Below are 43278 nucleotides of genomic sequence, written 5' to 3'. Positions count from 1 at the left end.
TTTAGGATCAATTAAACCACTATTTTTTAATGCAACTCTTGTTTGCTTTTTATAGTAATCTCCAGCTAAGACAAGACGACCGTCTCTCATCTCTGCTATGCCATCAGCTAATAATTTTGCTTCTAATTCAGGTTTATGAGACTCACGAATACGACGTAATTCTTCTCTATTAATCAATGTTCTCAACCTCCTTACTGTATTTCGCTATTATATCCTTAACATCCGATTTTTTAACTTTCGCATAAACGTCTTCATCGATTACTACTACTGGTGCTTTACTGCAATCTCCCACACATCTACAATCTGTAATAGAGAATTGAAGATCAGGAGTCGTTTCACCACCTTTTATTCCTAAGATATTTTGGAATTCTTCTAAAATATCTTGTGCGCCTTTTACATAGCATGCCGTTCCTAGACAAATGCTAATATTGTGCTTTCCTTTAGGAATAAAGGTAAACTGAGAGTAATAAGTAGCAACACCAAATACTTTTGATGCTGGTACCTCTAACCCTTTCGCAATCAGTGCCATAATTTCTCTAGGCAAATACCCAAATTTAACTTGGGCCTCTTGTAGGACTGGAATCAATGCTCCAGGCATTTCTTTGTGTTCTAAGATAAACTCTTTAAACTCTAGAATTTGTTCTTTGTTCTTTTCAAGATCAAAGGTAAACTCCATACATACTTCCCCCTTTTCGTTTTTTCCTAATAATAAAAAAACTCCTTTTCTCGAGGGAAAGGAGTTTTCACAAGAATACGATACGTAAAAACTACGTATTAATAGCCACTTTGAAATCGTTTAAAAAACAAGTGACTGTATCATCCGTATAATTTACTATGTACTTCTCCTTTCCACAGTGGGAGGCATTATCGTTTCCGACAATACCCTATAGATTCATTATTCATAGATTTTTATCTTTAGAATGAATGAATTCGGAGTATATTTATTTTTTATGCTTTTAGTATAACGATTTCTTAGTAGAATGTCTAGTTAAATCTTAAACTTACGATACAACTTAAAACCTTAAAATCACTAGTTTATAGCTAATTATAGACTGTTTTAGATTGTTTTTATTTATTATGGTTTGTTTTAGTTTGTTATTAATTTATTCAAATTATTACTTATTTTTCCAAGTAGTCGCTAAGATTTCTATTTTCTGTAATAGAAAAGTTCTGTTTTAGGTCACTTATAATCAGAAGTAGTATCTATGTAGCAACGATTTACATATTGTTTTAGTGCATTTGTTTAGAATATTCGTGTTAAATAAAAACGAATGTAAGATATATGTTTACATTACATTTGTTTGTAACGTAAACATATATCTTACATCATTAATAACTCTACTACAGAAAATTCTTTAGACATTACTTTTATTAAATTTTATTGGATGTATGTATTTGATTTTTGAAGAGATCAAATTCATAAAAAGAGAAAAATTATAATTAATTGCTGCTGTATTTTTTTCTTAAAGAATAACACAAATAGACAATACCAATTAGTTCTATTACTGTGACAAGTATGCCTCCTTCTGGTCCAAAACTTCCTCCTGTAATGAAATCTGGCCCTGTCAACTTAGTCTCGATTATGCTTGCATTTCCTATAATCATTCCACTAACAGGTAATCCTAAAACATTACCCATAAACCAGTTCCATACAGAGTGCTGTGCGAAAATCCCCCATAGACCTCCATCATTTATGGCATACAGAGCTGCGAAGATTCCGTATAAGGCCAAATTTACTAGTGCTAAATCACTGACATTAGGGTTTCCCATATGTAAAAAGCTAAAAAACAGAGAGGATACGATAATTGCTATAGGGACTTTATAATATCTACACAATACTGGCATCATCCACCCTCGCACCACAACTTCCTCACTTGCCCCTTGAATCATAAAGCCTACAAGAAATAACAATACATATGGAATTGCAGATGTTCCTATGCCTGAAGTCGCATAAATAGGTTCACGAACTACCTCACCCCATCCAAAAGCTATGATGGCTACAAAATAAAAAAGTTGCATTCCAATAGCGACAAGAGCTCCTTTTATGTACTTTTTTAGTTTATTCTCCTGATTTAATCCAATAGTAGCAAAGGGCCTTTTTTCAATTACCCTCGTATAAAAGATAAAAAAGAGTATAACACTTCCTGTATCAAGGACTAAGCTAATCCAAGACATCATAGCTGAATTACTATAAAGCTGACCCTCTAAAATGCTTATATTACCTGTTACAATAGCGTAAACACCTATAATAGCACCAATAACGAAGCTGATAAGAAGAGAAGGAACAATCTGTAATACCATAGCTAAGAAAGATATCAATAACCAAGCAACGAGCTTGAACCTCCCTAATTTTTCATAGGTAACTTTGGAGTAGAGATTAAAGTCATTTAAATAAGTATTTGATTTGTTAATCTGAAACACAAATACACCCCCTTTTTAGTTCTAAGTTTCAAGTTGTAAGCTCTATATAAAAGCAGTGAAGGTTGGACGGTTGGTTCGTTGGGCAGTTGGACGGGAAAAACCAAACTCGCCTTCGCGTAAGGTAAAGACCTAAGCACCTACTTTTTTTATTCTAAAACGCAGCGAAAAACCTTAGACCCACAGAGTCAGCCCTAACCCAATTACCTCAGTCATCCAGAGCGCTACCGAAGGATCTCTAGGCTCTAGCTATAACGTATAAACTACATAATGAATAATCATTAGAATGAAATACAAAACCTTCAATGAACAATGAAAAATGAACATCGAATATGGAACAGTACAAATATGCGACTCACTAAATCTTTATATTGGTCATCATTCATTGTTCACTGTTCATTGGGACGTAAGTCGCATATTTGCTTACCACCTTACTACCTTGTCACCTTACCACCTTATCTAGCACTTTCCCGTCCTTGTAGAACAGTTCTCCATCTGCGTAGATTTCGCCTCCGTCCCTCATATCGCACAGCATATCCCAGTGAATGGCTGATGTGTTTCTTCCGCCGCTTAAAGGATAGGATTTGCCTAAAGCTAGGTGAATTGTTCCACCGATTTTTTCATCAAAGAGCATATTTTTAGTGAATCGATTGATATTGTAGTTGGTTCCTATAGCTACCTCTCCTACCCTTCTAGCTCCAGGATCAATATCTATTAAAGCCTCTAATAATTTTTGCCCTTTTGATGCAGTTGCTTCTACTACAATCCCATCTTTAAAGGTAAGGCGTATGTCCTCTATTTCCTGTCCTGAATAAATTCCTGGAAAACTAAATCGAATTTTTCCATTTACACTATCTTCTATAGGTCCTGAATAAACTTCTCCACTAGGGAAGTTATTGCGTCCATCCGAGTTCATCCAAATCCTTGATTCAATGTCCATTTCAATATCTGTTTCCTTGGAAACAATCCGCAAATGCTTTTTACTATTTAAATAATCTACGATATGTTGCTGGCTTTCTCTAATCTTAATCCAAGATGCAACGGGATCCTCGTCGTTTAAGAAACAAGCACTATAAATAAATTCTTCGTATTCCCTTAAAGACATGCCTGCTTCTTGAGCAGAAGATTGTGTGGGGTACATACATAGTGTCCAATTTAATTCACCTTTTGCGCTGCGCTCTGACTGCAGTTTGCTTACATTTGCACGAGCTTTGTTGAATGTGGATATCTTTTTAGGGTCGATATTACTCATGTATTTTGTATTGTTTCCACCACCAATATTTAAGAGCTTATCTGCCCTTTTTACAATCTCCTCCGATATTGAGGAAACATAAGTAAGCTGTTCCTCACTTCCTTCCTTGAGGAGAATTTCATTAAGATCGTGTTTTAAAATCACATAAGGATGGCCACCTGCTTTAATAATTTCTTCATAACAAGCTTCAACTAAAGGATATGCCACAGGATAACCTTGTATTACCACCAAATTGCCCTTTTCTACTTTAAGAGAGTAGTTAATTAAAGTTTGAGCGTACTTTTTAATTCGAATATCAGCCATGATATTCCTCCTTTTTTTATAAATATATTTATTATTCGTTTGCAATTTGCTATTATATCTTTTCCTTAATAAAAAAAGTTAAGTGAAAATTGTCTCCCTTAACTTTCTTTATATATAGAGATTATTATTAAACCATCTTTTAGTAGTTTATGCTTTAATAACTAGCATGTAGCGATCCTTCGTTGCTTGGTTCCTAGTACTGTGGATGACGGAGCTGAAGCTCGGGTCATTACCTCGACTAAAGGCGAGTTTAACTTTTCTCCTTTTCAGCTTTGCGCCTTCAACTTTTAATTTTGTGCTTCTATAGCCTTTTTCATCACTTCATCTCTAATAGCTTCTAATTTGTTTTTTGCTTCTTCTAGCGTTTTTCCTCTGATAGAGAAATATATCTTGATTTTAGGTTCTGTTCCGGAAGGTCTTACACAAAACCAGCTATCGTCTTCTAAATAAATTTTAATCACGTTTGATTGAGGTAAACTTAATTTTTCGGTGCCTTCTCCAACAGTATTTCTCTTTCCTTGAAGATAATCTTCAATATACTGTACATTTAATCCAGCCCATTTCATAGGAAGATCTTTTCGGAAGAAAGCTGCGATTTTTTTCAGCCTTTCGCTACCTTCCTTTCCTCCAAGCTTAATGGATTCTATACAATCAATATAATAGCCATAAGCTTGATAAATTTCTTCTAACACATCTCCTAAATTCTTGCCATTTTCTTTATAGTACAATGCCATTTCACAAAGAATCAAAGAAGCTCCTACAGCATCTTTATCTCTTGCATGATCCCCCACTAAATATCCATAGCTTTCTTCAAATCCTAAGATGTACTTTCTCAATTTTGTATTGGCGTATTCCTCAATCTTTTCTCCAATATACTTAAACCCTGTAAGAGTACTTTCCACATTTACGTTAAAATCATCTGCAATTCGATCTACTAAATCCGTAGAAACAATACTCTTTATAATGACGCCATTTTTAGGCAAATCGCCTTTCTCCCTTAATTGGCTAATAAGGTAATATTCTAAAATACATCCTATCTGATTTCCAGATAAATTAATATAATTTCCCTTCTTATCTTTATAAGCTATACCAATTCGATCCGCATCTGGATCTGTAGCAATTATAATATCTGCATTTTTCTCGTTAGCAAGTTTTTTTGCTAATTCAAATACGGAGATTTCTTCTGGATTCGGCACCTTCACAGTAGGAAAATTCCCATCTGGTTTTTCTTGTTCTCTAACTACATAGACATGTTCGAATCCAACTGATTTCAACGCCTTCCTCAATGGAACATTCCCAGAGCCATGTAATGGAGAATACACAATATTAAGATGATTTCCTTTTTCTACTATTAACTCCCTGTTTAAGCACTGAGACACAATAGCGTCATTGTATGGACCATCTATTTCTGAAGATATATAGTGAAGGAAGCCTTGAGCAATGGCATCCTCTTCATCTATAGTCTTGATATATTTAAAATCATATATTAGGCTGATTTCGTCGCTAATCTCTTGAGCTTGGTTTGGCGTCAATTGATAGCCTTCTTTCCAATAGACTTTATAACCATTATATTCTGGAGGATTATGGCTTGCCGTAATGACAATCCCACTAATACATTTTAAATGCCTGATTGCAAAAGATAAGACGGGCACAGGTCTTAGAGAATCAAAAAGATAAGTTCGTATTCCATTAGCACATAAAATTAGAGCTGTAGTTTTGGCAAATTCTTCAGACATATTTCTAGAGTCGTAAGCAATAGCGACCCCTTTGTCCTTATACTTTTGGCCCCACTTTGCAATATGGTTTGCTAGACCTTGAGTTGCAAAGCCTACTGTGTACTTATTCATACGATTTTTACCTGCTCCAAGAATACCTCGAAGACCAGCAGTACCAAATTCTAAATTTTGATAAAACCGGTCCTCTAATTCCTTGGGATCATCAGCAATACTCCTTAGCTCTTCTTTTGTCTTTTCATCTACGAATTCACTATTCATCCATAAATTATATTTATCTTTGTACAATCCAATATCCCCCTTGATATTTATATGTTTTCTTAAATCCATTATCTTCTTTGTAAATAACTGTAATATACCTTTTTTATTATAACATAATATGCTCTTATTTTTGTGTCTTTATGTATTAACAAAATGAAGACACATATGAAAATAAATATTCTAAATACAATGTAGGATTATTTTTAATAACTAGAATATATAGTATACATCAAGTGTACACTCCATAGTTGTAAAATTATGGTTTAAAAATGTATAAAAAAGAGAAAAACCTTCATAATAAACCATGTGTCTAAGGAGGGATCTTATTGATCGTAGGTTTGCCGAAAGGCCTTTACTATTATAAGCATCATAAATTTTTAGAAGAATTTCTAAACCATCTTCATATATCCTATATATCATCGCCAGATACGAATAAGAACATATTAAACGAAGGAATTGCCACTTGCGTAGATGAAGCCTGCTTGCCTATAAAAGTATTTCATGGACATGTGTCCTATTTAAAAGATAAATGCGATTTGATTATAACTCCACGAATTGTAAGGGAGGTAGATGGCAAATACATCTGTCCTAAGTTTTGTGGTATTCCAGAGATGATTCAAAATAGCATATCGGATCTTCCGACTATTACTACCTTGCCTATTGAATTAAACAATAGAAAAAGCATATATAATTGGTGCAGGAAATTAGGTAAGCTCTTAGGTAAAAACAAGAGAAATATTGAAAGAGCTTATGCTTCCTCAATAAATTATCTATTTACACAAGAAAATGGTATAAATGACAGTGAGTACCCTTATAAAGTTGCCCTTTTAGGTCATCCATACAGCCTTTACGACAAGCACGTAAACATGAATGTTATTAAGAAATTACACGACCTTGGAACAGGCGTCATTACAGAAAACGTGATAGATATCGATCACAAAAATGACATTATGAAAGAATTAGTAAAAAGGCCTTTTTGGAGCAATATGATTAACGCTGTAGGCTCAGGAGTTTACTTCATGAAGAACCACTTAGTAGACGGGATTATTTATTTATCTTCCTTTCAATGTGGTATTGACTCTGTAGCCATTGAATTGCTGGAAGATATACTAGAAGACCTTCCTATTTTAGTCTTAAAGCTTGATGAACATTCTGGACAGGCCGGCATGGATACTAGGATTGAGGCTTTTACAGATATGCTAAAAAGGAGAGAGTACCTTGATTTTGACATTTCCACACATGGGTAATATATACTTAGCAGGAAAAATTCTGCTGGACGGATTAAATGTAGATTATATCATTCCACCTATTTCCAACAAAAAATCCTTGGAAATAGGCTCAAAAATTTCACCTGAAGAAATGTGCCTTCCCTTTAAAATTATGATGGGAAATTATATTCAAAGCATAGAGCAGGGTGCAGATACTATATTATTGGTAAGCAGCTGCGGTCCTTGTAGGTTTGGTGAATATAGTGAACTTCAGGTTCGATTGCTTAGAAAAGCTGGTTATGATGTTCGGTTTATTGTGGCGGATCTACCAGATCAATTAAGAAAGGATTCAAATATCCTAGATATTAAAGCCCTATTCAAGGAAGTTGTCGTAAGCAATAGAGAACGGGCTAAGTCGATTTTAAGAGGTATTCACGCCATGAATATTATCGATGATCTAGAAGCTACTGCTCATTTGAATTCAGGATATGAGGAAGTGCCAGGCGAATCTAAGAAGCTACTTAAAAGAGCATTGCGGGAGTCCTATAAAGAGGACAATCCCAAAAGAGCAGTAGCGGTTTTGAAAGAGTATCAAAGAAAAATCCATGGAATAAAAATAGATACCATAAAAAAATGTCCCTTAAAAATTGCTATTATTGGTGAAATCTATACCATAATTGATGGCTTTTCTAATTTGAATATTGAAGAAAAACTAATGGATTATGGCGTTAGCACTTCTAGAAGGCTTTCTGCAAGTTGGTGGATCAAAGATTCACTGCTTAAACTCGTTAAACTCAATGGCATTCAAACAAAAGATTTCTCCAAAGACTATCTGCCCTATTGGGTTGGTGGGCACGCTAGAGAATGCATATCTGAGGCCGTCATGGCTCACAATCAATTATATGATGGTGCCATACAGATCTTTCCATCAGGTTGCATGCCTGAAGTAGTCTCTAAGGCCATACTACCGAGTATTTCAAGAGATAAAGACTTCCCTATAATGACCTTAGTCATGGATGAAATGTCAAGCGATGCTGGATATACTACTAGAATTGAGGCGTTTCTAGATTTATTAGAGAGGAGAAAAACACCATGTACTATTTAGGTGTAGACGTAGGATCCGTCAGCACGGATTTTGTGCTATTAAACAAAAATTATGAGGTGGTAGAACACCTTTATTTAAAGACAAATGGCAGACCTATAGATGCGATTAAAGAAGGTTTGTGCTGTCTTTCCCAAACATTTGACGACAAACAAATTACCGCTGTTGGCGTCACTGGAAGTGGAAGAAATATAGCCAGCTATATTTTAGGGGCTGATTTAGTTAAAAATGAGATTACTGCTCATGCTGTGGCAGCCTTACACTTAAATAAAGATGTAAGGACCATCATTGAAATTGGTGGTCAAGACTCTAAAATTATACTCCTAAACAAAGGCATTGTAGTAGACTTTGCTATGAATACGGTCTGTGCAGCAGGAACAGGTTCTTTTTTAGACAGACAAGCTGAAAGACTACAGATTCCTATCGAAAAATTTGGAGAATACGCTTTACAATCTACTTTACCAACTCGAATAGCTGGCAGATGCAGTGTTTTTGCTGAATCGGATATGATTCACAAACAAGGCATGGGCTACAGTACTCCCGATATCATCTCTGGCCTATGTGAAGCATTAGTCCGTAATTATCTAGCGAATGTAGCAAAGGGCAAACAGATCCATGATATTGTTTTTTTCCAAGGTGGCGTAGCTGCTAATATAGGGATCAAGGCAGCTTTTGAGAAGACACTTCAAAAGGAATTATATGTACCTGAGAACCATCACATAATGGGTGCTATTGGCGCAGGCATCTTAGCTTCTGAAGTGAAAAAGACAAGTACTTCATTTAGAGGTTTTCAAACGGCATCAAGCAATTTTAAATCCACCAGCTTTGAATGTGAAGGATGCCCTAATTGCTGTGAAGTAGTCACAATAATGCAAGACGAATCTACTTTAGTAGGGTGTTTTGGTGATCAGTGTGGTAAATGGAGCCAAAGTAAATCATATATTTCTATTAATAAATAAGCAAAGCGCTTACACGCTTTAGCAATCAGTCGTCAGTCATCAGCATATTGCATTCCTTTTGGGTCATTTAGCTACTAGAGCTAGTATTAGCATAGTAATAATTTACGCATTTTAATGTGTAAAATAGAACTTCACTACTATAAGATTAAAGCCACTACTCTATAAATTTGTAGTGGCTTTGTTGGTTCGAAATTTTTTTAACTATACTTTCTTGTTTCTCTAATAATAAACGCCTTGCTTTGTTGTTCCTTAAGAGATAAATTTTTTCTAACTTTTAACGCGTATGGTATTTCAATACATAAAGTATACTATTTATACAGGAGTATGCAATTAAAAAAATCTATATTTTTTTCTTGATTTCTATAAATTTAAGAAAATGTAAGCTATTTGATATACTTTGTTTACAATTTAACCTTTAAAAATAGCGAAATAGGTATTATAATGAATTAGAACTTTGCTTAAGGGGTGATTATTTGAATAGAAGAATATTATTATCTTTATGCATATTTTTACTATTAATGGGGACGAGTTGCTCCAATCAGGATATTATAGATGAAAATAATATAAACATTGAAAGAATTGAGACTCTTGAAGACGATATCGATAAGTTAAAAACAGAAAAGGAAGAATTAAATAGTCAGATTCAAGAATTAAAAACTATTAAAAAGGCTTCAGAAGAAGAAAAGCAATTCTATCTACAATTTATCACTAAACTTACGGAACCTATGAGTGAAACATACCTTACTGAAATTGCTCAGGAGCAGTGGAAATATTCCATATTAGTAGATGAAGTTTCTATTCCTCAAGATGGCATTATCGAAACAAGCGAAAATTCTTTTAAATTAATCGTTTCAGAAGCACAGGCACCGTATATCGCCTTACCTACAGAGATACATAATAAAGGTAAAATAAGCGGGGATTTGTTCTCAACACATATTAAATTTTTAAATGTAAAACCTACCAATACTTCTGGATCTGAGGAGGACAAGATTTCGTCGACAACTTATACTTTTAGTAATCTCAATAATGAAATTGTAATTAATCTAGAGATTTCAAAAGAACTACAAAAGCGCCTAGGATTAAATACGAATATTATAACCGTTAAAAAGGTTGATCCTACAACTTTAGAAGATTCTCAGGCAACAGACGCTGCAACAGAAGAAGAGAGTAATGATAACGAAGAAAAATAAAAGCGCTTTAGTTCTAAGTTATATGTTATAAGTTCTATGTAAAAACATTTGAAAAATAGGGTATTTGAGGTCAACAAGAAGAGCCCCTGCGGCGCATTAGTCGCTAGTCATTAGTCTTTAGTCGCAAGTATTCGGGTATTCTTTTCGGGTCTAGATCCTTCGCTTGCGCTCAGAATGACTGAGCAGGAGCCAATGTCAAAAGTAGGACTTTTCTATTACAATAATAAAAAGCAGAGTATACTTTCATACTCTGCTTTTTATGTATGACTTACGTGTGCTTTCCATGCAATTGAAAATCTACAATTTAGAATTGAGAATTATTGCAAAATCCCAAATAGATAATGTGTCCTTACTATTTAGAAAGTATTTATCTCGCCTAGAGGCGAGTACGGTTTTGCTGACCACCTGACCACCTTATCACCTGTTTTTAGGCATTTAACAAATCATTTTTCAGTGTCCACAATTTCTGGGATAAATCTATATGGTATTCATGAGGATTTGTAAATCTTGTAATAGCTGTCCACATAGTATTTAATTCGTCCTTTAAGTGACTTTGAATTTCCTTGACACAAGGCTTGTCATATACTAATTTACCGTCAATTATAATAGGAACCAACAAATCTTTTAATCTATAATTGGTGAGAACTGTTTTTTTCCACGTATAAACAGGGTGGAAAATTGTTAGAGGTTGCGTTTCATCGATGATTTCATCATCTAACATTATAAGGTCTGCTAAGGCTTTATTGGATGCTTTATCGTAAATTCGAGCGACCTTTTTGTAAGCAGGATTTGTAATCTTGCCTGGGTCATTTGATATTTTTAGTTTATTCATTACTTGTCCATTGTGTTCAATTTGAGACATTTTGTACACTGCACCGAGAGCAGGCTGGTCATATGCTGTAATCAATTTTGTGCCTATTCCCCATAGAGAAATTTTAGCACCCTGTAATTTTAAATCTCGGACTAAATATTCATCCAAATCCGAAGAAGCGGAAATCACTGCTTCCTGTAATCCAGCCTTATCTAACATCTTTCTGCACTCTTTGCTCAAATAGGCTAAATCACCAGAATCTAAACGAATGCCATAAATTTTTGGAAGCTTATTCTCTCCTTTTAATTTTGTAAAGAGCTTTATGGCATTAGGCATTCCTGACTCTAATGTATTATAGGTATCAACCAATAAGGTGAGATTGTCTGGATTATGCTCTGAGAACTTTTCAAAAGCCTCATACTCATCATCATAACTCAAAATAAAACTGTGAGACATGGTCCCTTTTGAAGGCATGTCCACTAAGTATTCTGATTCTACATTACTTGAACCAGCACAACCACCAATAATAGCAGCTCGAGCTCCATATAGACCTGCTTCCGTTCCGTGAGCTCTCCTTAGTCCAAACTCAAGTACTGGATCCCCACCTGCAGCTTGTACAATTCTAGATGCTTTAGTAGCTATTAGTGTTTGATGATTGACTATAGTTAGTAATGTGGTCTCAATAATCTGAGCTTGAATTAATGGAGCCTTTACCCTGAGTATAGGTTCCTGAGGAAATACAATAGTGCCCTCTGGAATGGCATATAGTTCGCCTGTAAACTTAAAGTTTCGAAGATATTCTAAAAATTCCTCTGAAAATTCAGGATGGTGTTTCTTTAATAATTCAATATCTTCTTCTGTAAAATGTATATTTGTTAAGTAGCTAATAACTTGCTCTAATCCTGCACAGACAGTATATCCGCCTTTAAAAGGATTTTTTCTAATAAACAAATCAAAGACTGCTATATCGTCCTTTTTATCGTCACTTATATACACATTGCCCATGCTCAGTTGATAATAGTCTGTAGATAATTGTACCGATCTATTGTGATACATATTATACCTCCATATTTCATTCAATTATTGTTATTGTACACTTCTGAGGGTATTATTGCAATCAATTGTACCTTTCTTAATTTATGTTTTTTTAAAATGTTAATCAGTTTTTTTATTATCAGCTATCAAAAATAGTTGACAATATTTTTTTGCTTTGATACAATTAACGAAAATCAGATTATTGATAATGATTATCAATATCGATATTTTGTATATCGCTGTGGTCTATTGCGAAATAGAGATCATCATTATTTCAATTACGCCTAAAAATCATGTAGATATTTATTTCATTGATTCAATAATCTGCTTGCCAATAATACTTACATAATAAGGAGAGAAATGTATGAGAAAATCTAAATTTTTTAAATTCACTGCTATTATTGCCATTTTTGCTTTACTATTTACAGCTTGCTCAAATTCAAGTAATGAAACTGCTGAATCTGAAACAAATGAGCAGGTAAATACGTCAACTGAAGCTTTAACAGTTGAAATCACTGATGCTCATGGAACTGTTACTGTTCCTGTAAACCCAAAGAATGTAGTTGCTTTGGATAATAGGACTTTTGAAACTTTAGCTGATTGGGGCGTTGAATTAGCAGCTGTTCCAAAGGGTGTAATGCCTGCGGATTCGCCATATGTAAGTGATGAGTCCGTTCTAGATATTGGAAATCACCGCGAACCAAATCTTGAAATGATTGCAGCTGCAGACCCTGAACTTGTAATTGTTGGTCAAAGATTTGCTAGCTTCTATGAAGATATAAAAGAATTAGTACCAAATGCAGCTGTTATCGATCTTAATGTTGATGTTTCTGAGGAGGCTGATACACCTGGACAAAATTTAGTAAATGGACTTAAGGATTCTACAATCGCTTTGGGGAAAATTTTCGATAAAAAGGAAGAGGCTGAAAAATTAGTAGCTGATTTTGATAAAGCGATTGAAGATGCTAAATCTACATATAATGGAACGGATACTATTATGGGCATTGTAGTTTCTGGTGGAGATATAGGTTTTTCAGCTCCTAGTTCTGGACGTGTTTGGGGACCAATGTATGATATTTTTGAATGGACTCCAGCATTAGAAATCGACAGTACATCTTCAGATCATCAGGGTGATGATGTTTCTGTTGAAGCTATTGCGCAAAGTAATCCTGACTGGATTTTTGTACTAGACCGTGATGCATCAGTATCTTCTACAACGGATGCAGTTCCAGCTCAGGATGTTATAGATAATTCACCTGCTCTTAAAAACATAACTGCTGTTACTGAAAGAAAAATAGTTTATGCACCAGAAGATACTTACACAAATGAATCTATACAAACTTATCTAGAGTTATTTAAGGATTTGGCAAGCGCTTTAGCGAAGTAGTTAAAGGAGTGCATTATAGTGCTAAAAAGTACAATACAAAATAAGACTAGGGCTGGGATATCTCGGCCCCAACGTCACAACAACAATAGAATATGGACAAAATCTTTTATATTAGCGATTATAGCTGTTATCACCCTGGGTATTGTATCACTCTTCACCGGGGTATATGATATACGAGGACAGGCCGATGGAATGGATATGTTTTTCATTACTCGTGTTCCAAGAACAGCTGCTCTAATGCTTACTGGAGCTGCAATGTCAATGGCTGGCTTAGTAATGCAACTCATCACACAGAATCGCTTAGTTGAACCTACCACAACAGGAACGATTGAATGGGCAGGCTTAGGACTTCTTTTTGTTTATTTAATATTTCCCGCCCCAACTCTAGTGCAAAGAATGACTGGTGCAATCATTTTTTCCTTTGTAGGAACGATGATCTTCTTTTTATTTCTGAGAAAAATTAAGCTTCGTTCCTCTTTAATTGTCCCCATTATTGGGATGATGCTTGGAGCAGTCATCTCCGCAATTTCTACTTTTATAGGATTGGTTTTTCAAATGACGCAAAATATTGAAACTTGGTTTGTAGGTTCTTTTGCATCCGTTCAAATTGGACGATATGAATATCTATGGCTAATTGTCGTCGTTACTTTTCTTATTTTTCTTTATGCTGATCGATTGACTTTAGCAGGTCTGGGGGAAGATGTTACAACAAGTCTTGGATTAAATTATAATAAGATTGTTCTTTTAGGTACTGGTCTTATTTCATTCGCGGTTGGAATCGTTGCGGCTGTTATCGGAAACTTACCTTTTTTAGGTTTAATTGTGCCAAATATCGTTTCAATATATAGAGGTGATGATCTTAGAGGTAATTTACCTTGGGTATGCGTGCTAGGAATGGGAACTATTACTGCATCTGATATCATTTCTCGAACAATTATAATGCCTTTTGAAGTACCTGTATCTTTAATACTTGGATCTGTAGGGGCAGTTGTATTTATTGCTATTTTATTGAGAAGGAGAAAAGCGAGATGAAGGCATTAGAATGTAATAGTAAAATAAATTTTAAAATTGCTCCTAGCCTTTATAATGATAATAGATCAGCTAGAGCTTTTCGTTCTAAAAAAGAAGAAAAACGCTATTGGATTTTACTGATAATACTGATTGCTTTGGGCGCATTTGCTTCCTACGGGCTTTTAGTTTATAACAATCCAGTTCCAATAGACTCTCCTTCTTTTATTCCTGTTGTTAGAAGAAGGGTGGTAGCTCTTGTTGCAATGATTATTGCTGCAGTATGTCAGAGCTTATCTACTGTTGTTTTCCAATCGATTACGAATAATAGGGTTATTACTCCTTCACTTTTAGGTTTTGAAGCACTTTATTCAACCATTCAAACTAGTACAATGTTTTTATTTGGTGCTAGCGCATTTATAAGTTTTAGTGGCATTGAGTCCTTTATATTTCAGGTTGTTGCTATGGTCGTCATGTGTTTAATACTTTATGGATGGTTGCTGTCTGGAAAATATGGAAATTTACAACTAATGCTTTTGGTTGGCGTTATTATTGGAACTGGGCTGAAGTCTTTATCTACTTTTATGAGAACACTCCTTGCGCCTTCTGAGTTTGATGTTTTACAGGCTAGATTGTTTGGCTCTGTCAATAATGCGGATTCTGAATATTTTGTTATCGCCATCCCAATTGTAATAATTGCAGCATTCGTTATACTTACTTATTCGAAGAAATTAAATGTACTATCCCTTGGAAAGAGTGTTACTACATCCTTAGGAGTTCATCATCAATTTAGCCTAATTTTTACTCTCATATTCGTTTCTATATTGATGTCCGTTTCAACGGCTTTAGTTGGCCCACTTACTTTCTATGGTTTTTTAGTTGCAACTTTGAGTTACCAAGCGGCGCCAACTTATGACCATAGATATATTTTCCCAATGGCTCTTGCCATAGGATTTTTGATCATAACAGGTGCGTACTTTTTTATGTATCATATATTTAATGCTCAGGGTGTGGTTTCAGTTATTATCGAAATGTTTGGCGGAATCACATTTTTAATTGCAATTTTAAGGAAGGGATCATTATGATAAAGATAGATAACGCTAAAAAAGTGTATAACAATGAGGTAGGAATAGGTCCTTTGAATATCACAATTCCAAAGGCAGGTCTTACTTCTTTAATTGGTCCAAATGGTGCTGGTAAGTCTACCACACTTTTGATGATCGGAAGACTTTTAGATATGGATGAAGGGCAAATTCAGGTAGCGAATATGGATATTGCCAAGTCGAAATCAGAAGACTTAGCAAAGATTTTAACTATTTTAAGGCAAGAAAATCATTTTGTAACAAGGCTAACGATTAGACAATTAGTTGGATTTGGGCGTTTTCCTTATTCAAAGGGAAGATTAACCAATGAGGATGAGGCTATTATTTCTAAATATATCGATTTTTTAGGCTTATCTGATCTAGAAAACAGATATTTAGATGAGCTTTCTGGCGGTCAAAGACAAAGAGCATATGTAGCAATGGTTTTATGTCAAGAGACGGAGTACGTACTTTTAGATGAGCCTCTGAACAATCTTGATGTTGCACGTTCTGTTCAAATGATGGAGCATTTGAGAAATGTCGCTGATGAATTTGGAAGAACCATTCTGACTGTTATGCATGATATAAATTTTGCAGCCAAATATTCTGATCGTATTTGTGCTATGAAGGATGGAAAAATTGCAACTTTTGGAACAGTAGAAGAAGTTATGAACGGAGAAATTTTAACGGATATTTTCGAAACGAAGATCGAAATTATCGATGGTCCTTATGGGCGGGTAGCGATTTATTAGTTATCAGGTGGTCAGCAAAACCAAATGTCATCTATCACGAGGAATAAGTTGTTACTGACTACCTTAAAACTGACCATCTATTTCATTACATACGCGGCTAATACTGCCTGGACCTCACAAATACTATTCAAACATTCAGGTTAACAATAAAATCATAATAGGTAGCAATAATACAGCTGTTGAAATCAGCATGGTCGTTATTGTATTCCCGCTCCTATAGGATACCGTAAGAATAAATATACTAGCCAGTCCTACTATAAATAAACGTTTAACCTGATAAAGAATGAAAAAGCTTAGAATAGAAAGATCATTAAATGCCCATGATATTTCTATAATACTCCTTACAGGTGCCTGTAATCCCTTTATTCCATAGGTTTGAAATATAACAATAATCCTTGGCAAGAAAGAGATCATTGCACTAACGATGGCAAGGCAAATACAAATGAATACCTTCCATCCAATTACAGCTTTTCTTCCTCTGTTGGAAATAGCTATAATCGAATCCATGTTTGTCATTTTTTCTATGGAACCAAAGGAGGATATTCCTAAAATCAACACTATAAATGCCTTTCCATAATCTATTAAGTCTAATTGTCTTGCTTCTTGAGCAAATAAACTATTCCAACCCGTTTGATATACGTACTCTACAGGATATTTTTCTCGTTCTATTGTATTTAATATTTGATATTGATTTTGTGCTCTTTTAAAACCTCGCTCTTCATATCCATTGATTTCAAGCCCAGCAAGCAAATAATCGAAGTAGCTATCGTCTATGTCGCCCTTTTCGTAGCTTTTCATTAATCTTTCTTTCTCTTTTTCTACTTCTTCAAATTGATTCTGTTCCTGCTGTATAAACACCTCTTTATCATGAGACAATTTTCCTGAAAGGATAGTCGAATACTGCTGATAATATAGTTCTTCCTGATCAATAATATACACTAAATCTCCAAAATAAAAAAACTGTATGCCTAAGAAGATGAGCAAAATAAGTAGACCTTTATTCATAATCAACAGCTTATAGCTTTCATGCTTTAATAGGCTGAAATAATGCCCTGTAAAAAACAGAACTCTTCTTTTCGCTTTCATTTTTTCTCCAATCCAATTTCGCCTCTCTTGGGAGGATGTCTCTGTAACATAAATATACATTCCAATACTATTGCCTAAGATAATTGCTATAAGAGCAGTAATAATACCTGAAATAACTATATTTACAGGATAGGAAAATAAATTGATATTCACATAATTAGAGAAATAATGACTGGTATCTAGCAATGCTATCAAATTGAACTGGCTTAATGGGCTAAGCCATGAATGCATATCAATAGTAGTACAAAATATAGCTTCAATACCAAAGATAAAAATAGCAATAAGACTCGAAAGTACATTATTTCTGCATAAGATACACATCAAGAAAAAAACAGATATTACAGCAAAGATACCCAGAACTTTTCCAATAAAAAATAGCACTATGTATTCTAATACAGTAAATTTAAAAGGGCTAGAAATATAGCCTTCAAGAGATTGAATAGGTCGGCTCAAATCCCCTAAGCCTACTTCTTTTGCCGATACTACAAGATTAAAACCGTAAAAGATCAGTACAAATAAAATGGTAAGCAACAATAAAAGGATTGCCTTTGCTGCTATAGTAATTCCATACCCGTTTTTTGTAGCTTTGATTAAAGGCAGCGTTCCTTCTTCTCTCTCAGAAATCAATAAATGCATGACAAAAATGATTAAACTTAAAAGAAGAAAAGCATCCGTTATCTGATGATCTGTTAAAATAAGAACTCCATAGGAAAAATCAGACACTACTTCTACCCCCTTGAGATGCTCATAGGCCTTAGGTGTCTGAAGTAAATTTCTGTAAGCAAATGTATTTGGCTCGGTAAAAACAGAAGACTTCATCATCTTTTCTGCTTGAAAATCCATTTCAGCTAGATAATCATCATACTGAGAGATGATTTTAATTTGCTCTAAAATCAGGTGAAATACACGTTCCGTTCCATAGGAGAATAATTGCTCTCCTTCCTGTATGCCCTGATAGTAGAGTTCTATTTGTGTCTGTATCCACATGTGCTGTTCCTGGTTGCTTTTATTATCTAATTCTTCGTAGACAGAGGACACATCCTTTATACAATAGCCCTCTTCGTTTATACGATAGATATTATAATAAGTAACGAGACCATTTGCCAAAATGAGTCCGAAAATAACAAACCAAGCCACTTTTCTATGAAATAGTTTACGCCCTTCATAATAGATAATCCTTATCATATCATTCTCCAAAATAATACAGGTAAATGTCTTCTAAATCAACATTCTTTTTATTGCGCTTACTGCTTGTCTCTATCTTTTCCTGTATACTCCTAATCAATAAATCCCTATTACCTTTTTGAATAAGCGAACCTTCCTTTAACAGCAATATTTCTTTTGAAATCCATTCAATATCTGATACTACATGTGTAGCAATTAAAACAACCTTGTCAGAGGCAATTTCTACAATTAGGTTTCTCATCAACACACGTTGCTTAGGATCTAGACCAGCCGTTGGCTCATCCATAATGAGTACTTTAGGATCTGTTAATATGGCCTGAGCAATGAGTAATCGCTGTTTCATCCCTCCAGAATAACTTCGAATCTTCTTGCTAGACACATGGGAGAGTTCTACTACATCTAATGCATATGAAATTCTCTCCTTAGCTTCTTTTGATTTTAAACCTTGAAGAGTAGCTATATAAGATAAAAACCTCATTCCTGTAAAGTCTGGGTATAGAGCTTGTTGCTGTGGAACATATCCTAAGATTTTGCGATAATCCTTTCCCATTTCAGCTATATTTTGGCCATTCCAAAACACTGTACCAGAAGTAGCTCTTACATTCCCTGTTAAAATGTTCATCAATGTGCTTTTCCCTGAACCATTCGGCCCTAAAAGACCATAGACTCCTTGACCTAAAACAAAGCTAACACCTTTCAAAGCTACCTTTTGACCATAATTTTTGTACAAATTTTCTACAGTAAGCTCCATCCTTTAACTCCTTAATTAAAACAATTTCTCTGCTGCTTCTAGATTTCCCTTATAATACTCTTCCTTGTCGATCATGTGAACAACAGGCTGTTCCAGTATAAAGTTATAAATAACACCTATGTATTTTTCGGCTGTTTCCCCTATCATTCTAAAGGTAATTGCTCTATCATCTTGAAATAGTTTAGTATGCTCTTTTGAATTCATATCATAATAGCAAATATCTACTTTTTCATCTTCACGGTAGAGACAGTACAATAGCTTTTCACCATCAATTAGACTTGGAGAAACACTGCCTGGATTGGAAGTAAGAAGAGTGCTACCGTTTTTTATTTCTAGTACCAACTTCTTTTCGTCTGTCGCAATATCTAAAAGATATATTGATGTATCGGGACTTTCATAGTTTAGATTTTGATATAGCAACTGACCCTCATATGTGTCAATAAAGATATATGGTAGATAATACCCTGCTATTTGCCCATCTCCACCGTAATCAGGACTACGTTTTCCATTTTCCAATTCTGTCAATTTTCCAGTGTGCATATTATATAAGAGGTATTGAAACATTGGCTCTTTGTTCTCTTCATACCATGATGTTATGTACTCGTAATATGGATCTACATTGCTATCAAATTTCTCAAATTCACCTTGATCATAGGCTTTTTGAAATTCATTTTTCGTCATTTGCTCTAAATTGTTCCAACTTTTGCTGATCAACACATAATCTTTTGAGATAAACTCAAATTCATATGCAGCATTGTTCTTAGACTCATATCTAGTTCCTTCTTTAGGTAGTTCATTTAGCGCTGTTGCTTTTCCGTCTTTAAGATTTATACCTAAGACTACTGTGCTTTGTAACTGTTCTAATTCACTATTGTCTTGCATCGGTTCTCCAATATATTGATAATGCGTTGTAAACCATGCCATACCACCTGCATAATAAACATCACCGATACCGTTTAATACCCAAGAACCAGGAACATAATTGCCAATATCTAAGGAGTAAAGAATCTTTTGATTATTGCCTGAAGGCTCCATTGTAAATAGATCGTATGTGTTACTTTCTTGGTTTAATTTTATTGCATACACATTTTCGCCATACATGGCTAATCCAGTTACATCTCCCATATTTTCATATCGTGCACTACAGTTAGAGTTAGAATGATGGCAATTCGCTTTTCCACAGAGCATATAAGAGTCCTTTGCTTCTAAATCATAATATTGCATTTTTGTATCTTTAAGATAAAATATACCGTAATCACTAACACTATATGTAAACCCAAGGGCACTGGCACCATAGACTACATCTCCTGTAGCATATGAATTCATATAAACAGAAGATTCCGATATAGGCCGGTTTTTTCTACACAAGAGTACGAAAGTTAAAATCAATAACAAAACTAGGATGCTAGATAGAATCTTAAACCTTTTTTTTTGCATATATGTTTCTCCTAAAGTAAATCGTAGTTTTTATTACTATAAAAGCATATAATACCAAACATAAATAGCAATATAGAACATAAAGTATGTTTCATACTTTATTAGCTTGTCTATTATAATTTAGGTCTTTAATCTAGTTATTTTTTAAATGATAATATAATATACACACCATATTATTGTAATATATAGCATATTGTATATTATTTAACTATATATCTTAAGAATACTACATATTTATTAAACATTTTGTCGAACGAAGTCATTTTATAAAGAATTGTTTTTTAATAAACTTATAAATACTGCAGCAAGTGCGGCTTAATCAAGAAAGCCTGCTAATAAAAAGTCAAGTGTTTTTTGAAAATATTTCAGATTGATTTTTGGGCACAACACTAAAACCGCCTGAAAAGCCGGTTTGTAAAAAGGAGGAGATATGGAGAGAAATTAGTTGTTCTGCTCTAAATTACGCAGACACTCTTTGACCTTACCATAGTAGATGCGGAGGAACTTATTAGCTCCAGCAGTCATGTAGACATAGTAAGGTTTACCTTCTGCCCGTTTCTTGTTAAGGAAAAGGTATACAGGATCATCTTCAGGCGCATTCTGGAGCAAGGTGGTCATGACCTGGAACAGTGTTTTGCGAAGCTTTGCAGAGCCTACCTTGGAAGCTCTGTTGCTCTTCTTATTGTGTTGACCAGATTAATTTACACCAGGATCAACGCCAGCAAAGGCTGTTAAGGCTTCTCTGCGGGTGAATCTTGATACGTCACCAATCTCGGCAATGAGCTGAGGACCATAAGTTTTACCTACACCATAAATACTCATGACGGTTGTATACTCAGGCAAAGAGCTGGCAAGGCTATCCATTTCTTTGCGAAGCTGCTCGATATGTTGTGAAGCAAGGTTTAATTGCTGAATACTTTGTTGGATCAACAGCTTGTACGTTTTCTCTTTCGGGAAAACGGCAACAAGTTCTTTGGAGGCCTTAAATAGTATCTCCGGTTTTGAAGGCTGAAAGTTATACTGATTCTTCTTGCAGAAAGCTCTGTAACGCTCTGTAAAGGCCTTTAAGCCGATTTTGCGGACACAGTCCACATGCCAGAAGGAGGATACATAATCCACCCATTTTTCGCTTCCGTTCTCACGGACAGGGCTGTTAAAGAGTTTGTTCACATCGGGATATGTATTGTCCAATAGTGCAATCAGATTTGATTTTGCGCCAACTTTTTGCCTCATAAAGAAGCTGAATTGCGAATTTAAAGTTTTTAACTGAGTACGTATATTATCCATACTCGAATATTGCCGTAATTCAGCCCAGTTGTCAAGAGTATAGCGTGCGATTTTCTTGGCATCAGCAGGATCAGATTTAACCTTACGTAGTGAGTTGTTGCCGAAGTTTTTAATGTGGTGAGGGTTTACCACTGTAACGAAGAATCCAGCTTCATGCAAAGTATTTGCTATAGGCTCGTGATATCTGCCAGTACACTCCATAACAATCTTAGTGTCGCCTTCTAGGGTGCCAAGATATTTGGAGAGTTCATTCATCGCTGCGGATGTATGAGACACATCAAAGGGTTTACGAATAGTCGCCCCACCAGGCTGCAGGACTGCGATGGTGCTCTTGCCTTTTGAAACATCAATACCTACTGCGTTGTACATTCTATGTACCTCCGAAATTGAATTTGCATGGTTCCAGCTTATCTCATTGCTTATTCAATCTCCTGGGTATCAAACGAACGTACACATGGCAGTTCAACCTGCATAAATCGAACGGCTGCAAATGATGGCTGGTTGACGGGCTTTCTTACGGACGCCTATGTTGGGGTCCAAGGAGTGATCAGTCAGACCAATGCCTAACCATTATACAGCTTAAACAATGAGAAGGATAAGTCCCAACTGGCTGTTGGGTGCTTGAACCTTACACTTATATATTAGGAGGAGTCATAACTAAGACTTTCTAAATTTGTGCCTTAACAAGCACGCACATTATAGAATAAGGGTGTAACAAATTTTCAACCATTATCTACCTGCTGCTTAAAAATTGTTCAACTATCGTTTAACGTTATTTCATTACATACGCCGCCAACACTGCCTGTACCTCATAAATACTCAAACTCTTATTAAAAGTCTTTTGTATAGGCATTTGTGTGCCTGAAATCCATATTTTAAGTTCTGCATCTAAATCAAAATGCCCTGCTGTTTCAACACTAAAGTGAGTGATGCTTTTGTAAGGTATAGAATGATACTCGCTCTTTTTGCCTGTTACTCCCTGTTTGTCAATTAAGATTAATCTCTTGTTGGTAAAAATAAATAAATCTCGAATTAATTTATAAGCCTTTTCAATTTGTTCATTTGGAGCAAGTATCTTTGCAAAATCTTTCTGTACACTACCTAAATTTACCTCAGAAGCATTTCCCATCATGCCATCTAATAAACCCATGTAATCCACTCCTTTTTAGATATAACATATATTTTTAATACTTTAAAGTCAAGGAGATAAATTTGCCATTCTTCTCCTGCTTTTCTCTAAAAACAGTTCACTTCTTTATTCTACTAGTATAAAATGAGCGTAAAGGAAGTGAATTTATATGTTAACTAAAAATTTTTTTACTCAAAATAGAAGAGAGCTTTATGAAAATCTACAAGACAATAGCATGGCCATCTTCTTTTCTGGAAAAGCGCCACACAAATCAAATGACGCTTATTATATGTTTGAAGTAGATCGCAATTTTTATTATCTTACTGGTATCGCGCGAGAAGATATTATTCTTGTGGCTATTAAGTACGGTGATGTGGTAGAAGAGTATCTTTTTATCGAAAAATTTGACCCTATCCTTGCTAAGTGGGTTGGCGCAAAGATTAGTGCAGATGAGGCTAAGAGCATCTCTGGCATTGAAAATATAATGTATGTAGAAAATATTAAATCGAAGCTGGTACAGATTTTAGGCAGTGGGGCTTATAATGTAGAAAATGTTTATTTTGATTACAGCAGATACGCTTGGGATTACAGCGATAAAATGTCCTCTGCTTTCTCTACAGAGCTTTTATCGAAATACCCTTATTTAATAAAAAAGAATGCTTCAAAGATTTTGACAAAACTTCGAACTATCAAAAAACCTGAAGAAGTGAAATGCATGAAAAAGGCCATTGATATCACTAAAGAAGGCATTGAAAGTATGATGATTCATGCAAAACCAGGTATGGCAGAATGTGAATTTGAAGCTCATTTTGACTTTGTACTAAAATGCAAAGGTGCTGGACACGCCTTTGATACCATAGCTGCTTCTGGAATCAATGGAACCATACTCCACTATGTAGCGAATAACAAAATTACAGAAGATAATGATTTAATTCTTTTTGATTTAGGGGCGAGTGCAGACAATTACTGTGCAGATATTACAAGAACATTCCCTGTAAATGGTACATTTACGGAAAGACAAAAAGATGTCTACAATGTAGTCTTACACTGTAATAAGGAGATTATCCGACATATGAAACCAGGGGTATCTACTGTAAATCTGAATAAGCTAGCAAAAGATTTATTAGCGCAAGGCTGTAAAGAATTAGACCTTATTGACAATCTAGAAGATGTGAGTAAATATTATTACCATAGCATAGGTCATCCGCTGGGGCTAGATACCCATGATGTTGGAGATCGAAATATCATCCTACAACCTGGCATGGTCTATACTTGTGAACCAGGTCTTTATGTTGAAGAAGAAGCGATTGGCATTCGAATTGAAGATGATATCTTAATTACAGAGGATGGCAATATTAATTTGTCGGAGCATATTATTAAAGAGATCGATGATATAGAGGCATTTATGAATAAGTGAGCTGAATGCGGAAAGCGGAAAAAGCCTCGCCTTTAGGTAAGGTAATAAAAACTACAGGATCCTTCGGCTAAAGTCTCGAGGATGACAGATGTGGGCTATTAAACAATGGGACCTACAATTTTTAGGTCCCATTGTTCATTTCAATCTAAAGCATCTGTGCCCTCTTCACCTGTACGAATTCTAATAACTCTCTCTACATCGCTTACAAAAATTTTACCATCTCCTATTTCTCCTGTTTTCACTACATTGATGATTGTATTTATGATATGGTCTACCTTCTCATCTTGAACTACAACGCTTACTTCAATCTTTGGAAGCACATTCATAAAAATTTCTGAACCTCTGTAATATTCTTTCCATCCATTTTGATTTCCACAGCCCATGACCTGACTTATTGTCAAGCCATTTATGTCCATTTTAGATAGTACATCCTTTAACTCCTCTAAAGCACATGGCCTTATAATTGCTTCAATTTTCTTCATATTAACCTCCTCAATCCATTCCTGTAAATGAAGGATATGCATTTTCACTATGCTCTGCCTTATCAAGCCCTTCTATCTCTTCCATATGGTTTACTCGAATCTCCATAAAAAATTGCAAGACTTTCATTATGGCAAAAGTTCCAACTACCGCTAAAATAATAGTAATCAGAATGCTCACTACTTGTGCTGTGAATAATCTTGTATCACCAAAGAAAAGTCCATTCCATTGAGTAGCAGAATGAATAGAACGATGTGCAAATAGTCCAGTGGCAATTGCCCCCCAGATACCTCCTATGCCGTGACATCCGAATGCGTCTAAGGCATCATCGTAGCCAAACTTATGTTTTATGGTACTTACTCCAAAATAACAAATAGGGCTTACAAGAGCGCCAATAATAATTGATGCCCATATAGGTACAAAACCTGCACCTGGGGTAATCGCTACAAGGCCAACTACTGCACCCGTAGCCGCTCCTAACAAGGTTGGCTTACCTCTCGTGATTTTCTCTATAAACATCCATGTAAGCAATGCCATTGCGGCGGAAGTATTCGATGTAATAAGTGCATGAACTGCTAAACCATTAGCTCCAAGTGCACTACCACCATTAAACCCAAACCATCCAAACCACAGTAGAGATGCCCCTATTACGACAAGAGGTATATTATGGGGATGATAATCTGTCATCCCATATCCTTTTCTCTTCCCCAGCATGATAGATGCTACTAAGGCTGAAACACCTGAACTAATGTGTACAACATTTCCACCTGCAAAATCAATAGCTCCAAGTTCCCTTATTAATCCTCCAACGCCCCATACCATATGAGCCATTGGATAATAAACTAGGAAAGACCATAATACGATAAACATAAACAGAGATGAAAATTTCATTCGCTCTACCAATGCACCCGTAATAAGTGCTGGTGTTATAATGGCAAACATCATTTGAAAGGATGCAAAAAGGTTATGGGGTATCGTAGCTGCATAATCTCCATTGGGATTCCAAGTTACACCATTAAATCCAAACCATTGTAGGTTTCCAATTATTCCTCCTAGATCTTTTCCAAAGGATAGGGAATACCCCACTATAACCCATAGAATAGATGCTAATCCAGCTATGAAGAATGTAGACATGATGGTATTTAATACATTTTTTCTGCGAACCATACCACCATAAAAAAAAGCAAGCCCTGGTGTCATAAGAAAAACGAGTGCTGTTGACATGAAGATAAAAGATGTGTCTCCTGTATTCATTTCTTTCCCTCCTTTTTATATAAAAAAAGCTGCTTTACATGGTTTCCCATAAAAGCAGCTCCATTGCCAAAATGAACTTGTATTCTTACTTAGTGCCTAGAAGTAACTAGTCACTGGTATCTAGATATTTCTTTAGCATCAAGATCTGATCCTGCATATAAAATGTCCCATGCAGGAAATAGATCAAAAGTAAACTTTCTTATCAATAAAAAAGAGCTATCTAAACGTATTATTTAAATAGCTCCCTTGCTCTTCATTTACTTGTTAAACTATATTATGCCATAACTATATTTTTGATGCAATATTTTTTTATATTTTTTATTTTTTACTACCTGTTTTTAATTCTCCTACTACAATCCGGTCATTTCCACCTAAGTCCTTCAGCTTCTTTACATGTTTGTAATCATTCTCTTTTAATATCTCTATAACTGCATTTCCTTGATTATAACCTATTTCAAAGGCTAAAAGGCTACCTTTTAAGAGATATTCTTTTGCCTCTGTAGCAATTCTTCTGTAAAAATCTAAGCCATCTATACCACCGTCTAGGGCACCTCTTGGCTCATAAGTGCTTACTTCTATTTGAAGATCTTCGATATCCTTTGCTGGGATATAAGGAGGATTTGATACGATAATATGATATTTGTCACTTATACTCTCAAAACAATCACTTAAGACAAATTGACCATTTTTAATATTTAATTTCCTGGCATTTTCTTTGGCAAGCTCTAAGGCTTCAGGTGATATATCTACTAGGGTTACTTGTGACTTAGGAAATTGTGATGCTATACTTAAACCAATGGCACCGCTACCACATCCAATATCAAGTATGTTTACATCTTCTTCTCTTTGTTTTATATATTCTACTACGTACTCTACTAGAATTTCTGTATCTGGTCTTGGAATCAGTACCTTTTTATTGACTATAAAATCTAAGCCCATAAACTCCTGATGACCTACAATATAAGCCACAGGCTCTCCTTTACATCTTCTGCCTATAAGCTGTTTATATTCCTCTACAAGATCCTCTTGTATATCCTGGTCTTTATGTAGTATAAAATACAATCGCTCTACCTCTAGTAAATTTGCTAAAATTACCTCTGCATCTAGGCGAGGGGAAGGCTTATTGCATTCTTTTAATTGTAAAACAGCTTTATTTAAGATTTGGCTAATTTTCATATTAAGGTCTCCTTCCTACTATAGCAAAAAAGATTAGTCACCTAAAGCAACTAATCTCTCTGTTGGTTTTTTACTCTTCATCTTATAATCCGAATTTTTTCTTAAATTTATCTACTCTACCGCCTGCATCAACTAATTTTTGTTTTCCTGTGAAGAATGGATGACAAGCAGAACATATATCAACTTTTAATTCTTCTTTAACAGAACCTGTTTCAAAAGTGTTTCCACAAGCACATTTAGCGATAGATTTTTTGTAATCTGGATGAATACCTTCTTTCATTACATTCACCTCTTTCCAAAACTTAATATATATAAAATATTCATGTCAATTTTACACTCATAATATTTTATCACGGTTTGTCCCATATGGCAAATATTTTTATCTACTATTTTCTTCTAAACCTGCCTATTATTTTAAATTGTACTTTGAGATCATAAAATGAATAAAATCTTCATTGGTTTTTGTCCTAGATAAAGTATCAATGATTTTCTCCGTTACATCTGCATTAGAAGAATTGCTGTACATCTTGCGGATTCCAAAAACAAGCCTTAATTCTTGTTCTGATAACAATTTATCTTCTCTTCTTGTTCCAGACTTATAAATATCTATGGCAGGGAAGATTCTCTTTTCTGAAAGGCTACGGTCTAAGTGAAGTTCCATATTACCCGTCCCCTTAAACTCTTCAAAGATGACATCATCCATTCGACTGCCTGTCTCAATTAAAGCTGTAGCTAATATGGTTAAACTTCCACCATGCTCTATATTTCTAGCAGCTCCAAAGAATTTCTTTGGCAAGTATAGTGATTCTGGATCTAAGCCACCTGAAAGAGTTCTGCCAGATGGATGTACTACTAGATTATTTGCTCTAGCAAATCGGGTAATACTGTCAATCAATATGACTACATCTTTGCCCTGCTCTACTAAACGCTTTCCTCTCTCTAAAACAATCTCAGCAGCTTTAATATGATTCGATGCCAATTGATCAAAGGTAGAATACACTACATCTCCTTTTATAGACCTTATCATATCTGTAACTTCTTCTGGCCTTTCGTCAATTAAAAGAACGATAAGTTCCATATCAGGATGATTCTTTGCAATAGCATTGGCAACCTGTTTTAATAATACAGTTTTACCAGCCTTAGGTGCTGCCACAATCATCCCTCTCTGTCCTTTCCCTATTGGCGCAAAAAGGTCAATAATTCTAGTAGAGATGGTATTATTATTCGTTTCAAGCTTAATCTTTTCTTCAGGAAATATTGGCGTCAATTTTTCAAAATTGGGTCTATTGACAACGGTCTCAGGTACATCTCCATTTACAGATTCTACATAAAGTAAGGCATCGAATTTTTCCCCTTCATTTGGAATGCGAATCTTTCCGACGATTTTGTCGCCTGTCCGAAGCTTGTAACGCCTAATTTGAGATGGAGATACGTAAATATCATTTTCTCCAGTTAAGTAATTATTGGTTCTAAGGAAGCCAAAGCCATCAGGATTTACTTCTAGTATTCCTATTTGGGATTTGCTATACCTGCTCATATCCTTTTTATCTGGATTGTTCATCATACTAGCTTCTTCTTTTATAATCTGGCTCGTAGTTTTTCCGTTAACATTCTCTACAAATAACATGGCATAATACTTTTCCCCTTCTTTAGGGCTACGAACCTTGCCTTTTATTTCATCACCGGATTCTAATTTGAATTTTTGAATTTGAGAGGCTGAAACATAGACATATTCTTCTGGGGAGATCATATCTTCACTTTTTAGAAAGCCAAATCCTTCTGGGAGAATTTGAAGAGTTCCTTTAAGATTAAAAGATTCGTGGATGTCGTCTTTAAGCTTAGAATATTTATTGGGGTTTTCTTTTTCTTCAAGCGGTTTGATTTCTTCTACTCTATTTTCTGCATGCCTTGCTTTTAATTGAGTTTTTTCTTCTTCTGCATAAATCATTTGAATTTTTTCGATTAGTTCACGTTTTTTATATTTAGTAACTGATGGGATTCCTAATTCCTTTGCTTTATCTCTCAGCTGTATAATTGTTAGTATTTCTAGGTTCTCCATTTATGGACAACACCTCCTATTTTATATTTTCACGATAATCTACGGTCATAGACGAAGTTAAGAATAAAAAATTCAATATAGAAATAATTTATAAATAATTTATACACTATAATACAGTATTTAATATATAGTCATTTTATGAATATAAACATGGCACTCAAAAGAAATTAGTATTAAACAGAGATGATGTTGAATATAATATAGATAATATTTGATTAGACATTATTAATATATCATAATTTTTTCACATGTCAATAAAGAAAAAGATTTTAATACGCAATTTTACTATTGGTGGATAAAATACAGCAAAATTTTAGTATGGCTTTATATCATTATCTTATCCACAATATTTAGATTTATCAATACTTTATTAATGTGAACAACTCTTGTGTTGTTCGACAAAATAATACACAATATCCTGTTCTATTTGTACTTTTTGTGAATTATTAAAAAAGTTATTCACAGTATCAACACTTTTCCCCATAGTTATCCACATTTTTGTCAATAAAGGTGTCGAAGAAATAAAAAAATGCATCCCAAAAAGTTAATAAATCTGTCTAACTTTTTGGGATGCATTTAAAACCACACTATATGTTTAAAGCTATTGTCGATTATTTTTTGCGCTTTTAACGAACTCTCTAAATAAAGGATGCGCTTTATTGGGTCTAGATTTAAACTCTGGATGTGCTTGCGTAGCAACAAACCATGGGTGATCTTTTAATTCAATCATCTCCACTAGTTTGCCATCTGGAGAAACACCGCTGATCATCATACCTTTTTCTTCAAGTACTTCTCTATATTCATTATTTACCTCATAGCGATGTCTATGTCTTTCATCAATAATTGGCTTTCCATATGATTCATAGGACTTTGAGCCTTCTTTTAACTGACACGGATAAAGTCCAAGCCTCATTGTACCACCTTTATCATCAATGTCCTTTTGATCTTGCATAAGGTCAATAACAGGATATGGTGTATTCGGATCTAGTTCTGAACTATGGGCACCTTTTAATCCTACTACATTTCGAGCAAATTCAATAACAGCGATTTGCATGCCTAAGCATAATCCTAAATAAGGTACTTTGTTTAGTCTAGCATACTTGGCTGCTAGGATTTTGCCTTCTACGCCTCTATGCCCAAAGCCACCTGGTACGATAATTCCGTTAACATCTTTAAATACTTCTTTTACATTGTCTTCTTTTATCTCTTCAGAGTGGACCCATTTGATCTCTACTTCACAGTCATTTGCAATTCCACCGTGTTTTAAAGCCTCTACAACAGAAAGATAAGCATCATGTAATTCAACATACTTACCAACTAATGCTATTTTTACTTTATCTTTTAAATTTTTTGATTTTTCAACCATAGAGATCCAATCGCTAGAGTCTACTTGACCACATTTAATAGATAGTTTTTCACATACTAAATTAGCTAGTCCTTCTTTTTCAAGTAGTAAAGGAACCTCGTATAATTCCTCTGCATCTGCATTTTGGATTACTGCTCTTGATTCAATATTGCAGAATAAGCTTATCTTTTCTTTAATATCATCATTTACTTCTTTTTCAGAGCGCAAAATAATAATATCTGGTTGAATTCCTAGCCCTGTCAACTCTTTTACACTATGCTGAGTTGGCTTTGTTTTTAACTCTCCAGCCATATTTAAATAAGGTAGTAATGTTACATGTATAAAAATTACATTTTTATGTCCTAAATCATTTTGCAATTGTCGAATTGCTTCAAGAAAAGGAAGACTTTCAATATCACCAACCGTACCGCCAATTTCAGTGATAACTACATCTGTTGAAGTTTCTTGTCCAACTTTTAAGATATTTTCTTTAATTTCATTTGTAATATGAGGGATAACTTGGACCGTTCCTCCTAAATAATCCCCTTTTCTCTCTTTAGAAATAACAGACCAGTATATTTTTCCAGTGGTCACATTACTCCATTTTGATAAATTTACATCGATAAATCTCTCATAATGACCTAAATCTAAATCTGTTTCTGCACCATCATCTGTTACAAATACTTCACCATGTTGATAAGGGCTCATCGTACCTGGGTCATAATTTAAATAAGGATCAAATTTCTGAATAGATACCTTTAAACCTCTATCTTTTAACAATCTGCCCAATGAAGCTGCAGTAATACCTTTTCCCAGTGAGGAGACCACGCCGCCAGTTACAAAAATATACTTGGTACTCATAAAAAACCTCCATATTTAAGTTAAACTATATTTATCTATATCCTATTTAGACTTTTTCAAACTATTTTAGTTTAATGTTTATTATGAATAATGTCAATTAATTATATATATAAATAGATCATCAATCAATAAAAATAACTGTCTATAATTCTTTAATGTATGAAAATAAGTCCTTTAACATAGCAAAACTCTAACTTATTCAAGTTAGAGTTTCATTAACGTGCTATTTTGTATCTTTTTATTACGATGTACTATTTTCTACTTATTACTTTTTTAGCAGCTTGTACGATATTACTTGCTGTTAAACCATATTTTTCTAATAATTCATTTGGTTTTCCGGATTCGCCAAAGGTATCTTGTACACCTACTTTTTCTAGTGGTGCGAAGGTACCATTTACTAATACATCTGCAACAGCAGATCCAAGCCCGCCAATAATGCTGTGCTCTTCAGCTGTAACGATAGCACCTGTCTCTTGAGCAGCTTTTACAATAGCGTCTTCATCAATTGGCTTAATAGAGCTCATGTTTATTACTCGAGCAGAGATGCCTTCTTTTTCTAATTCTTCAGCAGCTTTTAAGGCTTCTGCAACCATAATACCTACTGCTATAAGTGTAACATCATTTCCCTGGCGTAATTCTACAGATTTTCCAATTTCGAATTCATAGTTTTCATCTAATACGATTGGCAAGTTTGGTCTTCCTAATCTTATGTAAACAGGTCCATCATATTTTGCAGCTTCATTGATCATCTTTTCTGTTTCAACTCCATCAGCTGGGCAAAGTACAATTAAGTTTGGAAGACTTCTCATAATAGCAATATCTTCGATAGACTGATGAGTTGCACCATCTTCTCCAACTGTAAGTCCTGCATGAGTAACGGCTATTTTAACATTTAATTTTGGATAGCAAATAGAATTTCGAATAATCTCAAAAGCTCTTCCTGCTCCAAATACTGCAAAAGTTGATGCAAAAGGAATCTTTCCTGATGCTGCAAGTCCTGCGGCTATACCAAGCATATTTTGTTCTGCAATACCACAGTTGAAATGTCTATCAGGAGTTTTATCGCAGAAAGTAGCTGTATTTGTAGATTTTGATAAATCTGCATCTAAAACGACTATATCCTTGTTTGTTTCTCCAAGTTTTGCAAGTGTATTTCCGTATGCTACTCTAGTAGCTACTTGATTACTCATAGTGTGCCTCCTAACTCTGCTAACGCTTGTTTTGTTTGTTCTTCATTTGGAGCTGAACCATGCCAACCAGCTTGATCTTCCATGAAGGATACACCTTTACCTTTTATGGTTTTGCACACTAATACATTTGGTTTTCCTTCTACAACTTTGCCTAAAGCTTCGCGAATTTGATCAAAATCATGACCATCTTCTACATTGATTACATTCCAGTTAAAGGCAGCGAATTTTCCATCGATTGGATCAGAATTCATTACATCGCAGCATCTTCCGTCAATTTGAAGACCATTGTAATCTACAAATGCTATAAGATTATCTAAATTGTAATGGCTTGCTGACATTGCAGCTTCCCAAATCATGCCTTCAGCTAATTCTCCATCCCCTAATAGAGCATATACTTTTGCGTCATTACCATCTAATTTGTTTGCAATAGCCATTCCTACTGCAGCTGATAAACCTTGCCCTAAAGAACCAGTAGACATGTCCACACCTGGTACGTTTTTCATATCAGGATGTCCTTGTAGTCTGCTGTCGATTTTTCTGAAAGTAAGTAATTCTTCTTTTTCAAAAAAACCTCTTTCTGCTAAAGTTGCATATAGCAAAGGTGAAGCATGTCCTTTTGAAAGAACGAATTTATCTCTACCAGCTTTTTTAGGATCTTTTGGGTCAATATTCATTACTTCAAAGTATAGTAATGTTAAGATTTCTACTCCAGATAAAGACCCACCTGGATGTCCTGATGCAGCATTTGCTATTTCTTTAATAATACTTTGTCTAATATTTGTTGCAATAGCTTTTAAATCTGCCATGTATAACTCTCCTCCTCATTTTTAATCTATATTTTTAAAGCCTTCGCCTATGACCTCATGGACGTCAGCTAATATAACAAAAGCATTTGGATCAATAGAGCGAACGATATCTTTTAACTGAAAGACCTCTGCTCGATTTACTACGCAAAGGAGTACATCTCTATCCTCATTAGTGTATGCGCCTTTACCTCTTAAAGTAGTAACACCTCTATCTAAATCCTTCATAATCCTGTATGCGATTTCTGTAGAATTCTTTGAGATAATGTAGAAGGCTTTTGTATTACTTATACCTTCTTGTATTACGTCCATTAATCGCATATTAATGTAGATTGTCAAAATAGAATATAGTGCAACCTCAATATCTTGAAATGCAATTCCTGCTATAGCTACAACTATAGAGTCTACTATGAGCAACCAAGTAGAAACAGATATTGTTCTAAAATAATGATGCATAAGCGCGGCAAGCAGATCTGTTCCTCCAGTAGTTCCACCAAATCGAAAAATAATACCTATTCCTATTCCCAGCAAGATACCCCCAAAAACAGAAGATAAAAACAAATCATCTGTCAATTGAGGTGATTTTACAATAAAGTCAATACATAATGAAAAGAAAATTGTACCATAGAAACTTTTTGCACCAAATTTTGCTCCTAATAATTTAATGGAAATAATAAATAGTGGAATCGTTAAGACAAGGGTAGTGATACCAATAGGGAAATTTGTAAAATGATATATTACTGCTGCTAAACCACTAAAGCCCCCAGGAGCAATCCTCGCAGGTACGAAAAACGAATTAAAGGCTACCGCCATAATCATGCAGCCAATAGATATCCCAAAATAGTCTAACAATAATTTGCTTATCCTTTTAAAGTTATTGGTCATTTTCTTTCTCCTATTTAATTCATGGTTATTATACCATAACATTTGCTCAATTTATTAACAATCAAATATGTAAACGTGATCAAGTTTTTACTATGATAGATTTTTTGATTTACTTCATAAGGAAGAGTATATATTGTTTGCGCTTGAGTACTAGAAGCTGAATGCAGAAAGTTGAATGCGGAACTTTTGTCCCAATAAGGTAAATATGTAAAAGTCCACTAATACGAATAGCACCTCCTAAAAAGAAAGGTGCTAACTCGTAAATATTCTTAGAAATTTGCCATTCCAAAACTGATTTGTAAGGCTTCATTTACTTGATTCATTAATTCATCGTCTAAGTGACCAATTTTTTCTCTTAGTCTCTTCTTATCTATTGTCCTAATCTGTTCAAGCAAAACAACAGAATCTTTGCTTAGACCGAATTCAGTAGCGTTGATTTCTATATGAGTAGGTAACTTTGACTTATTAATTTGAGATGTTATAGCCGAAATAATAATTGTAGGGCTATACTTGTTGCCAACGTTATTTTGTAGAACAAGCACAGGTCTTACGCCTCCTTGTTCAGACCCTATTACTGGGCTTAAATCTGCATAATAAACGTCTCCTCGTTTGACATTCACCCTTTTTCACTCTCCGATTTAATATTATAAAGTCCTAATAACTTAATTTTTCAAATAAGCTAAATGGAATGGAGTCGTGTGCAAGCTATTTTTTCTCTATTTTCTTGTTGAGAGAGAGTTTACCAAATTAAGTATAGCTTAGAACCCAAACCATTTTCAGTACTTATAATATCTTATAAATTTTGTTATAATTTCGTTACCGAAATTGACAAGAAAACAGAGCGAATGATATGTAATTTTCTCTCAACTGTATTATGGTCAACTATAAAGATTTTTATCCATATTTATGAAATCTTTTTTCCAATAATAAAGTTTAGGAACACGAGGAGATATCATACAAGAAACTTCATAATTAATCGTACCCATCTTTTCTGCCAATTCTTCAATTGGCAAACCAGGTCCATAAAGAAGAACTTCATCATTTACCTTAACCTGTGAAATATGAGTAACATCTACCATACACTGGTCCATGCATATCCTTCCTACAATTTTTGCTCTCTGACCTCTAATGAGGACTTCTCCCTTATTAGAAAGCAATCGACTATACCCATCAGCATAACCAACGGATAAAGTAGCAATTAATCTTTCATCTTCTGCTATATACTTTCTACCGTAACTTACACTATCACCTGAATAGATTTTCTTAAGATTAGCAATTCTGGTTTTAAAGCTTTTTACTGGCTTTAAAGAAATTTTTTCCTTGTTTACTTCTTCAGACGGATACATGCCATATAGAATAATACCTGGACGAACAATATTATATTGGCTCGTAGGCAAATCCATAATAGCAGCACTATTTGATAAGTGTTTAGTGGGAATATCTATTCTCCTTTTCGTTAACAATTTTAGTACTTCTTCAAATGATTCCATCTGAGATAAGCTATAGCTTTTATCTTTTTCATCAGAAGTTGCAAAATGGCTATAAATCCCTTCTACTACCAGATTATCCATAGTATAAATATCCTCTATAGATTTAACACTTTCTTTTATCCCTCTAAAACCTAATCTACCCATACCTGTATCTAATTTTATGTGTATTTTTACAGTTTTAGCAGTTTGTTTAGATAACTCTCTTGCAAAGTCTATATGGTATACTGTAGGAGTCAAATCCCACTCTAATAATTCTCTTATTTCATCATTAGAAATATAACCTAAAATAAGAATAGGGCATCTAATCCCTGCATTTCTCAGTTGTATTCCCTCGTCTACACGGGCCACCGCAAACCGTTTTGCGCCATTTTGAACTAAGGTCTTAGCACATTCAATAGCCCCATGACCATAGGCATCTGCTTTAATGATAGGCATCAATTCGACCTGTTCTCCTACACATTTTTTAATCTCATTATAATTGTCAATTAAATAATCTAAGCGGATTTCACACCAAACGGGCATCATATAAAAAACCTCTTTTCCAAACTAAGATACGAGCTATTATTGTAAGCAAAGGGTTTTACTTAGCTTTGAAACTCAAATCTTAGAGTTTACAATTTTTCTAAAATACTTTCTAACATATAACTTGAATTTTTAGCTGCAAATTCTACAAATTCGTTGTAATTGATCTCTACTTCTTCGTCTGCCTTATCGGAGATTGCTCGAATAATGAGAAAAGGAACTTCATTTAAATAGCACACATGGGCGATAGCGCCACCCTCCATTTCAACACAATATCCTTCAAAATTTTCTACTAAGAAGTGTTTTATTTCACTGCTTGCAATTCCTTGATCGCCTGTTAATACTCTACCTTTAAAGATTTTATGATCTTCTATTGTGATTCCATCAATGATGTCTAATAGTTTTTGATCTGCTACAAAAATACTCTCTTTTAAGCCTGGTACAATTCCTCTTGGATCTCCAAAGACAGAGGCATCTATATCGTGTTGAAGAGAATCTGTAGACACTACAATATCCCCTACATTTAAATCAGGATGAAGTGCCCCAGCCACACCTGTATTGATTACTACATCTACATGAAAGATATCTATTAAAATCTGTGTACACATGGCTGCATTTACCTTACCAATACCTGAACGAACTAAGACGATGTTCTTATCTCTTAATTTCCCTATGTAAAAAGTGAGACTCGCTTTTTCTTCTATTTTAGTTAAATCCATTCTTTCTCTTAAAATAGTAATTTCTTTTTCCATTGCACCTATTATACCTATTATCATTTGTTTTCTCCTTTTTTATATATTTGATATTATTAACACTAATAAGGGTATGGTAACCATCGACAAAAGTGTACTCATAAATGTTCCTGATGATGCTAATTCTGCATGACCTCCATATTCTTTTGCTACAATGGCGCAGTTAGCAGCAATGGGCATACCTGTAATAACTACTGGTACCCCTAATAACAAAGGATCGCTGATAAAATTTTGAAATAAGAGAAGCACTATTAGTGGCAAAATGAGAAGCCTTATAGCTGATATTGCATATAATCGCCACTCTTTAAACATTTCTTTCATATTTACACCACATAAAGATCCTCCTATAAAAATCATAGATAGAGGTGTTGTCATATTTCCTACTAGCTCCATTGGTTGAAGTAAAAAGGCAGGAATTTGTATAGAGAAAGCAAACAATAGAAAGCCAATAATAACAGCTAGAATATTAGGATTTAACAATATCTTTATATTAAACTTTTTCTTTTCACTGGCCATCATGTAAATACCAACGGTATACAGTAAGATGTTAAAAGGTATAATAAAGATTGACCCATAAAATATGGCTTCGCTAGAATAAATAGACAACAATACTGGAAATCCAATAAACGACACATTAGAAAATATGGTCATAAATTGGTATACACCCCTTTCATTGTCTCCATTTGCTCTTAATAGTTTAGGCACTATAAGAGAAATTATGATAGAAATAAAGTAAACTATTATAGATAGTAAAAAAACAGTTTTGATGTCATCTAGTTTATCTTGTGTAAAAGGGATCTGCATCGAAGAAACAATCAACAACGGACTGCATATATTTAATAAAAATTTAGGTAAGCTATTTACTGCTTCTTCACTTAATATGTTTTTCTTTCTACTGCAATAACCAATTATCCCCACTATAAACAAGGTAAGTATCGAAACAAAAATACGATTTAGATTCATAAATTACTCCTTTATTGCTCTTTTTTCAGTCAATGAATTCCATGAAATTATTATACAGTTTTAATTATGCAAATACAATATTACAACTTAATAGGTCTTATTTATTACTTCACTTACTTTATCTAGAAAAGTGCCATTTTAATGCTCTAGCCATCAGCAATCAGCCACCAGCCACTAGTGCTCAAAGGTCAAGTCTTACAGGCCAAATACGCAAGTCTTGTATATAAAAATAATTTAAATAGTAGTTAATTCAAAAGGTAAAACCTTCTTACTGTAAAGTAAAAGAAAAATAACTTCTCCTTAAAAAAGAGAAGTTATTTTTTCTTTTGTAGTGATTAGGCAGTTATTTTTATAATAATAGCAACTATGCTAATTCGTATTTATCCTTGTAATAATTTAAAGGATCCTTGAGGTCTTTGGCAAATTGGACACACACCAGGAGCTTCTAAACCTACGTGAATATGTCCGCATTCTAAACATAGCCATTGGACTGTTCCTGTTTGTTTATACATTTCATTATTCTTAACCCTTTCAGCATATTCTTTAAATCTTTGCTCATGTTTTACTTCTACTTGTGCAACTAAATCAAATACATCTGCTATCTGTATAAACCCTTCTTCTTTAGCTTCTTTAGCCCAAGTAGGATAAAGTATAGAGTTCTCCTCATGCTCACCTGCAGCTGCTGCTTCTAAGTTTTCTAAGGTAGTTCCTAATTCTACAGGATAACCTGCATTAAAAACAGCTATTTGTTCACCTTTAAATTCTTGATTTAGTATTCTAAAGAATCGCTCTGCATGATACTTTTCATTATGAGCCGTCTCGTCGAATACTTGGTAAATGTCTTTTTGTTTTTCCTGTTGAGCTTTCTCTGCATAAAATGTGTACCTATTTCTAGCTTGTGATTCCCCTGAAAAAGCTTTCATTAAATTTTCAGCTGTTTTCGTTCCTTTTAAACTTTTCTCCATATTATCACCTCATATGTATTATTGCCCATTCAAAAAAAATAACTACAATAAGATTGACTTTATTGCTTTGTGAATAATAGTTGAACAGTAGTCAAACAATGGCTAAACGATAGTTAAACAGTTGTAAAAACATTGTTCAATAAGCATTTCTCACTAAAAAAATTAGGCTACCATTGTATGGCAGCCTAGGAAATTTTTTAGTCTTCAGTGTGAGATACTCCTGATGCACCCATATAAGGTACTCCTGGTGCGGAAGTGTATACTGTAACAAATTTGACGGAGTACATATCGCCAACGAGTATATTACCAGTTTGAACTTCTCTCAACTCGATAAAATCAATTCCAACTTGAGTTAATATACCATCTCTGTCAATAAATGTTCCTGTACCAACTAAGAAGTCAATTCTTATATATTGGCCGATAAACTGTTGTAGGTAGCCTTGGATATAATTAGGTCCCATTACAGGTGATATTCTTTGTGGAACACCATTTTGTGGTGGTACAGGTTGCATAGGTTGCATAGGTTGTTGTGGCTGCATAGGCATACCACCTTGAGGTGGGCGCATATACATTGGTGGCATTTGCATAGGTGTTGCATATTTATTTTCAAATGTTGATAAGATTTTTGAACTATCTGGTATTATATTTTTTTTCATTTTAAACTCCTCTTCATTTTTTATGTTTGCGAATATAACGGTGTTGGATCAAAAAAACAGTGTAATCTTATCCTAGAATTAATAACACCACTTTGATTATATGGAAAATACACAGGACAATCTGGTACAAATGGATTCATATACCACAAAGATTCAACGATATTATAAACTTTATTGCCTGCTAGTGCCCAATCTGCAATATCATAGTGTATTTGTTCTGGATTGGCATTATATATATTTTGTGGATTATATTGACCACCTAATGTCTCTGTTGCGCAATCAAATTGACCTGGTTGAAAGATTACTCTTCTCAAATCACCTTGATTAACCCTTTGATATTCTCCTTCGGCGACGTGTACTCTATTCATTACAACTGTTGCTACAGCCTTCATACCAGTGTCTCCTTCGCCTTCGGCTTCGCATTTAATAAGTCTTGCAAGCAATTCTCTAACTGAGTACGCCATATTTTCCTCCTATATTTATTAACAATCTTTATTCATTATATTTTGAGATTTTATTTTTGCTACAAGTCTAAACACTTTGTTTTAATTTATGCAAAATTACTTGAACCATATCATTCAGTATAAATATTTTATTTATAGATTATTAATTAGGGTATAATGATAGTAGATATTATTATATTAATATGAGGTGAAGAATTGTGAGTGTTCATAATAGTGCAAAAAAAGGAGATATTGCAAAGACTGTTTTAATGCCTGGGGATCCCTTACGAGCAAAATTTATTGCTGAAAAGTACTTGGATAGTCCCTTTTGTTTTAATAAAGTAAGGGGTATGCTAGGTTTTACTGGACTATATAAAGGCAAGAAGGTATCCGTAATGGGCTCTGGAATGGGCATGCCCTCTATGAGTATTTACTCTTATGAATTATTTACAGAGTACGATTGCAATAATATTATAAGAATAGGCTCATGTGGTTCGTATCAAAAGGATATTCAAATAAGAGATATTATCCTGGCTATGGCTACCTGCACGAATTCTAATTTTGCACATCAATACCAGCTCCCTGGTAATTTTGCCCCAATAGCAAATTATGATTTATTATCAAAGGCTTATAATATCGCTGGTTCAAGGAATTTAGATGTAAAAGTTGGGAATATATTGACCAGTGATTTATTCTATAATGATGACAAAGATTCCTGGAAAACTTGGGCTAAAATGGGCGTTTTAGGCGTCGAGATGGAGACTGCTGCTCTTTATATGAACGCAACTCAATTAGGAAAGAATGCTTTATCTATTTTGACTGTGAGCGATAGTATCGTAACCTCAGAAGCTACCACTCCAGAAGAGAGAGAGAAAACGTTGACAGATATGATTGAAATTGCTTTAGATTTAGCTATTGAAATCTAATAGCACTGTGATAATTTCCATAAAGTATCAATTTCTTTTTAATAAATATATACAAGGGGGTACCAAAATGAAAAGATTATACAAAAACAAAGCGGAGGGTAAGATAAGCGGCGTGTGTCAAGGAGTATCCGAATACTTCTCTATCGATCCATCTATTGTGAGAATTCTTTGGGTGGTATTATCCTTACCATTAGTAGGTCTTGGGCTATTTCTCTACATTGCATGTGCTTTCATATTGCCTGATAAAAGCGATCTTAATTTTGATGACTATACTATAGACTAACATTAAAGTGCCTTTGGCACTTTAGCCATCAGCAGCTAGTCTTCAGCTTTCAGTGCTAGAGTCAAGTCTTACAGGTCAAAGATTCAATCACATATAAAGAGGGCTTAAATAATATTTTAGTCTAAAAGTAAAACTTTCTATGGGGTCAAAGATCTTTCGCTGGCGCTTAGGTTGACTTAAGCAGTAGCTAGGATCAAAAAGTAACACCTTCCTGTCAAACAAGGAAAGAGTGGAAGGGAGAGCTTTCCACTCTTTTTATAAATACAAAACTAACAAAAGAGGTACTTTATGTCAAATATACGTTACATAGCTAATGCAGGCTTTTTAATTGAAAATATGGGGAAAAAGGTCATGATTGATGCCATTCATGCAAAACAAATAGACCCTTACTATAATGTAGATCGTCAAACAATTGATAAGATCATAAATGGGATTCCTCCATTTGACAATATGGATCTACTATTATTTACACATTACCATCCAGATCACTTTGATGGAGAAGCAACTTTACAAACATTACGTAATCACCCTAATACTAAGCTATTTTCTAGTAAACAAACAGTAGAGTTATTAAAGAACCTATCTCAATACGATATTTCTCTTGAACAACAACTCATTTATGATGAAGTAGAATTAAATACAATAAAGGATTTTAGCGTTAATGGGATTGATTTTTCGGTTGCTTCATTAACCCATGATGGAAATGATTATAAGAATGTGGTTAATTTTTCATATCTATTAAAATTTAAGAATGAACGAATTTATCATTGTGGAGATGCAAAACCAGATTTAATAAATTACGAGAACTTAGGACTAGATAAACTGAATATAAATTATGCATTATTAGATTTTCCATATATTACATTGCCTAGGGCAAGAAAGGTCGTTAGGGATCATATTAAGCCGCAGAAAATTGTATTAATGCATATGCCTAATAAGGAAAAAGATGAATATAATTGGTTGGGATCTATATATAAGGTGGTGGATAGATACGGAGACGAATTGCCGGAGTTGATTTTGTGTGAGGAGCCTGGTAAGGTGGTGGTAAGGTAGTAAGGTGACAAGGTGGTAAGGAAAAGCAAAAGCCACCGCTGGTGGCTAAAAAATAAAACCTTTCACTGAACAATGAAAAAATGAACACTAAACATCGAACAGTACAAATATGCGACCTCTCTATTAAGTCCTTCATATATTGTTCACTATTCATTGTTCAGTGTTCATTGTTCACTGCGACGTGAGTCGCTTAGTTCGACAGAAAAAAAGACCCCTGATAATCAGAGGCCTTTCTTTACTAAACAAATCCGCAACGTCCTATTCTCCCAGGGCGTCACCACCCGAGTACCTTCGGCGCTGGAGGACTTTACTTCTGTGTTCGGTATGGGAACAGGTGTAGCCCCTCCGCTATTGCCGCGGAATGTGTTAGTTCTAAGTT

37 protein-coding genes, 1 rRNA gene, 1 pseudogene and 1 riboswitch are annotated in these 43278 nt (G+C 34.5%); of the genes and pseudogenes, 12 read left to right on the top strand and 27 right to left on the bottom strand.

Annotated elements, in window-relative coordinates; genetic code table 11:
- Positions 1–169: 169 nt before the first annotated feature.
- From nuoE to DES36_RS09170, 4 genes are all read right to left on the bottom strand, one after another.
- Positions 170–676, bottom strand: coding sequence for an NADH-quinone oxidoreductase subunit NuoE (nuoE, locus tag DES36_RS09185; RefSeq protein WP_113920931.1), 507 nt, complete (start codon positions 674–676; stop codon positions 170–172).
- A 150-nt stretch (positions 677–826) separates the two neighbouring features.
- Positions 827–948, bottom strand: a riboswitch (molybdenum cofactor riboswitch).
- 492 nt (positions 949–1440) lie between these two features.
- Positions 1441–2421, bottom strand: a complete 981-nt coding sequence (locus tag DES36_RS09180; protein WP_113920930.1) for a CPBP family intramembrane glutamic endopeptidase — start codon at positions 2419–2421, stop codon at positions 1441–1443.
- Positions 2422–2860: 439 nt separating this feature from the next.
- Positions 2861–3973, bottom strand: coding sequence for an aminopeptidase (locus DES36_RS09175; RefSeq protein ID WP_113920929.1), 1113 nt, complete (start codon positions 3971–3973; stop codon positions 2861–2863).
- A gap of 287 nt (positions 3974–4260) precedes the next feature.
- Positions 4261–6036, bottom strand: a complete 1776-nt coding sequence (locus DES36_RS09170; protein ID WP_113920928.1) for a phospho-sugar mutase — start codon at positions 6034–6036, stop codon at positions 4261–4263.
- Positions 6037–6293: 257 nt separating this feature from the next.
- Between DES36_RS09170 and DES36_RS09165 the strand changes: the two genes are divergently transcribed.
- From DES36_RS09165 to DES36_RS09150, 4 genes are all read left to right on the top strand, one after another.
- Positions 6294–7214, top strand: coding sequence for an acyl-CoA dehydratase activase-related protein (locus tag DES36_RS09165; RefSeq protein WP_113920927.1), 921 nt, complete (start codon positions 6294–6296; stop codon positions 7212–7214).
- Positions 7186–8280: an acyl-CoA dehydratase activase-related protein gene (locus DES36_RS09160; protein WP_113920926.1), complete on the top strand. Its 1095-nt coding sequence runs from the start codon at positions 7186–7188 to the stop codon at positions 8278–8280. The genes DES36_RS09165 and DES36_RS09160 overlap by 29 nt, the downstream gene beginning before the upstream one ends.
- On the top strand, positions 8268–9236 hold the full coding sequence (locus tag DES36_RS09155) for an acyl-CoA dehydratase activase (RefSeq protein WP_113920925.1): 969 nt from the start codon (positions 8268–8270) through the stop codon (positions 9234–9236). The genes DES36_RS09160 and DES36_RS09155 overlap by 13 nt, the downstream gene beginning before the upstream one ends.
- Positions 9237–9709: 473 nt before the next feature.
- The gene (locus DES36_RS09150; RefSeq protein WP_113920924.1) at positions 9710–10426 is read left to right on the top strand and encodes a hypothetical protein; all 717 of its coding nucleotides are present in this window, start codon (positions 9710–9712) and stop codon (positions 10424–10426) included.
- A 427-nt stretch (positions 10427–10853) separates the two neighbouring features.
- On the opposite strand, the gene DES36_RS09145 is transcribed toward DES36_RS09150, so the two are convergent.
- Positions 10854–12293, bottom strand: coding sequence for a nicotinate phosphoribosyltransferase (locus DES36_RS09145; RefSeq protein ID WP_113920923.1), 1440 nt, complete (start codon positions 12291–12293; stop codon positions 10854–10856).
- 343 nt (positions 12294–12636) lie between these two features.
- On the opposite strand from DES36_RS09145, the gene DES36_RS09140 reads away from it, so the two are divergent.
- The 4 genes from DES36_RS09140 to DES36_RS09125 are packed head-to-tail and all read left to right on the top strand — an operon-like array spanning position 12637 to position 16501.
- Positions 12637–13659, top strand: coding sequence for a siderophore ABC transporter substrate-binding protein (locus DES36_RS09140; RefSeq protein WP_113920922.1), 1023 nt, complete (start codon positions 12637–12639; stop codon positions 13657–13659).
- An 18-nt stretch (positions 13660–13677) separates the two neighbouring features.
- The gene (locus tag DES36_RS09135) at positions 13678–14691 is read left to right on the top strand and encodes an ABC transporter permease (protein ID WP_113920921.1); all 1014 of its coding nucleotides are present in this window, start codon (positions 13678–13680) and stop codon (positions 14689–14691) included.
- Positions 14688–15752 (top strand): iron chelate uptake ABC transporter family permease subunit, encoded by a 1065-nt coding sequence (locus DES36_RS09130; RefSeq protein ID WP_113920920.1) that lies wholly within the window; start codon positions 14688–14690, stop codon positions 15750–15752. Before DES36_RS09135 ends, DES36_RS09130 begins: the two co-directional genes overlap by 4 nt.
- Positions 15749–16501, top strand: coding sequence for an iron ABC transporter ATP-binding protein (locus DES36_RS09125; protein ID WP_113920919.1), 753 nt, complete (start codon positions 15749–15751; stop codon positions 16499–16501). The genes DES36_RS09130 and DES36_RS09125 overlap by 4 nt, the downstream gene beginning before the upstream one ends.
- A 135-nt stretch (positions 16502–16636) precedes the next feature.
- Here DES36_RS09125 and DES36_RS09120 read toward each other — a convergent pair whose 3' ends face one another.
- The 5 genes and pseudogenes from DES36_RS09120 to DES36_RS09100 all read right to left on the bottom strand — a co-directional run bounded on the left by DES36_RS09120 (position 16637) and on the right by DES36_RS09100 (position 23397).
- The gene (locus tag DES36_RS09120) at positions 16637–18772 is read right to left on the bottom strand and encodes a hypothetical protein (protein WP_113920918.1); all 2136 of its coding nucleotides are present in this window, start codon (positions 18770–18772) and stop codon (positions 16637–16639) included.
- Position 18773: 1 nt separating this feature from the next.
- Positions 18774–19523: an ABC transporter ATP-binding protein gene (locus DES36_RS09115; protein ID WP_113920917.1), complete on the bottom strand. Its 750-nt coding sequence runs from the start codon at positions 19521–19523 to the stop codon at positions 18774–18776.
- Positions 19524–19538: 15 nt separating this feature from the next.
- The gene (locus tag DES36_RS09110) at positions 19539–20960 is read right to left on the bottom strand and encodes a hypothetical protein (RefSeq protein WP_113920916.1); all 1422 of its coding nucleotides are present in this window, start codon (positions 20958–20960) and stop codon (positions 19539–19541) included.
- 441 nt (positions 20961–21401) lie between these two features.
- Positions 21402–22616 (bottom strand): annotated as a pseudogene (locus tag DES36_RS09105) (IS110 family RNA-guided transposase).
- A gap of 403 nt (positions 22617–23019) precedes the next feature.
- Positions 23020–23397, bottom strand: a complete 378-nt coding sequence (locus DES36_RS09100; RefSeq protein ID WP_113920915.1) for a PH domain-containing protein — start codon at positions 23395–23397, stop codon at positions 23020–23022.
- Positions 23398–23545: 148 nt separating this feature from the next.
- On the opposite strand from DES36_RS09100, the gene DES36_RS09095 reads away from it, so the two are divergent.
- Positions 23546–24793, top strand: coding sequence for an aminopeptidase P family protein (locus tag DES36_RS09095; protein ID WP_113920914.1), 1248 nt, complete (start codon positions 23546–23548; stop codon positions 24791–24793).
- A 140-nt stretch (positions 24794–24933) separates the two neighbouring features.
- On the opposite strand, the gene DES36_RS09090 is transcribed toward DES36_RS09095, so the two are convergent.
- The 16 genes from DES36_RS09090 to DES36_RS09015 form a co-directional block, all read right to left on the bottom strand.
- Positions 24934–25275 carry a P-II family nitrogen regulator gene (locus DES36_RS09090; RefSeq protein ID WP_113920913.1) on the bottom strand — a complete coding sequence of 114 codons (342 nt, stop codon included), beginning with the start codon at positions 25273–25275 and terminating at the stop codon, positions 24934–24936.
- 10 nt (positions 25276–25285) lie between these two features.
- Positions 25286–26527, bottom strand: a complete 1242-nt coding sequence (locus DES36_RS09085; RefSeq protein ID WP_113920912.1) for an ammonium transporter — start codon at positions 26525–26527, stop codon at positions 25286–25288.
- Between the two features lie 318 nt (positions 26528–26845).
- On the bottom strand, positions 26846–27703 hold the full coding sequence (prmC, locus tag DES36_RS09080) for a peptide chain release factor N(5)-glutamine methyltransferase (RefSeq protein ID WP_113920911.1): 858 nt from the start codon (positions 27701–27703) through the stop codon (positions 26846–26848).
- A gap of 82 nt (positions 27704–27785) precedes the next feature.
- The gene (rpmE, locus tag DES36_RS09075; protein WP_113920910.1) at positions 27786–27983 is read right to left on the bottom strand and encodes a 50S ribosomal protein L31; all 198 of its coding nucleotides are present in this window, start codon (positions 27981–27983) and stop codon (positions 27786–27788) included.
- A 129-nt stretch (positions 27984–28112) separates the two neighbouring features.
- Positions 28113–29762 (bottom strand): transcription termination factor Rho, encoded by a 1650-nt coding sequence (rho, locus tag DES36_RS09070; RefSeq protein WP_113920909.1) that lies wholly within the window; start codon positions 29760–29762, stop codon positions 28113–28115.
- A 601-nt stretch (positions 29763–30363) separates the two neighbouring features.
- On the bottom strand, positions 30364–31968 hold the full coding sequence (locus tag DES36_RS09065) for a CTP synthase (RefSeq protein WP_113920908.1): 1605 nt from the start codon (positions 31966–31968) through the stop codon (positions 30364–30366).
- Between the two features lie 251 nt (positions 31969–32219).
- Positions 32220–33158, bottom strand: a complete 939-nt coding sequence (locus tag DES36_RS09060) for a transketolase family protein (protein ID WP_113920907.1) — start codon at positions 33156–33158, stop codon at positions 32220–32222.
- A complete protein-coding gene (locus DES36_RS09055) occupies positions 33155–33964 on the bottom strand; it encodes a transketolase (protein ID WP_113920906.1) in 810 nt (269 codons plus the stop codon). The genes DES36_RS09060 and DES36_RS09055 overlap by 4 nt, the downstream gene beginning before the upstream one ends.
- A 21-nt stretch (positions 33965–33985) precedes the next feature.
- Positions 33986–34846, bottom strand: coding sequence for a YitT family protein (locus DES36_RS09050; RefSeq protein ID WP_113920905.1), 861 nt, complete (start codon positions 34844–34846; stop codon positions 33986–33988).
- A gap of 269 nt (positions 34847–35115) precedes the next feature.
- Positions 35116–35466 carry a type II toxin-antitoxin system PemK/MazF family toxin gene (locus tag DES36_RS09045; RefSeq protein WP_113920904.1) on the bottom strand — a complete coding sequence of 117 codons (351 nt, stop codon included), beginning with the start codon at positions 35464–35466 and terminating at the stop codon, positions 35116–35118.
- 258 nt (positions 35467–35724) lie between these two features.
- Positions 35725–36861, bottom strand: coding sequence for an alanine racemase (gene alr, locus DES36_RS09040; RefSeq protein ID WP_113920903.1), 1137 nt, complete (start codon positions 36859–36861; stop codon positions 35725–35727).
- Positions 36862–36947: 86 nt separating this feature from the next.
- Entirely contained in the window at positions 36948–37634 is a 687-nt protein-coding gene (locus DES36_RS09035) for a 5'-methylthioadenosine/adenosylhomocysteine nucleosidase (RefSeq protein WP_113920902.1), read from the bottom strand.
- 15 nt (positions 37635–37649) lie between these two features.
- The gene (locus tag DES36_RS09030) at positions 37650–38573 is read right to left on the bottom strand and encodes an AEC family transporter (RefSeq protein ID WP_113920901.1); all 924 of its coding nucleotides are present in this window, start codon (positions 38571–38573) and stop codon (positions 37650–37652) included.
- 380 nt (positions 38574–38953) lie between these two features.
- Positions 38954–39538 (bottom strand): rubrerythrin, encoded by a 585-nt coding sequence (gene rbr / locus DES36_RS09025; protein WP_113920900.1) that lies wholly within the window; start codon positions 39536–39538, stop codon positions 38954–38956.
- 197 nt (positions 39539–39735) lie between these two features.
- On the bottom strand, positions 39736–40194 hold the full coding sequence (locus DES36_RS09020; RefSeq protein WP_113920899.1) for a hypothetical protein: 459 nt from the start codon (positions 40192–40194) through the stop codon (positions 39736–39738).
- Between the two features lie 20 nt (positions 40195–40214).
- Positions 40215–40658 (bottom strand): cell wall hydrolase, encoded by a 444-nt coding sequence (locus DES36_RS09015; RefSeq protein WP_113920898.1) that lies wholly within the window; start codon positions 40656–40658, stop codon positions 40215–40217.
- 197 nt (positions 40659–40855) lie between these two features.
- Between DES36_RS09015 and deoD the strand changes: the two genes are divergently transcribed.
- The 3 genes from deoD (at position 40856) to DES36_RS09000 (ending at position 42899) form a co-directional block, all read left to right on the top strand.
- Positions 40856–41563 (top strand): purine-nucleoside phosphorylase, encoded by a 708-nt coding sequence (gene deoD, locus DES36_RS09010; protein ID WP_207657443.1) that lies wholly within the window; start codon positions 40856–40858, stop codon positions 41561–41563.
- Positions 41564–41630: 67 nt separating this feature from the next.
- Positions 41631–41846, top strand: a complete 216-nt coding sequence (locus DES36_RS09005) for a PspC domain-containing protein (RefSeq protein ID WP_113920896.1) — start codon at positions 41631–41633, stop codon at positions 41844–41846.
- Between the two features lie 288 nt (positions 41847–42134).
- The gene (locus tag DES36_RS09000; protein ID WP_113920895.1) at positions 42135–42899 is read left to right on the top strand and encodes an MBL fold metallo-hydrolase; all 765 of its coding nucleotides are present in this window, start codon (positions 42135–42137) and stop codon (positions 42897–42899) included.
- Positions 42900–43144: 245 nt separating this feature from the next.
- On the opposite strand, the gene rrf is transcribed toward DES36_RS09000, so the two are convergent.
- Positions 43145–43261, bottom strand: a 5S ribosomal RNA gene (rrf, locus tag DES36_RS08995).
- Positions 43262–43278: the final 17 nt, after the last annotated feature.

Source organism: Alkalibaculum bacchi (genome assembly GCF_003317055.1).
GTDB lineage: Bacteria > Bacillota > Clostridia > Eubacteriales > Alkalibacteraceae > Alkalibaculum > Alkalibaculum bacchi.
Note: the sequence above shows the minus strand (reverse complement) of the source record. Positions and strands in the feature narration are given on the sequence as shown.

Coding starts and splice junctions, on each gene's coding strand:
- nuoE (WP_113920931.1), bottom strand. CDS start 676: ATGGAGTTTACCTTTGATCTTGAAAAGAACAAAGAACAAATTCTAGAG.
- DES36_RS09175 (WP_113920929.1), bottom strand. CDS start 3,973: ATGGCTGATATTCGAATTAAAAAGTACGCTCAAACTTTAATTAACTAC.
- DES36_RS09170 (WP_113920928.1), bottom strand. CDS start 6,036: ATGGATTTAAGAAAACATATAAATATCAAGGGGGATATTGGATTGTAC.
- DES36_RS09155 (WP_113920925.1), top strand. CDS start 8,268: ATGTACTATTTAGGTGTAGACGTAGGATCCGTCAGCACGGATTTTGTG.
- DES36_RS09145 (WP_113920923.1), bottom strand. CDS start 12,293: ATGTATCACAATAGATCGGTACAATTATCTACAGACTATTATCAACTG.
- DES36_RS09140 (WP_113920922.1), top strand. CDS start 12,637: ATGAGAAAATCTAAATTTTTTAAATTCACTGCTATTATTGCCATTTTT.
- DES36_RS09130 (WP_113920920.1), top strand. CDS start 14,688: ATGAAGGCATTAGAATGTAATAGTAAAATAAATTTTAAAATTGCTCCT.
- DES36_RS09125 (WP_113920919.1), top strand. CDS start 15,749: ATGATAAAGATAGATAACGCTAAAAAAGTGTATAACAATGAGGTAGGA.
- DES36_RS09120 (WP_113920918.1), bottom strand. CDS start 18,772: ATGATAAGGATTATCTATTATGAAGGGCGTAAACTATTTCATAGAAAA.
- DES36_RS09115 (WP_113920917.1), bottom strand. CDS start 19,523: ATGGAGCTTACTGTAGAAAATTTGTACAAAAATTATGGTCAAAAGGTA.
- DES36_RS09110 (WP_113920916.1), bottom strand. CDS start 20,960: ATGCAAAAAAAAAGGTTTAAGATTCTATCTAGCATCCTAGTTTTGTTA.
- DES36_RS09100 (WP_113920915.1), bottom strand. CDS start 23,397: ATGGGTTTATTAGATGGCATGATGGGAAATGCTTCTGAGGTAAATTTA.
- DES36_RS09095 (WP_113920914.1), top strand. CDS start 23,546: ATGTTAACTAAAAATTTTTTTACTCAAAATAGAAGAGAGCTTTATGAA.
- DES36_RS09090 (WP_113920913.1), bottom strand. CDS start 25,275: ATGAAGAAAATTGAAGCAATTATAAGGCCATGTGCTTTAGAGGAGTTA.
- DES36_RS09085 (WP_113920912.1), bottom strand. CDS start 26,527: ATGAATACAGGAGACACATCTTTTATCTTCATGTCAACAGCACTCGTT.
- prmC (WP_113920911.1), bottom strand. CDS start 27,703: ATGAAAATTAGCCAAATCTTAAATAAAGCTGTTTTACAATTAAAAGAA.
- rpmE (WP_113920910.1), bottom strand. CDS start 27,983: ATGAAAGAAGGTATTCATCCAGATTACAAAAAATCTATCGCTAAATGT.
- rho (WP_113920909.1), bottom strand. CDS start 29,762: ATGGAGAACCTAGAAATACTAACAATTATACAGCTGAGAGATAAAGCA.
- DES36_RS09065 (WP_113920908.1), bottom strand. CDS start 31,968: ATGAGTACCAAGTATATTTTTGTAACTGGCGGCGTGGTCTCCTCACTG.
- DES36_RS09060 (WP_113920907.1), bottom strand. CDS start 33,158: ATGAGTAATCAAGTAGCTACTAGAGTAGCATACGGAAATACACTTGCA.
- DES36_RS09055 (WP_113920906.1), bottom strand. CDS start 33,964: ATGGCAGATTTAAAAGCTATTGCAACAAATATTAGACAAAGTATTATT.
- DES36_RS09050 (WP_113920905.1), bottom strand. CDS start 34,846: ATGACCAATAACTTTAAAAGGATAAGCAAATTATTGTTAGACTATTTT.
- alr (WP_113920903.1), bottom strand. CDS start 36,861: ATGATGCCCGTTTGGTGTGAAATCCGCTTAGATTATTTAATTGACAAT.
- DES36_RS09035 (WP_113920902.1), bottom strand. CDS start 37,634: ATGATAATAGGTATAATAGGTGCAATGGAAAAAGAAATTACTATTTTA.
- DES36_RS09030 (WP_113920901.1), bottom strand. CDS start 38,573: ATGAATCTAAATCGTATTTTTGTTTCGATACTTACCTTGTTTATAGTG.
- rbr (WP_113920900.1), bottom strand. CDS start 39,538: ATGGAGAAAAGTTTAAAAGGAACGAAAACAGCTGAAAATTTAATGAAA.
- DES36_RS09020 (WP_113920899.1), bottom strand. CDS start 40,194: ATGAAAAAAAATATAATACCAGATAGTTCAAAAATCTTATCAACATTT.
- DES36_RS09015 (WP_113920898.1), bottom strand. CDS start 40,658: ATGGCGTACTCAGTTAGAGAATTGCTTGCAAGACTTATTAAATGCGAA.
- DES36_RS09005 (WP_113920896.1), top strand. CDS start 41,631: ATGAAAAGATTATACAAAAACAAAGCGGAGGGTAAGATAAGCGGCGTG.
- DES36_RS09000 (WP_113920895.1), top strand. CDS start 42,135: ATGTCAAATATACGTTACATAGCTAATGCAGGCTTTTTAATTGAAAAT.